Below are 40664 nucleotides of genomic sequence, written 5' to 3'. Positions count from 1 at the left end.
CGGACGCGGTTGCGACGCGCGCTTTTGCACCTAAAGGTTAGGTCCACGATATGTGAACGGCTCGCTGCGGAGCGGGGGAGGGTTGGGTGGGGGCTCAGTTCAACCACTCAACCCCTACGGCGCCACCCGCCGCACATCCCGCGCCGTCAGGTGGATGTTCGCATCCGGGTCCAGCTTGCGGTCCATGATGCGGGCTTCCACCGCCTTGTCGAAGACCGGGCGGTTCAGGCAGACATACTGCAGCGCCTCGTCCGGCTTCGGCAGGTGTCCGGCGAGGGTTTGCAGGGCGCGGCGCGGGACGAAGACCCGCCCGTGATACTCCCCGACCTCCACCGCGAACTCCACGGCGTCGGCTTCCTCGTTCCAGGACGGGTCGTCGGGGAACACGAACAGCGGCATCACACCCTCACGCAGAACACATCTCGGTCCAGGATGTAGGTAACATCGTAACCGCTGCGCTTGAAGCGGGTCTTCAGCAGCGTGCCCTGCGTGTCGAACCACAGGTCGCGCTCCACCTCGCCGGAAACGCTGTGGTGCCGCCGTCCGGTTCCGGTCGCTCAGTCGTCGAGGAGTTGCGCCAGCTTCATGGCGACGCCCATCGAGCCGTCCACCTTCAGCTTGCCCATGGTGAAGGCCAGCATCGGGTTCAGCCGGCCGTCCATCAGCTTCTTCAGATTCTCGGCGGAGATGCGGATGGTGCAGTCGGGATCGGCGTCCCCGGCGTCCTCCCGCGCGATGGCGACGGGCGTCTCGCGGGCGTTGACCCGCACGGCCTCGCCGTCCTCCAGCGCGAAGCGGACGTCCGCCTTCAGGCTGCGGAAGCTGGTGGAGCGGGTTTTGAGTTCGCGCAGGATGTCCTCAACCATGGATCGGTCTCTCTCCCCTGGATTCATGTTGGTTGCATCTTGACAGTAAGTCGGCTTTACGTTTACGTCAACGTCATAACCAAAACGTTTCCGGCGCCACAATGATCCGGGAAACATCAAATCATCCACGGGGAGTGAAACCATGCAGACCGCCGCCGCGCCCGGAATCCCATCGCTCCGCACCGCCTTCCGCCGTCGCTTGTCCTGACCCGCCGCGCAGCCGGGAGGATCGGAGATGACCGAGAATCTTGTGCGTCGGGGGAGCATCGGGGACGATACGCCGGCCCATTCCTGGCTGGCCCATTACCCCGAGGGCATCGCCTGGGACCAGCCGATCGCCGTGACGCCGCTGGCCGAGCTGTTCGAGGAAGCCGCCCGCCGCTACGCCGACCGTCCGTGCCTGGACTTCCTCGGCCGCCGCTACTGTTACGCGGAGGTGCTGGGGCTGGTGAACCGGGCGGCCAAGGGCTTCGCGGCGATGGGGGTGAAGCCGGGCGTCCGGGTGGGGCTGTGCCTGCCGAACACGCCGACCTATGTGATCGCCTATTTCGGGATTCTGAAGGCCGGCGGCACGGTGGTGAACTACAACCCGCTCTATGTCGAGCGGGAGTTGGAACACCAGATCGAGGATTCCGGGACCGAGATCATGGTCACGCTCGATCTGAAGCAGATCCACCCGCGCATCGAGGCGATGCTCGACCGCACGCGGCTGAAGACGGTGGTTGTCTGCCGCATGGCCTCCATCCTGTCCCCGGTGAAGAGCGTGCTGTTCCGCGTGCTGAAGCGCAGCGAGCTGGCCAACATCCCGCAGGACGGGCGGCATGTGGATTTCGACGCTCTGCTGGCCAACGACGGTGTGGTCCAGCCGGTTCGGGTGGACCCGCGGCGCGACGTGGCGGTGCTGCAATACACGGGCGGGACCACCGGCGTGCCCAAGGGGGCGATGCTGACCCACGCCAACCTCGTGGCCAACGCGCGGCAGGTCCAGGCGTGGTTCCCCGGCATGGCGCTGGGGGAGGAGCGGATGCTCGCCGTCCTGCCCTTCTTCCACGTCTTCGCCATGACGGTGATCCTGAACATGGGGCTGGCGGCGGGGGCGGAACTGGTCATGCTGCCGCGCTTCGACACGCTGCAGGTGCTGAAGACCATCGCGCGGCGCAAGCCGACGCTGCTGCCCGGCGTGCCGACCATGTACAAGGCCCTGCTGAGCCACCCCGACGTGGCGCGCCACCCGATGCGGTCGATCCGCTACTGCATCTCCGGCGGGGCGCCGCTGCCGATGGAGCTGAAGCACCGGTTCGAGGAGGCGACCGGCTGCGTGCTGGTGGAGGGCTACGGCCTCAGCGAGGCGTCGCCGGTCTGCGCCTGCAACCCGCTGACCGGGGTGAACAAGGAGGGCTCCATTGGCCTGCCGCTGCCGGGCATCATGGTGCAGATCCGCGCGCTGGACGACCCCGACCGCGTGTTGCCGCCCGGCGAAAAGGGGCAGGTCGTGCTGTCCGGCCCCAACGTCATGGCCGGCTACTGGAACAAGGACGAGGAGAGCCGGCGCACCATCGTCGGCGGTTGGCTGTTCACCGGCGACGTCGGGGTGATGGACGAGGACGGCTACGTCTTCCTGCTCGACCGCCTGAAGGATTTGATCATCTGCGGCGGCTACAACGTCTATCCGCGCATGATCGAGGAGGCCATCCACCAGCACCCCGACGTGATCGCCGTCTGCGTCATCGGCATCTCCGACGAGTACCGCGGCCAGAGCCCGAAGGCTTTCGTCCAGCTCAGGCCCGGCGCCAGCCTGACCGCGGAGCAGATGAAGGATTTCCTGCGCGACAAGATCTCGCGGATCGAGATGCCGAAGCGGATCGAGTTCCGTGCCGAGCTGCCCAAGACGGCGGTCGGCAAGCTGTCGAAGAAGGAATTGATCGCCGAATCCTTGCAGCAGCCCGAGGGGTGACCGGGAGAAGGCGCGCGGCTTTGTCACATCGCGGCGTGTGTGGTAGGAACGGAGACGCCGTCCGGCGGCGTGGAGCGAGCGGCCTTCGCTTCCCACACGCCGCCGCGGCGCGACGTGACGGAAGGCGTGCCCCCCACCATGGAACAGCTCTACACGGTCAATCAGTTGGCGGAGGAACTGGGCATCACGCCGCGCGCCCTCCGCTTCTACGAAGTGAAGGGGCTGCTGTCGCCCAACCGCCTGGGCAACAACCGCGTCTACACCAAGCGCGACCGCGCCCGGCTGAAGCTGATCCTGCGGGGCAAGCGGCTGGGCTTCTCTCTGGCGGAGATCCGCGAGTATCTCGACCTCTACAACGTCGATGGCGGGGTGGAGCAGTTGAAGGTCCTGCAGAAGCGCATCGACGCGCGGCTGAAAGATCTGGAGCAGCAGCGCCAGGACCTGGAGGCGACCGTGGGCGAACTGCGGGAGATCGAGGCCCAGGTGCAAGCCGCGCTGGACGAGCGCGGATTTGCGTCCAAGAGCGTCTGAGCCGGTGCGGTCCTGTCCGCCCGGCCGGGCTGGAGGGGATGGGTTTATGAATTTGCTGTTCCGCCTGATCGCCGTCATCCTGGCCGCCCTGACCGGTCGGTCGGCGGGGTTCCTGGAACCGGCGCGGCTGCGCTTCCGGGTGTGGCCGACCGACCTCGACCTCAACATGCACATGACCAACGCCCGCTATTTCAGCGTCATGGACCTGGGGCGGGTCGATCTGATGCTGCGCTCCGGAATGGGGCGGTCGATCCTGCGCCACCGCTGGCAGCCGGTGATCGGCGCCGCCAACGTGCGTTTCCGCCGTCCGCTGGCACCCTTCCAGCGCTTCGAACTGGCGACCCGCGTGCTGTGCTGGGACGACAAGTACTTCTTCATCGAGCATCGGTTGGAAACCGCCGCGGGCACGGCGGCGCTGGCCGTGGTACAGGGGGCCTTCGTGGCGCGCGGCGCGGTGGTTCCCCCGGCGACGGTCCTGGCGATCCACGGCGAGCACCGGGAATCGCCGCCCATGCCGGACGTCGTGGCGGCGTGGCGCGAACGTCCGTTGGCGCCCTGACACTTGCGCCCTCACACTTGCGCCGCGCCGTCCCGTTGCACTATGGCTGGCCGGACGCGCAAAGCGAAAAGTGGGCAAAGCGGAAGGGCAAGGGTCATGGGCGCACACGGAATCAACGGCATCGACCATCTCGTCATCGTCGTCCGCGATCTGGAAAAGGCGCAGGACGCTTACCGCCGCATGGGCTTCACCGTCTCGCCGAAGGGCCGGCATGGCGAGCTGAAGTCGGCCAACCACACGATTATGTTTGGGGCGGGCGACTATCTGGAACTGCTCGCCATCGAGCAGCCGCACCCCTTCACCGCTTTCTTCAGCAATGTCCTGAAGACGCGCGAGGGCATCGCCGCGGCGGCGCTGAAGACCGACGACGCGCGGGCGGCGCAGCGCCTCCTGGTTGAGGCCGGCTATCCGGCGGGCGAGCCGGTCGAGTTCGGCCGCCCCGTCGAGTTGCCGGGCGGCGCGCAGCCGGCGCGCTTCACCACCACCCCGATCGACGGCGTGCCGGAATGGGGCGGGCGGGTCTTCCTGTGCCAGCACCACACCCCCGACGTGGTCTGGCGTCCGGAGCTGGTCCAGCACGACAACACGGTGACCGGCCTTGCCGCCCTGGTCGTCGCCGCGGACGATCCGGACGCCACCGCATCCTCCTACGCCCGGCTGTTCGGCACGGCGGTGGAGGCGCGGGGGCCGGCGCGCGTCGTGCCGACCGGCAGCGCTCCCATCGTGGTGGCCGATCCCGCCGCTTTGCATTGGGGCTGGACCGGCGACCCGGCCCTGGCGGTTCCGCGCCCCTTCCTGGCCGGGATGGTGCTGACGGTGGCCGATCTGGAGCGCGCCCAGCAGGCGCTTCAGAAGAGCAAGTTCCCGACCGTCGTCGGCAACGGCGTGCTGCGCGTGTCGTCGGCCAGCGCCTGCGGCGCCATGCTGGCCTTCGCCAAGGATTTCGACCTCGGCGCGCTGATTCCCTGACCCAGCCGGCCGCCGGTTTGTCATAACGGAATCATATTGCTGCACTGCGTCCGATCCGTTGGACAGGACGCTGTCGCGGGCGCACATTCCCCTCTTGCGTGCATGTTGCAGCGCATCATGGGGACGGACCGACGTGGCGGACGGCGATTTCGGCAGGGTTCAGATCGAACCGGCGGGGCAGGGGGCGGCTGGCCAGGAGAGCGCGGCGGCGAATTACCTCGTCGCCGGCACGCCGGCCTACAAGCGGGCGAGCCGCATCCTCTTCGTGGCCGGTTTTTCCACCTTCGCCGCGCTCTACTGCGTGCAGCCGCTGATGCCGGAGTTCACGCGGGAATTCGGCGTCACGCCGGCGCAGTCCAGCCTTGCCCTGTCGGTGTCCACCGGCGTCCTGGCCTTCGCGCTGCTGGTCGCCGGGGCGGTGTCCGACCGGTTTGGGCGCAAGGCCATCATGGCGCTTTCCCTGCTCGCCTCCGGCACGCTGGGAATCAGCGGGGCGATGGCGCCGGACTGGGCGTCGCTGCTGCTGGTGCGGGCGCTGGAAGGGATGGCGCTCAGCGGTCTTCCCGCCGTCGCCATGGCCTACGTGTCGGAGGAGGTGGACCCGCGCTCCGCCGGGGTGACCATGGGCCTTTACATCGGCGGGACGGCGCTCGGCGGCATGTCGGGGCGGGCGCTGACGGCGCTGGTCGCCGACGTCGCGTCCTGGCGCATGGCGATGGGGGTGATCGGCACGCTGGGAATCGCCGCCGCGCTGGCGGTGTGGTTCGCGCTTCCCACATCGCGCCATTTCCAGCGCCGGCCGGCGGGCATGCGGGAACTGGCCGAGGCGTGGCGTGGACAGCTGATGGACCGCGGCTTGCTCGCCCTGTTCGCCATGGGGTTCCTGTCCATGGGGGCCTTCGTCACCGTCTTCAACTACATCGGTTTCCGCCTGCTGGCGCCGCCCTTCGACCTCCGTCCGGCGGCGGTCGGGGCGGTCTTCACGGTCTATCTCTGCGGAGTCGTCAGTTCGCCGCTGTTCGGTGGGCTGGCGGTGCGGCTGGGGCGCGGGCGGGTGCTGGCCGCGGCGGCGGCGATGATGGCGGCCGGGCTGGCGCTGATGACGCCGGACAGCCTGTGGACGATGACGCCGGGCATCGCCCTGTTCACCTTCGCCTTCTTCGGAGTCCACACCATCGCCTCCGGCTGGATCGGGCAGCGGGCGCCGGTCAACCGTGGGCAGGCGTCGGCGATCTATCTGTTCTGCTACTACATGGGCTCCACCATCGCCGGGACGCTGGGCGGCGTCTTCTGGCACGGGTTCGGCTGGGCCGGAGTCGGCGGATTCGTCGGGCTTCTGCTGGCGGTCGGGCTGGCTGTGGCGCTGGGGCTGGCGGTCCGCCGCTGATTCGTTCTTTGCGCGCATACCGAGGTATGGCTTCAATCGTTTCGGTTGCGCCGCGCGCCGCTTGGTCTCATTCTGAGTGCACCTGCACAACGAGGCGACCATGGCCCGTTTGTCCGTCTACAGCGACACCGATCCCACTGTCGCGGAACTCTCGTCCGCCGATACTGCGCTGGTCACCGCCCATCTGGCTCTGGCCGGGGTGCTGTTCGAGCGCTGGCCGGAAACACCATCCATCACCGACGCCGCCGACGCCCAGGCGGTCCTGGACGCCTATGCCGGGCCGGTGGAGGCCCTGAAGCGGGCGCGCGGATTCCAATCCGCCGACGTGGTGCGGATGCCGCGCGGCCTGCCGGACGCGGCGGCCCGCCGCGCCGCCTTTCTCGCGGAACACACCCACGACGAGGACGAGGCCCGGTTCTTCGTGCGGGGCGGCGGCGCCTTCTATCTGCACATGGATGAGAAGGTGTTCCGCATCGTGTGCGGGGCCGGCGACCTGCTGAGCATTCCGGCGCGGACGAAGCATTGGTTCGACATGGGGCCGGACCCGGAATTCACCGCCATCCGATTCTTCACGCGTCTGGACGGCTGGGTGGCGTCCTTCACCGGCGACGTGATCGCCGACCGCTTTCCGAAGTTCGAACCGGACACCGGTACCATTCGATGAGCCGTCCGCCATGACCCGGCTGCCGCCGACACCTTTCGCCGCAGCCGATTGCGGGCGAAAACCGGTGCTGTTACAAGGTCTTCGGCATCAGCGCCCGACTCCACGCAACTCAACCCAAAGCGGCGCGTCACCCGCCTCGGAGGCTCCATGACCACGGACGGCCACACCGTCCCGCGCACGGGCAACGGCTTCATCGACGCGGCCCATAGCTCGCTGATGGAGCATGTCGACGCCATCCGCCGCGACTGCGCGGCCGGCGCCTCCCGCGATTCCATGATTCCCCGCTTCAGCCGCTTCGCGGACGAGATGCGCATGCATTTCGACCATGAGGAGGTCATCATCCGCGCCGCCGGATTCACCCGGTGGGAGGAGCATGCCGGGCATCACGCGATGCTGGACCAGCAGTTCGGCCGGCTCATCGACTATGTGCGTGAATGCGACGTGACCTCGGACTTCCTGTGCACGGTGGCGGGCACGCTGGACGCCGCCCTGTGTGGGCATGAGATCCGGCACGACGGCGATTACGCCGCGCTGGTGCGCGACGCTTCGCTGGCGCCGGAGGGACGGACCCTGATCGCCTGGAGCAGCGCTTTCGAGGTTGGGGTGGGTCCGTTGGACGCGCAGCATCGCCAACTCGCCGAACTTATGAACGAACTGGACGCGATGAGCCGCCGGGCGGCGCCGGTTCGCGAATCGCTGGACCTTCTGGGGGTGCTGCACGACCATGTGCACGCTCATTTCGCCATGGAGGAAGGGGTGCTGCGCCGAGTGGCGCCCAGCCGTTTCGTGGCCCACCGCAACCATCACCGGTTGCTGGAGGGGCAGTTCGCCGTCATCCGCCGGCAGGTGGAGAACGGGCGGCTCGATCCCGGTGTCGCGGTTCGGGGGTTCCTGCGCTTCTGGCTGTTGGACCATGTGCTCGGCTCCGACCGTCCGACCTTCGCCGAGGCGGCGGACGCGGCGCACCGCTGAGCCTTCCGGCTGCGGTCGTCGTCCCGATCCCGGCCGTCATCAAAAAATCACTTGAATCGCTGGGGAAAAAGCGTAATTCATCGGGGACGACGCACTCGCACGTGCCAATGGCCCTCTGTGGTTATGCAACGACGTACCGCGTCCTTTTTGGCAGAACCGGTCATCAGTGGGCCGGTCCCGAGAGGGAGGTAGGCATGTTGGCTCTCCACGGCAGGGCTCCCAGACGGTAGCCCATAGCCGGACATCGACGCTTTGAACCTGCGGAGCTGTTAGCCCGCTCGTGAGCGTTCGACCCGGCTTTTCTCCGTCGCCTTTCACCACAACCCGAATTCCGGTCCGCGGCTTTGAAGGCCGTGCCGGATTCCCGTCTGTTCGCTGGACCGCCCCGCGCCGGGTGGCCCAGGGTAAGGAGTGCGCCATGGGCTTCATCCGTTCCCGTTCCGCCGTCGCCCCGCTGCGCCGCGGCGTTTCCGTTTCCGCCCCGTCCTTCGGCGCTTCGCCGGTGTCGGACCGCCGCACCTCCGTCCATCAGGCGGTGGCGATGGCCCGGCCCGAGGAGCCGATGCACTGCATCCGTCCGGGCGTCCTGGCCGACACCGCGTCCAGCTTCGTGGCCGCCTTCGACGCCGCCGTATCGGGCGACGTGCTTTACGCCGTGAAGTGCAACCCGGAGCCGGCGGTGCTGCGCGCTCTGTGGGCCGGTGGCGTGCGCCACTTCGACGTGGCCTCGCCCGGCGAGATCCGCCTGATCCGCCAGATGTTCCCGGACGCGGTGCTGCATTACATGCACCCGGTGAAGGGGCGCGAGGCGATCCGCACCGCCTACCAGCAGTACGGCGTGCGCGACTTCGTGCTCGACAGCATGGAGGAGCTTCAGAAGATCCTGGAGGAGACGGGCGACGCCCAGGACCTCGGCCTCGTCGTGCGTCTGGCGCTGCCGAAGGGCAACGCGGTCTACGACCTGTCCGGCAAGTTCGGCGCTCCGGCGACGGAGGCGGTCGAGCTGCTCCAGGCCGTGCGCATGGTGGCCCCAAAGGTCGGCGTGTCGTTCCATGTCGGCTCACAGATGCTCGACCCGTCCGCCTACGAGCGGGCGCTGGAGCTGGCCGGCCGCATCATCGCGGAGTCGGGCGTGGTGATCGACGTTCTGGATGTCGGCGGCGGCTTCCCCGTCTCCTATCCGGGCGTCACCCCGCCGCCGCTCGGCGACTTCATGGAGGCCATCGCGCGCGGCGTGGCCAAGCTCGACCTGCCGGCCCACTGCCGCGTCTGGTGCGAGCCGGGCCGCGCGCTGGTCGCTCCGGGCGTGTCGCTGGTCGTGCAGGTGGTCAAGCGCCGCGGCAACGAGCTGTTCATCAATGACGGCGTCTACGGCGCCCTGTCGGACGCCGGGGTCCCCGGCTTCCGCTTCCCGGCCCGCATGATCCGTCCGTTCGCGCCGATGGGGGACGAGCCCGTGGAGGCCTTCGCCTTCTACGGCCCGACCTGCGACAGCGCGGACCGCATGAACGGCCCGTTCCACCTGCCGGCGGACATCCGTGCCGGCGACTGGATCGAGCTGGGCCAGTTGGGGGCTTACGGCTCCTGCCTGCGCACCGCCTTCAACGGGTTCGACCAGGCCCGCGTGGTCGAGGTTTCGGACGCGCCGCTGCTGGAAACACCCGGCTATGTTCTGAAGAGCTGCGTGGCATAAGTCCCGCATCGCGGGAAAGCTGTGGATATCCCTAAAAAATCACCGTAAACCATCGTTGGTCCGCCACCCTCCGCCTTTGCAAGAGGCGCGAGGGTGACGGGCTGTATTTCTGTCACGCCAACCACGGGGGACCGTCTTAGATGACCCTGGACACCAAGCACATCACCTTCACCGGCCGCATGGTCATTGTCGGCTTCGGATCGATTGGCCAGGGAGTGTTGCCCCTGATTTTGCGCCACATCGGAATCACGAAGGACCAGATCACCATCGTCACCGCCGAGGAGCGCGGTCATGCCGAGGCGGATGAGCTTGGCGTCAAATTCATCAACCTGCCGCTGACGAAGGAGAATTACGCCCAGGTGCTTGAGCCCATGCTGGGCAAGGGCGATTTCCTGGTCAACCTGTCGGTGGACGTGTCGTCCGTCGCCCTGTTCGAGTTCTGCCACAAGGTCGGCGCGCTCTACATCGACACCTGCGTGGAGCCGTGGGCCGGCGGTTACACCGACCCGTCGCTGTCGCCGTCGCTGCGCTCCAACTACGCCCTGCGCGAGACCGCGCTGTCGCACCGCGCCGCCTTCGAGGGCGGGCCGACCGCCGTTCTGACCCATGGCGCGAACCCCGGCCTCGTTTCGCATTTCGTGAAGCAGGCGCTGCTCAACGTCGCCGCGGACACCGGCGAATCGACGGAGGTCCCGAAGGACCGCGCCGGCTGGGGCGCGCTGGCCGCCAAGCTGGGCGTGAAGGTGATCCACATCGCCGAGCGCGACACCCAGGTGTCCAACGAGCCGAAGAAGGTGGGCGAGTTCGTCAACACCTGGTCGATCGACGGCTTCGTCGGCGAGGGGTGCCAGCCCACCGAACTCGGCTGGGGCAGCCACGAGAAGCATTTCCCCGTGGACGGGCGCCGTCACGAGTTCGGCTGCGACGCCGCCATCTATCTGATGCGGCCCGGCGCCTCCACCCGCGTGCGCACCTGGACCCCGCTGGAGGGGCCGTTCCACGGCTTCCTCATCACCCACAGCGAGGCGATCTCCATCGCCGATTACTACACCCAGCGCGACGGCAACCACGTCACTTACCGCCCGACCGTGCATTACGCCTATCACCCGTGCGACGACGCGGTGAAGTCGGTGCACGAGCTGGCCGGCAAGAACTGGTACATGCAGCCCAGCCAGCGCCTGATGATGCACGAGATCGTCAGCGGCACCGACGAGCTGGGCGTGCTGCTGATGGGCCACAAGAAGGGCATCTACTGGTTCGGCTCCCGCCTGGGGATCGACGAGGCGCGTGCTCTGGTGCCCTACAACAACGCGACCTCGCTGCAGGTCACGGTGGCGGTCCTGGCCGGCATCGTCTGGGCGCTGGAGAACCCCAACCGCGGCATCGTCGAGCCGGACGAGATCGACTTCCAGCGCATCCTGGAGATCGCCAAGCCCTATCTCGGCGAGCTGGTCGGCGCCTATGGCGACTGGACTCCGCTGCAGGACCGCGAGCGCCTGTTCCCCGAGGACATCGACCACGACGATCCCTGGCAGTTCAAGAACTTCCGGGTCGTGTGAGGCCGGTTGGCCTGAACAGGAAAGGGGCTCTTCGGAGCCCCTTTTCCTTTGGCGCGGTCAGAGGGTGAGCGCCAGCAGCAGCGCGCCTGCCACCAGGGCGATGCAGGCGCGCCGGTAGAGGTGAAGGGCGCGGGTGATGTCCTGCGCGGTGGCCGCGGTGCGGCCCGGCCCCATCCAGGCGTCCTCGATCCGCACCTCGCCATAGACCCGCGGCCCGCCGAGCCGGAGGTCTAGCGCCCCGGCCATCGCCGCCTCCGGCCAACCGGCGTTGGGGGAGCAGTGGCGGTGGGCGTCGCGCCGCACCGACCGCCAGGATTCGGCGGCGTCGGCCCCCTCGGTGAAGCGGGCGGCAATCCATATCAGCAGCGCCGACAGGCGGGAGCCGGGCAGGTTGACCAGATCGTCCAGCCGCGCCGCGGCCCAGCCGAACGCCTCGTGCCGGGGCGTGCGGTGGCCGATCATGCTGTCCGCGGTGTTGATCGCCTTGTAGAGCGCGATTCCCGGCAGTCCGCCGACCAGCAGCCAGAAGGCCGGGGCAACCACCCCGTCCGAGAAGTTTTCCGACAGGCTTTCGATGGCGGCGCGGCTTACCCCATGCTCGTCCAGGGTGGCCGGATTGCGGCCGACGATGCGCGACACGGCCTCGCGCGCCGCCTCCAGCCCGCCGTCGCGGAAGGCGGCGGCGACCGCGGCGACATGGTCGTGCAGGCTGCGCTGCGCCAGCAGGGTGGAGGCCAGCGCCGCTTCGAGAAGGCCGCCCAGCGGCAGGTTCCGGCACAGCCCGGCCACCGCCGACGCCGCACCGCCCACCACCAGCAGCAGGACGAGCAGAGCCAGCACCCCCGCCGCCTTGCGGACGGCGAAGGAATCGCGCTCCCGGTTGAGCGCGCGGTCAAGCTGGGCGATAAGCGCCCCGATCCACACCACCGGGTGGCGGATTTGGGCGTAGAGTGCGTCCGGATAGCCGGCGGCGGCCTCGATGAGGAGAGCGGCGGCGAGCACGGACGGATGAAGCTCCACGGGATCGAATCCTCTGGGGGAAGGGAAGGGGGCGGGATGATGGCGGAATCGGCGGCGGGGTCCAAGAGGATCATCCATGGCGGAGACCTCGACGCTGCGCGGGCGGCCTTTCCGGGGGCGCCGGAACCGTGGGTGGACCTGTCTACCGGAATCAACCCCTGGCCCTATCCGCTGCCGCCCATCCCGGCCGAGGCCTGGACGCGCCTGCCGGGCCGCGCCGCCGAAACGGCGCTGCGCGAGGCCGCGGCCGCCTGCTACGGAGCGCCGTCGCCGGACTGCGTCGCGGCCGCGGGCGGTTCCCAGGCGCTGATTCAGATCCTGCCGCGGCTGCGGCCTCCGGGAACGGTCGTCGTCCTGGGGCCGACCTACGCGGAGCACGCCGCGGGCTGGGCCAAGGCCGGCCATCGCGTGACCGAGGTGATGACGCTGGAATCCTGCGCCGCCGATGTGGTGGTGGTCGTCAACCCGAACAACCCGGATGGCCGGATCGTCCCGCCCGAAGCGCTGCTGGCCCTGGCGGAGCGGCAGGCGGCACGGGGCGGCTGGCTGGTGGTGGACGAGGCCTTTGCCGAGGTCGCCCCGGAATGCAGCGTGGCGTCGGAGGCCGGGCGCGCCGGACTGGTCATCCTGCGCTCCTTCGGGAAGTTCTTCGGGCTGGCCGGAGTGCGGCTCGGCTTCCTGCTCGGCGGGCCGGCGCTGGTCCGGGAGGCGCTCGCCGCCGTGGGGCCTTGGGCGGTGTCGGGTCCGGCGCTGGCCGTCGCGACCGCAGCCTTGTCGGATTCGGCGTGGATCGCCGCCACCCGGCGCCGTCTGGCGGAGGCCGCGGCCCGCTTCGACACGCGTTTGGTGGATGCCGGGTTGCACGTCACAGGAGGGACGTCGCTCTTTCGTCTCATAGACGCTCCCCAGGCTGCCGGGCTTTACAACGCCTTAGGCCGGGCCGGGGTGCTGACGCGCCGGTTCGACTACCGGCAGGATTGGCTGAGGCTGGGCTTGCCGGTGGACGAGGCGGCGGAAGACCGCGTGAAAACTGCGTGCGGAATGTTCAGAAACCGATAGATTTTGCGCTCAAGATGGGCGATCACCACCATAGCGCGACAAGATGGCACACAGGGGCAAAAAGGCGCATCGGCTAACGTACTCCTTGTTTGCCCTATCGTGGCGCAAGAATCTTCCATGACGCTGTGGGGGCCATGCTGGATTCGGTCGGTTCAATGAGTTCTTCTGGGGATGCGGAGGAAACCCGTGTTGCACTGTGGCGTGTGTTCGACACGCTGCCGATGGGGGCCTGCGTCACCACGGACACAGGGACCATCCTGTACGCCAATCCGGCCCTGCACGGTCTGCTGCGCTATCCTCCGGGCGGTCTGACCGGCCTCGACCTCGCGGCGCTGGAACCGGAGGATGCCTTTCTTCCGGCGCTGCCGGACGCGCCGGGTGAGCGGCGATTGCGCTGTCAGGATGGCGGAACCGTCTGGGTGGCGGAGTCGGTCGGTCCCACCGCGGGTCCGCTGGGCGAGCCGCAGTCGCTGCGCGTCTACACCGACGTCAGCCACCATCGGCAGGCGCAAGCGGCGCTGCGCGACCAGCTCCTGATGAAGGAGGTGCTGTTCGAGACGCTGCCGGTTCCCGTTTTCGTGAAGAACGCAGCCGGTGAGTACACAGACTGCAACGACGCCTTCGAACGCTACACCGGTCTGGAGCGCCGAAGCATCGTCGCCAAGACCGCCTTCGCCGTGATGGACCCGCGCATCGCCAAGGCGCACGCCGACCAGGATCGCGAGCTGACTGTCAACTGGGGCCAGCGCAGCTATGAGGAGGCGGTTCCCTTCGTCGGCGGCACCACCCGCCTGTCCAGCCTGACCAAGGCCGTCTTCTGCGACAGCAGCGGGAATCTGGGCGGCATCGTCGGCGTGATCCACGACCTGACCGAGGGGCTGCCCAGCGAGGAGCGGCTCCAGGCCATCCTGGAGCAGAGCCCGATCGGCGTGTCGGTGTCGCGCCGCGACGACGGCAAGATCATCTTCGTCAACACCCGCTTCGCCGAACTGATCGGGTTGAAGCGCGAGGATCTGATCGGCCGGCAAGCCCGCGACTATTACCTGGACCGGCACCAGCGCGAGCGGGTGATCGATCGCCTGCGCTCCTTCGGGTCGGTGACCAACATGGAGGTGCAGTTCCGCCGGGCCGACGGATCGTCCTTCTGGACGCTGTTCACGGTCAACCAGGCGGTGATCCAGGGCGTTCAGGTGAATCTCGCCTGGATCTACGATTACACCGACCGCCGAAACATGGAAGAAGCGCTGCGGGACATGGCGTCCCGCGATCCGCTGACGGGAATCTACAACCGGCGTTCCTTCATGGAGCTGGCGCGCTCGCAGCTGGCCCGTGCCCACCGCTTCAACGAAGCGATGTCGGTCTTCGTGCTGGACGTCGACCATTTCAAGCGCATCAACGACAGCTACGGCCACGCCACCGGCGACGACGCCCTGCGCATGGTGGCCGGCGGCTGCCAGGCCATTCTGCGCGAGTACGACATTCTCGGCCGGTTGGGCGGCGAGGAATTCGTGGTGGTCCTGCCCGGCGCCACCGCGGAGGAATCCCGCGTGGTGGCGGAGCGGGTGCGCCGCCACCTGTCCCGCATGGCGATTCCAGGGCCCGAAGGCCGCTTCCATTTGACCAGCAGCATCGGCATCTCCGCGCTGGATGGTGCTTACGACACGCTGGAAAAGGCGATTCACCGGGCCGACCTCGCCCTCTACCGGGCCAAGCGCGAGGGTCGCAACCGCGTCGTGGTCTACGAACAGGGCATGTGATCCGCCATTTTTGGGAGAAGATCGGTCCAGTCCCGTCCATGGCGCCGTTTGGATCTTCCCGTTGGACTCCATGCGGTGCGTCCCGGTTCAACCCCTTATGCGCGTGACGCATGTGATACAATTTGTCGCAGCCGGTCGCCGTCCGTTTTTAAAGCCATCCAATTATTACGTACGCTATGAGTCGAGGGCAGAAGATATTACCAACGGTTGGGTTGGTGACCTGTTTGTCGGGTGATTGCGTTCACCGGCGTTTGAAAGGCGGACGGTCATGGCGGTCGGCACGGGCGGCACACACGGTACCCTGACCGGGCGGGAGCGGACCTTTCACCGCGATGAGATCATCGTCTCGAAAACGGATCTCAAGGGCCGCATCACCTACGCCAACGATGTGTTCCTGCGCATCAGCGGCTACAGCGAAGCGGAGTTGCTGGGGCAACCGCACAACATCGTCCGCCATCCCGACATGCCCCGCTGCGTCTACAAACTGCTGTGGAGCCGCATCGAATCCGGAAGCGAAATCTTCGCCTATGTGATCAACCGGGCGAAGGACGGCGACCATTACTGGGTGTTCGCCCATGTCACGCCGGTGTTCGGCAATCCGGACAGCGGAAACGGGCAGACCATCACCGGCTACCATTCGAGCCGGCGGGTGCCGGCGCCCCCTGCGGTGGAGGCGGCGGCGGGTCTTTACGCCGCGCTGCGGGCGGAAGAGGCGCGGCACGCCGACCGGAACGCGGCCATGGCGGCCTCCGGTGCCATGCTGGAAAAACTCCTGCGCGACAAGGGCACGAGCTATGACGAGTTTGTCTTCAGTCTCTAAATCGCTCGCCGCCGCCGCTTCGGCCGCCCTGCTGTCGGGGGCACAGGCGATGTACGGTCTTGCCACCGGCGACGCCGTCGCCGCCGTGCTGGGCCTGCTGGCGGTCCTTCCCTGTCTTGCCGCGATCCGCTGGCTGGTGCTCACCAACCGGACCATCCGGAAGGCCAGCACGGTCATCGCCGCGGCCGAGAAGGGTGACCTTCAACCACGCATCCTGAACATCCACGGCGCCAGCCCGATCGCGGACATGCTGCGGACCATCAACCGCCTGCTCGACCGCGTCGAGTCGTTCGGCAAGGAGGCCAACGCCGCCATGCAGCACGCGGCGGAGGGGCAGTATTACCGGCGCATCGTGATGACCGGCATGGTCGGGGAGTTCGGCGCCTACGCCCGCCAGATCAACGACGGTTTGGCGGCCATGGACGGCAAAAGCCGCGAGTTCGTGGAGAGCGCCACCCGCATCGGCGCCAACATCAAGGAGGTGGCGCAGAGCCTGTCGGCCAGCGCCGCCCAGCTCGAAGCGTCCTCCACCGCCATGACGGCGACCGCCGCCACGGCCAGCGAGCAGTCCTTCTCCGCAGCCTCGGCGGCCGAGCAGGTGTCCTCGAACGTGGACGGCGTGGCCGCGGCGACCGGCGAGGTGTCGGGCGCCATCGGCGAGGTGGCGCAGGGTGTCTCCCGCACCGCCGATCTCGCCCGCAGCTCGGTTGAGAAGGTGCGGGAGGCGGACGCCACCATCCGCTCCCTGCTGGCCGCCTCCGAGCAGATCGGCGCGGTCGTGCAACTCATCAACGACATCGCCAGCCAGACCAACCTGCTGGCGCTGAACGCCACGATCGAGGCGGCGCGGGCCGGCGAGGCCGGGAAGGGATTCGCCGTGGTGGCGACCGAAGTGAAGAACCTCGCCAACCAGACCGCCAAGGCGACGGAGGACATCTCCGCCCAGATCGCCCAGGTCCAATCGGTGACACGCGACACGGCGGCGGTGATCCAGAATGTCGGCGGCATGATCCACGACATCGACGAGATCGCCGTGGGCATCGCTGGTGCCGCCGAACAGCAGAGCGCGGCCATCGACGAGATCAGCCGTTCCATCCGCGAGGCGTCGGCTGGCGTGCGCACCGTGGCCGACGCGGTGACCAGCGTGTCTTCCGGCGCGCAGGATGCCAGCGCCGCCGCCAGCCAAGTCCTGTCCTCCGCCGGTGAGCTGGCGCGCCGCGCCGTGACCTTGAACGGCGACATCGACAATTTTGTCGCGCGCGTCTGCGGCGGGCAGCGTTAAGGATCGGCGAGGGCAGCCCCGCCGCGGTGTGAGGGTGGGGCCGGGCGTGCCTGCTTGTCCCCGGACGCGTCCATCGGCGGCCCCGACATCGGCTGACCCGACATCTCCAGCCCGACCCGCACGTTGTCCGGTGGGGTGCAGGCCCGCTCGGCGTCCTTGAGGGCGGCTTCCAGGGCCTGGATGCGATCCCTCCTGATGCCGGCGGCATCCCTGCGGCGGGCCGCCGCCACCAGTCCCCCGGCCAGTGCGGAGGCCTGCGCGAAGCCGACATTGCCCGCGGAGCCCTTGAGGATGTGGGCCTCGCGTTCCACGATCGGGAAATCGCCGTCCTGAGCGCCACGGCGCAACCGGTCGAGATGGCCCGGCGCTTCGCGAAGGAACGTGTCCATCAACAGGCCGAAGCCCTCGTCGCCAAGCGCGTCGCGCAAGTCCTCGCGTTTGGCGTGGTCGATGCGCGGCGGCGGAATTTCGGTCTGTAGCGACGGCTCCAGCCGGTTGGAGCCGCTTCCTTGCGGGAGACCGCTCCATCGCGCGACCGTCCGCAAGAGCTGGTCCGCCGTGATGGGCTTGGGCAGGTAATCATCCATCCCCGCCGCCAGACAGGTGGCCTGATCCCCCTCCATGGCGTTGGCGGTCATGGCGACGACGGGAACGCGGGCGGCGGACCCGCCCATCCGGCGGATCGCCCGGGTCGCCGCCAGACCATCCATCTCCGGCATCTGCACGTCCATCAGGACAAGGTCGTAGGGCAGGGCGGCGACGGCGTTGACCGCCTCCAGCCCGTTCGACACGGAATCGACGGCATGGCCGGCCCGGCGCAGCAAGGCCAGCGTCACCTGAAGGTTCACCGGATTATCCTCCGCCACCAGGATGCGGCGGCGGGCCGTGCCGGTCGGGGGGGCGCCGGGCGGTATCGGCGCGTCCGAGGTCCTGCTCGAAGGAGATGTCAAAGGTGATCCCGGTGGAGAAGAGGTGCCAGGCTTGCCGGCCGGAGCTGCATCCGGATGCGAAACTCGGGGTGCCTGCGTGGCGAACAGGCGTGACACCACGGTGTGGAGCGCCGTGGAACGGACGGGTTTGACGATCCGTATGTCGATGCCGGCAGCGTCCTCCGCCATCTCGCCCATTCGATGGGAGGTGGCCAGAGCCAGCGGCAGGTCGGCCAGTGCCGGTACGGCACGGATGCGGGCGGCCAACTCCGGCCCGGTCAGGCCCGGCATGCAATGATCGAGAATGGCGGCGTCGAACGGACGGCCCGAGGCGCGCGCCGCCAGAAGCCGGTGAAGGGCGTCCTCTCCGGTTGCGGCGGATTCGGTTTCCAGGCCCATCGCGGCGAGCTGACGGGCGAGCAGGTCGCGGTTCACCGCCAGATCGTCGACCAGTAGAATGCGCCTCCCAGCCCAACTTCCCGGCATCTGCGGTGCGGATGCGGCGTCCGTCGGTGTGCCGCGCCACAACGGAATGACGACCCAGAAGACGCTGCCCTCCCTGGGCGTGCTGTCTACGCCGATCCGCCCGCCCATCAACTCCGCGAGGCGTTTGCAAATGGCGAGGCCAAGCCCCGTCCCGCCGTGGCGCCGCGCCGAGGACCCGTCCACCTGACTGAACATCGTGAAGAGACGCCTGTGGTCCGCCGCGGCGATGCCGATGCCGGTGTCCCTCACCTCGAAACGGATGGTCACCGGCGTCTCGTGCGGGGCCAGAGCCGCGGATTCATCCGGCTCCGGTCCATCGTCCGCCCCGGTGGCAAGGTCATTCTCTTCCACCGACAGCACGATGGTCACGCTGCCCTGGTCGGTGAACTTGACCGCGTTGCCGGCAAGGTTGATGAGGATCTGGCGCAGCCGTCCGGGATCGCCGCGCAGCGGACCGTGCAGGGCCGGAGGGACGTAGCTGGCCAGTTCCAGCCCCTTGGCGGCGGCGCGCGGGGCCAGCAGCTCCACCACGCTTTCCACCAGCGGCACGGCTTCGAAGTCCGACACCTCCAGGGCGAGGCGCCCGGCGTCGATCTTGGAGAAGTCCAGGATGTCGTTGATGATGGTCAGCAGCGATTCCGCGGAGTCGCGAATGGTGTCGGCGTAGCCGCGCTGCTCCTCGTTCAGGTGGGTTTCCTGGAGAAGCCCGGCCATGCCGATCACGCCGTTCATGGGCGTCCGGATCTCGTGGCTCATGGTCGCCAGGAATTCCATCTTGCTGCGCTGCCCGGCCTCGGCCTTCTCCTTGGCTTCGGTCAGAGCCCGCTCGACCCGCTTGCGCTCCGACAGATCGCGGAAGAAGGCGGCGAAGAGGATGCCCTGCTGAGTCTCCACCTCGGCCAGGGAGAGGTCGAGGGGGAACACTTCGCCATCCATCCGCAGCCCGTTCACCTCCCGCGTGTAGTTCGGGCCGATCCGTCGGGCGCCTGCGGCAATGGCCTCCATGACGCGGCTGTGGGTCGGGCGGTGGTGCGACTCCATCAACTCCCGCACATGACGCCCGATCAGGTCGCCGGGCGGGTAGCCGAAGATGCGGTGGGCCGCGGTGTTCGCGGTTTCGATCACGCCATCCGACCGCGCCGTCAGAATGCCCTCGGCGGCGGTTTCCAGGAGCGTGTTGAAACGGGCGTTGCCGTCTTCGAGCTGGGCATCCTTGCGGCGCAGCAGGATCAGCGCGGTGGTGAAGAGGAGGATGACCACGCCGGCGGCCAGCGCGACCCCGGCAACCTCCAACTGGTTGGTCCACCAGCCCGCCAGTTCCTCGTCCTCGCTGCGGCTGATCGCCAGAACCAGCGGCCAGAGCGGCGTGGCGCGATAGGCGGTGATGCGCTTCTGCCCGTCCTGGGAGGTTTCGTGGAAAACACCACCCTCGGACATGGGAAGATGGACGCGGAACAACTCCGCCCCGGCCATCGGCGTGCCGATGCCGTCCGTCCCGTCTTGCGGAAGTTGGGTCAGGAGCAGTCCATCCCGGCGGTAGAGCGACGCCGTGCCGTGCAGCCCGTTGCGCACCGCACGGAAGACGCCTTGCAGATACTCGGAATTGACCGAGGCGACGGCGACGCCCAGCAGCGCCCCATCCGCTCCCCGGATCGCCCGGCTCATCGGCAGGACCCACTTGCCGGACCGGTCGTCCGCAGCCCCGGTCGGCGCCAGGAACCGCCCGCGCAACGGGGCGCCGATATAGAGGCCCTGGCTATGTCCGGACAATTGGGTGCGAAACAGATCCAACTCAGCGAAGGAGGAGCCGAGCAGACGAGGGTCCTCGGTGGTTGCCACCAGAACGCCCCGGCGGTCGAGCACCGAAAGGCCGCGGAGGTGCGGTGAACGGCGCAGCCGTTCCTGAAGCAGCGGAGACGGCGCTCCTTCCTGGCCTCCCGTCGGCTGGCCGCGCAGCAGATTGCCGACGCCCCCCTCCTCGCCCACCGAGGCCAGCGCGATGTCCACCGCCTGGACCGTGCGGCTGACGGAGGATTCAAGGGCGCTCGCCAGATCGTCGATGTTCTCCGCCGCATTCCTCAGCGCCAGGGCGCGGTCGGCGTGGACGTCGTAGGCGACCTCGAACACAAGGGCCATCACCGACAAGAAGGCCAACGCGAGAAGGGCGCCCCGATGCTGGAACAGGGCAAGCTTGGCCATCACGCGTGGCTCCGTGCGGTGCGGTGGTATCGCTCGAATCTTAACAGCGGTCAGGCGAATCGCAAGCATGCGCTGTGCTTCCCAGGAGCGCGGTGCTATCCTGCCGCGGTTCTGGGAGCGGTTTTGAGGGTGCGAGGCCGTGCGGCGTCTTTTCATCGCACTGACAGCGTTGGCGCTTCACGCGGCGCTCCAGTCGGTGTTCGTGGTGTCCGGGACGTCGCCGGTCCGGGCGGAAGGCCGGCTTGACCGGGTGCAGCGCACCGGGCTGTTGCGTGTGTGCATCTGGCCGGACTATTACGCCATCTCGTTCCGCAGCCCTTACAGCGGGGAACTCCAGGGCCTGGACATCGACATGGCGCGGGCCTTCGCCCACGATCTGGGCGCACGGGTGAGCTTCGTGGAAAGCGGCTTCCCGAACTTCGTCGCCGATCTGCGGAGCGACCGGTGCGACATCGGCATGTTCGGCATCGGCGTCACCGCCGTCCGCGCCGAAAAGGTCGCCTTCAGCCAGCCCTACCTGCGCAGCGGCATCTACGCTGTTTCCTCCCAGACGCACCCGCGTATCCTGCGGTGGGACGATCTGGACCAGGACGGCATGGTGGTGGCGGTTCAGAAGGGCACCGTTATGGACGACTACGCCAGCCGAGCCTTCCGCAAGGCCAGCGTCCGCATCGTGTCGGGACCTCTGGAGCGGGAAGAGGAGGTCGAGTCCGGACGCGCCGACGCCTTTCTCACCGATTTCCCCTATGGACAGCGGATGCTCGCCTTTCACCAATGGGCGCACCTGATCGCCCCGGAAAGCCCGGTCCAGACCACGCCCTACGCCTACGCCGTGGCGCCGGGGGACCCGCTGTGGCTCGACCGGGTCAATCGGTTCGTCGACGCGGTCAAGCGCGACGGGCGGCTGGAGGCCGCCGCCGCCCGATTCCGCCTGACCCCCATCGTGGCGCGGGATTGACGGTCAGATCTCGACCTGCGTGCCCAGCTCCACCACGCGGCCCGGCGGAATGCAGAAGAACTCGGTCGCCGACAGGGCCGTCTTCGACAGCAGGATGAAGGCCGGCTCGCGCCAGCCCGGCAGGCCGGTGGATCGGGACGGGATCAGCGTCTCGCGGCCCAGGAAGAACGACGTCTCCATCATGTCCAGATGCAGGCCGAAGCGGCGGCACCGCTCCAGGGCGCGGGGAATGTGCGGCTGCTCCAGATAGCCGAAACGCAGGACCACGCGAAAGAAGCCCTTGCCCAGCTTCTCCACCAGGACGGCGCGGTCCGGGGTGACGCGGGGCACCTCCTCCGTGATGACGGTCATGACGACCACCCGCTCGTGCAGCACCCGGTTGTGCTTGATGTTGTGCAGGAGGGCGTGGGGGACGACGTCGGGGTTGCCGGTCATGAAGATGGCCGTCCCGGCGACGCGCTGCGGCGACTGCGGCGAGACGCGCTGCAGGAACAGGTCCATCGGCAGGGCGTCGGCGTAGAGCCGCTCGGCCAGGATGCGGCGGCCCCGGCGCCATGTGGTCATCAGCGTGTAGACCGCCGCCGCGATCACGAGCGGGAACCAGCCGCCGTCCGGCACCTTCAGCAGGGTCGCCCCGAACAGCGCCAGATCGATCACCAACAGGATGGAGAAGGCTGCGACGACCAGCAGGGGATTCCAGCGCCACAATCGCCAGGCAACCACCGCGGCCAGGATCGTGTCGATGGCCATGGCCCCCGTCACCGACACGCCGTAGGCGGCGGCCAGATTGCTGCTGGACCCGAAGCCGATCACCAGGATCACCACGCCGACCAACAGCAGCCAGTTGTTGCGCGGGATGTAGACCTGGCCGACCTCATGTTCGGACGTGTGGCGGATTTCGCGCCGCGGCAGATAGCCGAGCTGGACGGCCTGCCGGGTCAGCGAAAAGGCGCCGGAGATCACCGCCTGGCTGGCGATGACCGTGGCCGCGGTGGACAGTAGGACCAGGGGCAACTGTGCCCAATCCGGCGCCAGGTGGAAGAAGGGGTTCTCCAGCGTTTCCGGTTCGTGCAGCAGCATGGCGCCCTGCCCGAAGTAGTTCATCAGCAGCGCCGGCAGGACGAGGTAGAGCCAGGCGATGCGGATCGGCGCCCGCCCGAAATGGCCCATGTCGGCGTAAAGCGCCTCGGCCCCGGTGACCGCCAGAACCACGGCGCCCAGCGTCAGGAAGGCCACCCAGCCGTGGTCGACGAAGAGCGCCGCGCCGTAGAGCGGGTTGAAGGCGCGCAGCACGTCCGGCCAGTGCAGAACCTGCATCAGGCCCAGCACAGCCAGCGTGGCGAACCAAACCCCCATGATCGGGCCGAAGAAGATGCCGACCCGGCCGGTTCCCTGCCGTTGGAACAGGAACAGCAGGGTCAACACCGCCAGCGTGATCGGGACGATGTAGGGGGACAGGGCCGGAGTGACGACCTTCAGCCCCTCCACCGCGCTCAGCACCGAGATGGCCGGGGTGATCAGGCTGTCGCCGTAGAACAGCGCCATGCCCAGGATCGCCAGCGCCATGATGGCGCGGTTGCCCGCTTTGGAACGGAGCCCGCGGTGGGCCAGCGTGCCCAGAGCCAGGACGCCGCCTTCTCCCTTGTTGTCCGCCCGCATGACGAGCAGGACGTATTTGAGCGTCACGACGATGATGAGCGCCCAGGTCGCCAGCGACAGGATGCCGAGGATGGTCGGCTCGTCGAGCGGCAGGCCGGTGTGGGTGAAGGACTCCCGCATGGTGTAGAGCGGGCTGGTGCCGATGTCGCCGTAAACCACGCCCAACGCTCCCAGGACGAGGGCGGGCATGCGGTTGGCTTGAGGGGAGTGGCCCGGGGGGGTGGAGCTGGGAGCGGCGTTGGGGGCCGGAGCGGAGCCGTTCGGTCCGTCGCCGGTGTGCTGGTTGGCGCTGTCCATGATGGTCCGTTCGTTCGGATCGCGGTCCGGTGTCGGGGGTTCCTCCTTGCGGGCGGAACGCTTCGGCCGCGAACCTTCTCCTTACATCAACCGCTCATCACAAGACCATATGGTTCCGGTGGTGCGGGGCCGCCAGCAACAACGTGGAGACCGGCGGGCTTCCTCGCGCCCGGCTTCACGGCCAAGATCCCCGGGCAGAACAAACAGGGGGGTGGCCTCTTGATGTTCTTGTTTCGTTCTGATACGTTCCTCCCATCAGAACCGCGGACGAGCGTCGACACCGCCCGGTGTGGCGCCGCCAACCGATGAAGGAGGACTGCCATGTCGATCCTGGTTTTCCTGCGCGAGCTTGCCGGACTGACGGCCCTGTTCGGCACCCTGTTCGTCTGGACTCTGTTGGGCCACGCCGCCGGCTTTTGAAGCGCCACCCCTTCCGAAAGGAGTCGCCATAAGGGTTGGGCCTCCTCTGGATGATCATCCGAAATCCCAGGCAACCCTTGGCGACGCATCGCTTACATCCGGAATGCGCTCACCGCAGCGGCCGGGCACCTCCAGCTAAGCCGGGGCTAGCCGGGCCGGGGCGGGAGACGCGACGATCAGGCCACCGGTCGCGGCCGGCTGGTGACGACAACGCGGAATTCTGGGATCGGGACGGATGCGAAACTTCTTTCGGAAGCGGCGGGCGACCGCCGATGCGGATGACCGGATGTCCATGGGCGGCGGCATCACGGGTGGTGGAGCGGCCGGACCGGGCGCCACCCCGGGCAATGCGGCTCACGGTCATCCCGCGATGCAATCCCAGAGCCCGCTCGCGGGCCGCCCGGCGCCGCATCTGCGGCCGGTCGGCGGTCCCGAGGGCGGCGGTTCTGGTGGCGGCGGTCTTGGTGGGGGGCTTGGCGAGACGATGCGCGGCCCGTCCGGGTTGCGGCACGATCCGCTGAACAGCCCGCTCGGCGGCGGACTGGGCGGCGGATTGGGCGCCCAGCGCGGCCAGACGTCCGCCGACACGGAACTGCCACGCTTCACGATGACCGTGAACGGCGGGCTGCGCGGGCCGGGAGCGGTCGGCGCACCGGCCATGCTGAAGGGACTCACCCCCGAGTTGAACGGTCTGCTGCGCGAGGCCTTCACGCCGACGCGGCCCAAGCAGCAGTTGAACTCGCTGTTCATCGGCCGCACCGACACGCTGAAGCGCATCATCTCCGCCATCGAGGAGGAGCGGGCGCACGTCATCCTGTTTGGCGACCGGGGCCGCGGCAAGACCTCCGTCGCCAATGGCATCGAGAAGATCGCCAGCCAGGCCGGCTACCTCTCGCTGAAGCTGACCTGCAGCGCGGAGCTGAGTTTCGAAGACATCTTCCGCCATTTCCTGAAGAAAATTCCCTCCACCTATTACCGGTCGGGGATGGACAACCCCTTCGCCTCGCGCCGCAGCTTCACCAGCTTCAACGAGCTTTTGCCCGAGGGCGGATTCAGCGTGACGGAGCTGAACGAGGTCCTGGCCGGCATCCACGCCACGCATGTGCTGCTGATCCTCGACGAGTACGACCGCGTCACCGACGAGGACTTCCGCAACAAGCTGGCCGAGCTGTTCAAGAACCTGACCGACAGCTCGATCCCGGTGACGCTTCTGGTGGTCGGCGTGGCGGAGAACCTCGATCAGCTTCTGGGCAAGCATCCGTCGATCCAGCGTTCGCTGGTGCCGGTGCATTTGCCGCTGATGACCGATATGGAAATCGGGCGCCTCATCACCGCGGGGGCGGAGAACGCCGGAATCGCCTTCGCGCCGGAAGCCGTGGACCGCGTCTGCGAGTTCGTCCGCGGCCTGCCTTACTACGCCCAGCTTCTTGGCCTGCACGCCGCCCGCAGTGCCGTCAGCCGCGGTTCGACGGTGGTGGAGCGGGACGACCTCGCCTACGCCGTCACCCGTTGTCTTCAGGAGGCGGAACGCGGCATCGTCGACTCCTACGCCCGCGCGCTGGCCGCCGAACGCCGCGCCGAACTGGAGGATGTGCTGCTGGCCTGCGCCCTGTGCCCGGCGGATGCATACGGAACCTTCGATCCGAAGGAACTGGCCGGACCGGGCGGCGCTCCGCCGACCAAGGAAGCGCTCGGCATTCTGGAGCGGCTCTGCCGTGAAGAGTATGGCGGCGTTCTGGCTCCGGTGGTCGAGCCGGGCTGGACCCGCTACCGCTTCCGCAACCAGATGATGCGCCAGTATGTGCTGATGCGGCAGGCCCACGAGCGCGGCCAGATCTGACCGTCCATCCACGGCAGGCCGGTCCGGGAAGGCCCCTTTCCGCCGTCAGGCGGGGAGGGGCCTTCTTGCGTTCCGGCATCCGGTTCCTCGGCGGTCAACGCGAATCGAGCAGCATCGCCAGGAGAACCGTGCCTGCGACCAGCCCGCACAGGGCGACCACGATGGCAAGGCTGCGCAGGAACTGGCGCATCTCCCCCTGTTTCCAGGCGCTTCGGGCCAGAAGCAGCAGGTAGCCGGCCGCCGCCGCGCCGATCATCGTCCACATCGAACCATGCACCGCATCTGTCGAGAACGCTCCCTCCGCATGGTGTTATGACCTACGGTGAGTGGGCGGCGGCGATCATAGGACGCGCACGGCAAGGGGCGGATGCGCTTCTTCGGCATGAGTGCCTCCTGCCCGTTTGGGGTCGGGAACTTTTGGCAACCCACATGAACCCGGAATCACCCTCGCGCATCCAAAGCGTGCGACCGCCTGCAATAAGGTGGTAGAAAATCTGAAAAGTATCCGTTCGATTGGGGAGGATGAATACTTTAAAAGAGATGCGGTAATCCATGATTAAAAGTAGCTTTGCGCATATGCCTAATGCGTTCTTCTTTTAATCCCACAGAGTGGTACCGTATTGCACGACACAGGGGTAAGGTCATCCAAAATATCGGCACGTCAATGCCATCGGTGGGGCACGGGTGGGGAAACCTCGGGTGATTGGTAACCTACAAGATTGCCCAGGGAGTCAGAGCAATTTTCCAAAAATCGCGGGAGCTGACCAATGGAACCAGTGCGTGCTTTTCTGATCGACTCCAATAAGCTGTTCCGCGAAGGCCTGAAAAGGCTTCTCGACGATTCACCCTTTCAGATCGCCGCCGAGGCGGGGAACCTGCGCGAGGCGTTGAACTCCGTCGAGAACGGCCTGCGGCCGCAACTCATCCTGCTCGACCTGGTGAACGGGGGCGAGGAGGAGGCTGACGGCATGCGTCGGTTGCGCGCCCAGCTTCCCGATGCGCGCATGGTCATTTTGACAAGTGACCTGTGCACCCGCCGCCTCGCCAACGCGCTGGAGGCCGGAGCGGACGGCTATCTGATGAAGGACCTGTCGTCCGATGCGCTGGCTCAGTCCCTGCGCCTCGTGATGATGGGCGAGAAGGTGTTTCCCACCCATCTCGCCGCCCTTCTGATCTCCGGGCGGGTGAACGGGAACGGCACCGATATGCCGGTGTCGCGCAAAGGCCTGTCCCAGCGGGAGGTGCAGATCCTGCGCTGCCTGTTGAACGGCGACAGCAACAAGATGATCGCCAACCACCTGAACATCACCGAGGCGACGGTGAAGGTTCACCTGAAGAGCCTGCTGCGCAAGATCAACGCCTCCAACCGCACCCAGGCGGCGATCTGGGCATTGAACAACGGCATCGGCGGAGAGCTGGCCGGCGCTGCCGGCGCTGTGACCGCGGCGGCAGTCCACCAGTAACCGCACTCCCGCGGTCGTCCCCACCGGTGCAGACGCCGGACCGGCCAGCCATACCCGTTCGGGGTGGCTGGCGGGTCCGGCGTTTGCGCGCGGGACACAGGGACGGGGCGGCTTGTGTCCGGGCGGAAGGCACCGATCAGACGGAACATTGCGCAGGCAGAAAATATCCCGGCACGGTGGCCGGGATTCTTTCGGTTGATCGTGGGAAGCGCGTCCGACAAAGCGTCAGGACGTGCCGGTCCGTTGGGCCGGGGCCGCGTGCATATGCGGCGGCACCATGCCTTCCCGGGCGGACTGCAACGCGCCCTGCTGTCGCGCGGCGAAGACGCCGGCTTCCGTTCTGTTGCGGAAGTGCAGCTTGGACAGGACGCTGCGCACCATCGACTTGATCACCGCCTCCGACAGATCGAGCTGGTTGGCGATCGTCCGGTTGTTCAGTCCCTGGCCAAGCAGGCGCAGGGTTTCGAACTCCGGTTCCGACAGCCGCGGCAGCAGGGTCAGCCGAATCTCATCGACGCCCAACCGGGACAGAAACTGCTTGGGCATCAGACAATGCCCCTCCAGCCCCAGGTCCAGCAGTTCGTTGATGCGGTCCACGTTGATGTCCTCGAACACCCACGCATCGGCGAAGGCCAGGATGTGTGCGGCGTCCAGCAATTCCCGCGACGACAGCACCACGACGATCCGCGACCGGCGTGACAGCCGCAGATACACCATCGGTTCGTTCTCGCGCAGCGCGGTGAACTGCTGAAGGCCGATCAGGATCGCATCGGGCGTCAGCGTGCTCTGCGTCAGTTCCGATATGTCGTGGAAGACGGTCACACGATGGCGACCGGCCCGGTCGAGCGCCTGCACCACGGTGTCGGTCAGGGAATTGTTGTCGAGAATCAGGCAGACGTGCATGGGGGTCACCGCGTTGCGGGTCGAGTGCGATGCTTTCTCTTGGGCGTACTCATGGTTCATTTGCATGGGTCAGCTCTGTTTGGAGGAGGCATCCACGGCAGGCCCTTGTCGGGCATTATCGCCGCCTGTGTTTTAGGCTTGTCTCGTGCTCTCTATCTGTCGGCGCTCTGTGTCTTCGCTTAAGTGACTTCGTTTAAAGACTGCATCGAATTTCAGGCATATATCCATCAAACCTGGAAAAAAACTTGACACTGTGATAAACAGTTTATAAATTAGGCGTGTAACACGTAAATCAAACGATAGACGATCACTCAAGATCGTCAAGCGCATCTGAATGGTGACCTGATCACTCCAAGCGATAACTCTTTTGTGACAGGCTGCACTGAAAGGCCAGTACAGGTACGTGCCACAAGGTGGCGCATTCGCGCAGAAAAAGGACTGGCCATCCGCAGAACGTGTTGCGCCGATGGGATAGGTTTTCACGCATTTCGATCATCATGGTCGATCCTTTGCGCGCGCCGGCTGCTGTCGGGGCGGATGTCGTGAGTTCCGTATTCTGAACAACCAAACATGGAAAAAATTGCGCCGCCCCTTTCTTTCGGGCAAAGGAATAGACAGGAAGTCATAGTTCCTGCTTTGTTCAGTCGGCCTTCGCCGTATCGGAGGGCCTTGCCAAGCCGCAAATGACCTATGGCCCTTGTCCGGATATTGGCCCTCTTCCGAATGTGGTAGCAGTTCTTCAAGCCACGGGGCGAAAGGGTAGTTGGATCGCCAAGGGGGTGGCCCGGTCAGTCCGGAAGGGCTGATCCGAAGCAACGGGAAAAAACGAAGGCGGACGGGGCCATGAAAATTCTGATCGGTGACGACCATCTCCTTTTTCGTGAAGGCCTGCGCCGTCTTCTGGAGCAGCTTCACGGGGACGCGATTTTTGTCGAGGCGGGCACGTTCGACGAGGTCCTTCAGCAATGCCGTGTGGGCGGCGGGTTCGACGTGGTGCTGATGGATCTGCACATGCCGAACTGGCCGGGCTTCGACGGCTTGCGCGAGGTGCAGAGCCTCCAGCCGGGCGTTCCGGTGGTGGTGATCTCCGCGTCCGAGGCGCTGGGCGACATCCGCGGCGCGCTCGACCACGGGGCCACCGGCTACATCCCGAAGTCCAGCAGCGTCAAGGTGATGATGGGCGCGCTGAACCTCGTCTTCTCCGGCGGCATCTACGTGCCCCCCGGCGCGCTCACCGCCGCGACGGCGGCCTCCGACGCCGCGCCGCGCCGCGGTCGCCTGGATGGCGCTGACCGCAGCGCCTATGGCCTGACCCAGCGCCAGCGGGAAGTGTTGGATTGCCTGCGGGCGGGCAAGTCGAACAAGCAGATCGCCTACGAACTCGGCCTGTCCGAGGGCACGGTGAAGATCCATGTCACGGCGATCTTCAAGTCGCTGGGCGTCAAGAACCGCACCCAGGCGGTGATCGCCGCCGCCGCCATGGCCTCTTAAGGGGGCTGGTCCGGAGGTTGCGGGGCAGGGCGGGAAACAAGGAAAACCGGGTTGGAGACCGACAGGGCCGCGAGCAGGCACGAACAAGGTGCCGCCGCGGCCTTTTCGATTCCGGCTTTCGCCTCACCTCATATACTCACGCCCGACCCTGCGCCGCGCCAGCGGCGTGCCAGTGGGCCCACGAGGAGGAAAGACAGCGATGGCGGCGGAAACCCCGGTGTGCGACTTCGGCCGGAAGGCGGAGGATTTCAGCCTGAAGGGAATCGATGGAAAGACCTACAGCCTGGCCGACGTCCAGGGGCCGAGCGGCACGCTGGTCATGTTCATCTGCAATCACTGCCCCTACGTGAAGGCGGTGATCGGGCGAATCGTCGAGGAGGTCGACGCGCTGCGGGCCCACGGCATCGGCGCCGTCGCCATCATGTCCAACGACACCGACGCCTATCCCGACGACGGCTTCGACAACATGAAGCGCTTCGCGGCGGAGCACGGCTTCACCTTCCCCTATCTGCTCGATGAGACGCAGGAGGTGGCGCGGGCCTACGGCGCGGTCTGCACGCCCGACTTCTTCGGCTTCAACGCCGACCTCTGCCTGCAGTATCGCGGGCGGCTGGACGCCTCCAAGCGCGAGCCGATCCCCGACGCCCCGCGCGAGCTGTTCCACGCAATGGTCCGCATCGCCCAGACGGGGCAGGGGCCGACCGATCAGATCGCCAGCATGGGCTGCTCGATCAAATGGCGGAATCCGGCCTGATTCCGCCCAAAGCGCGGCCTTAATACCCGGATGGGCGCCGTTGCGCCTTGACCGCGTGCGGCGCCCAATGCTATCCGGCCCTTTGAACCATCAGAACCGCCCGCCGCAACCGCGCGCGGGCGCAATCCCCGCTGTAACGGTTTTCGTGCCGTAGGATGCCGCTGTAGAGCCATGAGCGATATTTTCCGCGAAGTCGACGAGGATCTGCGCCGCGACCGCATGGAGCGTGTGTTCAAGCGCTACGGCGGCATCATGCTGGCGGCCGCGCTGGCGGTCGTCGCCGCGACGGGCGGCACGGTCGCCTGGCGCAACTGGCAGCAGTCGCAGAAGGAGAGCGGAACGACGGCCCTGGCCGCCGCCCTCTCCCAGGCCGCCCAGGGGCCGGACAAGGGCGTCGAGGCCCTGGCCGCCTTCGCCGCCAAGTCCGACCCCGGCATGGCCGCGCTGGCCCAGCTGAACGCCGCCGCCCTGCTGGCCCGCGAGGGTAAGACGGCGGAGGCCGTGGCCGTCTACGACACGCTGTCCAACAACGCCGGCGCCGCTCCGGTCTACCGCGAGCTGGCGGCCCTGCTGTCGGTGATGCACCAGCTCGAGTCCGGCGATCCGGCCCAGCTCCAGGCGCGGCTCCAGCCTCTGACGGCGGACGCCAACCCCTGGCGCTTCTCCGCCCGCGAGATGAGCGCCGTGCTCGCCGCCCGCGCCGGGGACAAGGAGCGCGCGCGCACCCTGTTCCAGCAATTGGCCGACGACTCGCAGGCTCCGGCCGGCGTCCGGTCGCGCGCCGCCGATCTCGCCACCCTCTACGGCAAGAGCTGATGACCCGCATTCCCATGGCCGCCCCGACCGCGCACCCCACCGCGAAGCGCCGCTCCCTGCGCACCGCCCTGCTCTCCGCCCCGCTGCTGGCCGTGCTGCTCAGCGGCTGCGACACCGTCAGCGGGTGGTTCGGCAAGACCCCCGATCCGCCCCTGCCGGGTGAGCGGGTGTCCGTCCTGACCCGCGAGCGCAAGGTCGAGGTCGACCAGCGGCTGGTCGGCACGCCGGTCGTCCTGCCGCCTGCCGTGGCCAACCCGGCCTGGGCGCAGCCCGGCGGCACGCCGGAACACGCTGGCGGCAACCTCGCTCTGTCGGCCACGCCTGCCGAGGCATGGCGCGGCGACGTCGGCACGGGGGCCAGCAGCTCCCGCTCGCTTCTGGCGACGCCGGTCATCGCCGACGGACGCATCTTCGCCATGGACGCCGACTCGCATGTCGCCGCCCTGGACGAGCGCACCGGGCGCCAGCTCTGGCGCATCGACACCAAGCCGGAGAAGGAGCGCGGCGGCGCCAGCGGCGGCGGCGTCGCCTACGCCGACGGGCGCGTCTTCGCGGCCACCGGCTTCGGCGAGGTGGTCGCGCTCGATCCCGCCAATGGCTCGATCATCTGGCGCAAGCGCGTTCCGGGTCCGGTGCGCGGCGCTCCGGCGGTCGAGGGCGGGCGCGTCCTCGTCCTGACGCTGGACAACCAGCTGTCGGCCCTGTCGGCCTCCGACGGCGCCGTCCAGTGGTCGCATCAGGGCATCCTGGAGACGGCGGGCCTGCTGGGCGCCGTCAGCCCGGCGGCCTCGCCGACCCTGATCGTAGCCCCTTACTCCTCCGGCGAGCTGTATGGCCTGCGTCCGGAGAATGGGCGCGTGGCGTGGCAGGAGAGCCTGGCGGCCATCCGCCGCAGCGGCGCCCTGAGCAGCCTTGCCGACATCCGCGGCCTGCCGGTGATCGACCGCGGCATCGTCTACGCGATCGGCCATTCCGGCCGCATGATCGCCATCGACGAGCGCATCGGCATCCGCCTGTGGGAGGCCGAGATCGGCGGCACCCAGACCCCCTGGCTCGCCGGCGACCACATCTTCGTGATCACCAACGATTCGGAGCTGGTCGCCCTGACCCGTCAGGCCGGGCACGCCCGCTGGGTCACGCAGCTCGCGCCGTTCACCGATCCGGAGGACAAGAAGGGGCCGATCACCTGGTCGGGTCCGGTCCTGGCCGGTGGCAAGCTCTACGTCACCGGGTCGAACGGCCAGATGCTCGCCCTGTCGCCCAGCGACGGGCAGGTGCTGACCCGCTATTCGCTGCCGGCCTCCACCTATTTGCCTCCGGTCGTGGCGAACAACACCCTATATGTCCTGGGCGAGAACGGTACGCTGGTGGCGTACCGCTGATCGCCACCCTTGGTTCTTTATAAGGCCCCCGGCCCGATGTCCTTCACCGTCGCTCTCGTCGGTCGGCCGAATGTCGGCAAATCGACTCTGTTCAACCGTTTGGCCGGCAAGAAGCTGGCGCTGGTCGACGACACGCCCGGCGTGACGCGCGACTGGCGCTCGGCCCCCGCCCGTGTGGGCGGGCTGTCCTTCACCGTGGTCGACACCGCGGGCCTGGAGGACGTCACCGACGACAGCCTGGAGGCGCGCATGCGCCGCCAGACCGAACGCGCCCTGGAACGCGCCGACGTGGCGCTGTTCATCGTCGACGCCCGCACCGGCATCACGCCGCTGGACCGCCATTTCGCGGCCCTGCTGCGCAAGAGCAAGACCCCCGTCATCCTCGTCGCCAACAAGGCGGAAGGCAAGGTGGGGATGACTGGCCTCTACGAGGCCTTCGAGCTTGGCCTGGGCGACCCCCTCGCGCTGTCGGCGGAGCATGGCGAGGGTATGGCCGATCTGGTCCAGGCCCTGCTGCCCTACGCCCCGCCGGAGCCGGAGGCGGCCGAGAAGGCTTCGGCCCCCGTCAAAGGCGAGGGGGAAGAGGAACTACCCGTCGGCGACCAGCCGGAAACCGACGAGGAGCGTGCCCGCCCGATCCAGATCGCCATCGTCGGGCGGCCGAACGTTGGCAAGTCCACCCTGCTGAACGCCCTGATCGGCGAGGAGCGTGTGCTGACCGGCCCCGAGGCCGGGATGACTCGCGACGCCATCAGCGTCGATTGGGAATGGCGGGGCCGCAAGTTCCGTCTGGTCGACACCGCCGGCATGCGCCGGCGCGCCCGCGTCGATGCGAAGGTGGAGAAGCTGGCCGTCGCCGACGCTCTGCGCGTCGTCCGCATGGCGCAGGTCGTCCTCCTCGTGGTCGATGCCAACCAGATTCTCGACAAGCAGGACCTGACCATCGCCCGCACCGTGGTGGAGGAGGGGCGCGCCCTGGTCATCGCCCTGAACAAGTGGGACGCCGTGGACGACCGCGCCATGGCCCTGCGTCAGGTCGAGGACAAGCTGCAGGCCGCTCTGGCCCAGATCAAGGGCGTGGAGGTGGTGACCATCTCCGCCCTGCAGGGCAAGAAGCTGGACACGCTGCTGGATTCGATCCTGTCGACCTATGGGCAGTGGAACCGTCGCATCCCGACCGCCCAGCTCAACCGCTGGATCGAGGGCGTGCTGGATCACCACCCGCCACCTCTGGTCGAGGGCCGGCGCGTGAAGATCCGCTACGCCACGCAGGTGAAGGCGCGCCCGCCGACGGTGGCGCTGTTCGTGAACAAGCCGCTCGATCTGCCGGAAAGCTACCAGCGTTACCTGATCGCCCATCTGCGCGAGACGTTCGACCTGCCGGGCGTGCCGGTGCGGCTGCTGCTGCGCAAGCAGAAGAACCCCTACGCGGATGATTGAGCCGTTGCGCTCCCCGTCTTCCTCCCCGCTGGGCGGGGAAGGGAAGCGGGGAGCGCCACCGGTTACGCCAGCTTCAATTCCTTGAAGAAGTCGTTGCCCTTGTCATCGACGATGATGAAGGCCGGGAAGTCCTCGACCTCGATGCGCCAGATGGCTTCCATGCCGAGTTCCGGATACTCGACGCATTCCACCTTCTTGATGCAGTCCTGAGCCAGACGGGCCGCGGCGCCGCCGATGGAGCCCAGATAGAAACCGCCGTGCTTCTGACAGGCCGCGGTCACTTCCGGGCTGCGGTTGCCCTTGGCCAGCATGACCATCGAACCGCCCGCCGCCTGGAACTGCTCGACGAAGCTGTCCATGCGCCCGGCGGTCGTCGGACCGAAGGAGCCCGAGGCGTAGCCTTCCGGCGTCTTGGCCGGACCGGCGTAATAGATGGGGTGGTTCTTGAAATAGTCGGGCAGCGGCTCGCCGGCGTCCAGCCGCGCGCGCAGCTTGGAGTGGGCGAGGTCGCGGGCGACGATCAGCGGGCCGGTCAGCGACAGGCGCGTGCGGATCGGATACTGCTTCAGCGTGGCGAGAATCTCGCTCATCGGCTGGTTGAGGTCGATCTTCACCACCTCGCCGGCCAGATCGCCGTCGGTGATCTCCGGCAGATACTTGGCCGGATCGGTCTCCAGCTGCTCCAGGAAGATGCCGTCCCTGGTGATCTTGCCCACGGCCTGACGGTCCGCCGAGCAGGACACGCCGATGCCGATCGGCATGGAGGCGCCGTGACGCGGCAGTCGGATGACGCGGACGTCGTGGCAGAAGTACTTGCCGCCGAACTGGGCGCCGATGCCCATGGTCTGGGTCAGAGTGTGCACTTCCGCTTCCATGGCGAGATCGCGGAAGGCGTGTGCGTCCTCACCGCCCTCGGTCGGCAGATTGTCGAGGTAGCGGGCGGAGGCCAGCTTGACCGTCTTCAGATTCTGCTCCGCCGACAGGCCGCCGATGACGATGGCGAGGTGGTAGGGCGGGCAGGCCGAGGTGCCGAGATAGCGGATCTTGTCCTCAAGGAACTTCAGCAGCCGGTCCGGCGCCAGCACCGACGGGGTGGCCTGATGCAGGAAAGTCTTGTTGGCCGACCCGCCGCCCTTGGCCATGAACAGGAACTTGTAGGCGTCCTCACCCTCCGCGTAGATCTCGACCTGGCCCGGCAGGTTGTTGCGGGTGTTCTTCTCCTCGTACATGGAGATCGGGGCGAGTTGGCTGTAACGCAGGTTGCGCTTCAGGTAGGCGTCGCGGGCGCCTTCCGACAGGGCGGCCTCGTCGCCGCCCTTGGTGAAGACGCGGCGGCCCTTCTTGCCCATGATGATGGCGGTGCCGGTGTCCTGGCACATCGGCAGGGTGCCGGCGGCGGCGATGTTGGCGTTCTTCAGCAGGTCCAGCGCCACGAACTTGTCGTTCGGCGAGGCTTCCGGATCGTCGAGGATCGCGCGGATCTGGCTGAGATGGCCGGGGCGCAGCAGGTGGTTGATGTCCTTGAAGGCCTCCTCGGCCAGCAGGCGCAGGCCCTCCGGCTCGACCTTCAGGACCTGTTCGCCGTCGAACTCGACGACCGAGACATAATCCGAGGTCAGCTTGCGGTAGGTCGTGTCGTCCTTGGCCAGCGGAAACAGCGTCGAGGCGCCGCGGGCGGGGCTGATGTCGTCGGGCATTCGGGGGGCTTCCTTCCTGTTCTTGGGTCACAGGCCCCAATGCGGCGCGCGGGAGCGCGCAAAAGGGCCAGGGCCACGCTCGCGCACCGTTATACACCCCTTCGCCCGGCGCACAACGGGAACGGAACGCCCTGCGGCGATAAGGAAAGGGCCTTGCCCAGGCCTTGAAACGATGCGGCCCGGACCCACCGCCGAAGCGCTGAATGCCGGGCCACAACAGTCCAACACCGATAAGAGCTTACGCGGCGCTCTTGAACTGAGCCGTCAACTCGGGCTGGCCTTCGGTCACCGGCTCCGCCGGGGCGCCGGCCCATTCGGTGTGGGCCGGGATCTCCTCGCCCTTCATGACCAGGGTCAGCGGGCCGAGATGAGCGTAATCGCCGACGCTGGTGTCGTACAGCACGGTGGACCCGGCGCCGATGGTGACGCCGCGGCCGACCTTCACGCAGCCGACCTTCATCACGCGGTCCTCGTACAGGTGTGTCTGGAGCGCCGACAGGGCGTTCACCGCGCTGTGGTCGCCGACCGACACGCAGTCGAACTCCGTGATGTCGGTGGTGTCCATGAAGACGCCCTCGCCGAACCTGGTGCCGAACAGGCGCAGCACCCAGGGCAGCATCGGCGTGCCGCGCAGATGGTCGAGCAGCACCTTGCCGGCCAGACCCCAGTAGAGCACCGCCACCGCTTCCGTCTTCATGGCCCACCAGGACCACATTGGCTTCACGGTCGGCGTGTAGCGGCCCATCAACAGCCACTTCACCAGAATGACCACCGCCACCATCGCCACCGGGATGGCGACGCTGACCGCCAGGAACTGCGCCAGGAAGACGCCGTAGCGCTGCTCCAGGATGGCCGGGGCGAACAGCTCCACCGCCAGTGTGCCGAAGGTGATGAACAGCATCGTCGGCATCGACAGGCTGAAGGCCTCGAACACCGCGCGGCCCAGACGGCGGGCCTTGGACGGCTCATAGGTCCAGTTGGCGCCGACCCCGTCGAAGCGCTGGCGCACCGGCAGCTTGATCGGCGGGCTGCCGAACCACGTCTCCCCGGCGGACATCGCCTCGTTGGCGGGCGGCTTCGACTTGATGCCAATCAGCGAGCCGGTGGGGATGCTCGCCCCCGCCGGAACCACCGCGTCGTTGCCGACGAACACGCGCGCCTCGGTCTTCACCGGCTTCAGGAACATCCAGCCGCGGCGGATGTCCTCGTCGCCCAGCACCACCTCGTCGGCGATGAAGCACTTCTCGCCAATCTCGACGAGGTCGTAGCGCCCGGCGAGGTTGGTGGAGATCTCCGCGTCCTTGCCGATCTTGGCGCCCATCAGCCGGTACCACGCCCGCATGTAGACCGTGGCGTAGAGCGAGCTGAGCGTGTCCAGCATCACCTCGGTGGACAGCGCCACCATCCATTTGCGCAGGTAGAATCCGCTGTGCACCGAGTAGGTGCCGGCCTCGACGCGCGGCAGGACGATCCAGCGCACGGCGGCGATCATGCAGACGGTCACCGCGACCAGCGCCATGGCCGTCGGCCAGGCGATCAGCGGCAGATAATAGAGATAGCCGACGCCGAAGACGGACCCGAGGACTCCCTCCAGATTGTCGAACAGGTAGAAGGCCGGGAAGATCGGCATCAGCGAGATCGGCGGCAGGGCGAGCAGCATCGCCGTGTAGAAGGCGGCGTTCAGCCCGCGGCGCAGCCGTCCGGCGGTCGCCGGGGTGGGCAGTTCCGCCCGGTCGACGCTGCCGAAGCGGCGGGCGGGTGAGCCGTTCCAGCACTCATAGGCGCCGGTGCGGGCGCCGGCGGGCAGGGCGGTCAGGTCGGCCAACTCCGTGCCGTGACCGACCACCGCGTCCATGCCGATGACGCAGGACGTGCCGACATAGGCGTCGGCGCCGATCTCCACCGCGCCGATGACCAGCTCGTTCCCGATCACCTCGGCGTTCGCCAGCTTCACCTTGCCGCCGATCGAGGCGCCGGCGCCGATGGTGACGAGGTCGATGGCCCCGGACTCGAACTCGCCGATCAGCGCCTCGTCGCCCACCTTGGCGCCGAGCGCGCGCAGGAGAACCCGCATGACCGGCGAACCCTGGAACCACTTCAGATGGACGAGGCTGATGAAGCGCTGCGCCAGCCACCAGCGGTAATAATAGGCGCCCCACAGCGGGTAGCGTCCGGGCTTCGTGCGCCCGATGACCAGCCACTTGGCCGCGACGGCGATCACCACCGTGGCCGCGTTGATGACCATGTAGACGCCGAGCAACGTGACGATTTCCTGGAGGAAATTGGCATCCTCGCCCGACAGCAGCATGTAGCTGACGAAGACGCCGAGCCACTGCGCCGTCATCAGCGCCAGGATGAAGGGCAGGGCCGCCGCCTGCGCCGCGCCGCAGAGGAAGCGGCGGAGCAGGGGAGGCGGCGCGAAGGAACGGTCTTTGCGCTCCGCCCCGCCGCCGTTGCCGCCGCGCGGCGCGCGCGCGTCCAGCCGTTCGGCCATGGCGCGCAGGCTGCGGGCGCTGTAGACGTCCTGCAGGGTCAGCCCGTCGAGATGGCGGGTCTCCCGCACCGCCGACACGAACCGCGCGGCGAGCAGCGAGTGCCCGCCCAGATCCATGAAGAAGTCGGCCTCCAGCGGCACCGCCTGACTGGGAAAGACGCGCTTGGCGGCCTCCAGCAGGGCGGCCTCCGTCGGAGTCTGCGGCTCGTCCTGTTCGCCGGGGCCGGCGTCGTCGGTCAGCGGCGCGGCCTGCAGCGCCTTGCGGTCGGCCTTGCCGGAGGTCAGGCGGGGCAGGCGGTCCTTCACCTCGAAATGCGACGGCACCATGTAGCTCGGCAACTGGGCGCGCAGTTGGTCGCGCAGCGCCGTCTTGTCCAGCGTGGCGCCGGCTTGTGGCACTAGGAAGGCGACCAGCCGGTCCAGCCCGTTGTCGTTGCGCAGAATGACGGTGGCCTGGCTCACGCCGGCCATGTCGGTCAGCTTCGCCTCGATCTCGCCCAGCTCCAGCCGGAAGCCGCGGATCTTCACCTGGTCGTCGATGCGGCCGTGGAACAGCAGGTTGCCGTTCGGATCGACGCTCACCGCGTCGCCGGAGCGGTAGAGCAGCGGGTCGTTGCCGTGGATGGCAAAGCTGTTGCGGATGAACTTCTCGGCGGTCAGGTCCGGACGCCCCAGATAGCCCTGCGCCACCCCCGGCCCGCCGATCAGCAGCTCGCCCTGGGTGCCGGGGGCGACCAGCGCCATCGCCTCGTCCACCACATAGCAGCTGTAGTTCGGAATCGGCCGGCCGATGGTGACCGGCTCGTCCGGGTGGACCTCGGCCACGGTGGCGACGACGGTCGCCTCGGTCGGGCCATAGCTGTTGAAGATCGTCCGCCCCGGACGGCACCAGCGCGCCGCCACCGCGGGCGGGCAGGCCTCGCCGCCCAGGATGACGACGCGCAGGCTTGGCACGTCCTTAGGCAGCATGGCGAGCAGGGTCGGGACGGTGTCCAGCACCGTGATCCCGGCGTCGTTCAGCACGTCGGCCAGCCGGTCCGCTTCGTCCAGCACCTGTCGGCTCGCCACCCAGAGGGTCGCGCCGACCAGATACGGCACGAAGATCTCTTCCAGCGACAGGTCGAAGGCCACCGACGCGCCCTGGAAGGCGATATCCTCGCCGGTGATGCCGTACAGGCTGTTGGCGGCGCGCAGATAATGGCAGATGTTGGCGTGGCTGATGACAATGCCCTTGGGCTTGCCGGTCGAGCCCGAGGTGTAGATCGCGTAGGCCGGATGATCGCGGGTGACGCCGTCCGCGCGCAGGTCGGGCGCACGCTCGTCCTCCGACGCCAAGTCCTCAAGCCGTAAAGCCGGCACCGCAAGCCCCACCGCCTTCGACGCGGTCACGGCGTCCACCAGGACGGCGGGCGCGGAGCAGTCGGCCAAGCTGACCGCCACGCGTTCCGCTGGCGCGTCGGTGTCGAAAGGCAGATAGGCCGCACCGGCCTTCAGAATACCGAGCAGCGCCACATGCAGATCGAGCGACCGCGTCATCCACAAGCCGACAAAGCTCCCCGGACCATAGCCCCGCGCGCGCAACGCGTTGGCGACACGGTTCGCCCGACCCTCCAGTTCCCCGTAGCTGACGCGGCGCCCATCGAACAGGATGGCGGTCCGCTCCGGCATGGCCCGCGCGGTGTCGGCGAAGATGTCGGGCAGCAATTCGTCCCGAATCATTTCCGGCATTGTGCTGCCCCGCAGCACGCCGGAAACAGGGAGAGAGAGAAGGGAAGAGGAGGAAGCATCGTTCGAAGACTCGGACGAACGATGGTCGGCGCCCGAGGCTTCAACCAAGGTCGGCGTGCGAAGCAATATCACGCTTGTCAGCCTTTATAAATATGGTTCAGCGCAATCGCGGCGGTCGGACCCGTGTCTGATGGTCCCGGCGGTCGGCTGACGGCGAGTTTCTACCGTTGTGCAACCTTGCCGGATTTTGGTTAACGAACCATTGATTATTGCCACGTCCAAGCTGAAGATCCCTTCAGCCGTTGGTCCGACTATGAGGCCCCCTGCGCGCCGCGACCAATGAAAAGGGTGTCATGTGCGTTTGGGAAGGAGCGGGAAAAAAACGCCGATGGTCGAAAAAAGTGCTTGCCACCCCTGGGGCACCACGCATATAAAGCGCCTCCCGACGCGGTGGCCGCCAACGAGGCGCTGACGGGTCGGGAACACAGAGACATTCTGGCCCTGGCGGCCCACTCCTTAAAGGGAATGGGCTCGGGGCATTGCGGTTCTCCCGGAGCCGCGGGATCTTGGATATCGTTGATACCGTGTTGTGAGAAGGGATGCGCAGGCGGCGGTT

At 67.6% G+C, this 40664-nt stretch carries 30 protein-coding genes; 21 read left to right on the top strand and 9 right to left on the bottom strand.

Features of this window, described 5'->3' with window-relative positions; translation table 11 throughout:
* Positions 1 to 114: 114 nt before the first annotated feature.
* Positions 115 to 399, bottom strand: a complete 285-nt coding sequence (locus tag JJL56_RS29125) for a DUF1488 family protein (protein ID WP_200487302.1) — start codon at positions 397 to 399, stop codon at positions 115 to 117.
* Between the two features lie 158 nt (positions 400 to 557).
* Complete coding sequence (locus JJL56_RS29120) at positions 558 to 866, bottom strand: SCP2 sterol-binding domain-containing protein (RefSeq protein WP_145625915.1); 309 nt, start codon at positions 864 to 866, stop codon at positions 558 to 560.
* A 235-nt stretch (positions 867 to 1101) separates the two neighbouring features.
* Here JJL56_RS29120 and JJL56_RS29115 point away from each other — a divergent pair, with 235 nt between their 5' ends.
* From JJL56_RS29115 to JJL56_RS29075, 9 genes are all read left to right on the top strand, one after another.
* Complete coding sequence (locus tag JJL56_RS29115; RefSeq protein WP_200487300.1) at positions 1102 to 2820, top strand: long-chain-fatty-acid--CoA ligase; 1719 nt, start codon at positions 1102 to 1104, stop codon at positions 2818 to 2820.
* A gap of 138 nt (positions 2821 to 2958) precedes the next feature.
* Positions 2959 to 3351, top strand: a complete 393-nt coding sequence (locus JJL56_RS29110) for a MerR family transcriptional regulator (RefSeq protein ID WP_200487306.1) — start codon at positions 2959 to 2961, stop codon at positions 3349 to 3351.
* 46 nt (positions 3352 to 3397) lie between these two features.
* On the top strand, positions 3398 to 3910 hold the full coding sequence (locus JJL56_RS29105) for a thioesterase family protein (RefSeq protein ID WP_145625913.1): 513 nt from the start codon (positions 3398 to 3400) through the stop codon (positions 3908 to 3910).
* Positions 3911 to 4006: 96 nt separating this feature from the next.
* Positions 4007 to 4879 (top strand): VOC family protein, encoded by an 873-nt coding sequence (locus JJL56_RS29100; protein WP_145625912.1) that lies wholly within the window; start codon positions 4007 to 4009, stop codon positions 4877 to 4879.
* A gap of 133 nt (positions 4880 to 5012) precedes the next feature.
* Positions 5013 to 6266 (top strand): MFS transporter, encoded by a 1254-nt coding sequence (locus JJL56_RS29095; RefSeq protein ID WP_345772658.1) that lies wholly within the window; start codon positions 5013 to 5015, stop codon positions 6264 to 6266.
* Positions 6267 to 6366: 100 nt separating this feature from the next.
* Positions 6367 to 6930 carry a 1,2-dihydroxy-3-keto-5-methylthiopentene dioxygenase gene (locus JJL56_RS29090; RefSeq protein ID WP_200487299.1) on the top strand — a complete coding sequence of 188 codons (564 nt, stop codon included), beginning with the start codon at positions 6367 to 6369 and terminating at the stop codon, positions 6928 to 6930.
* A 147-nt stretch (positions 6931 to 7077) separates the two neighbouring features.
* Positions 7078 to 7902, top strand: coding sequence for a hemerythrin domain-containing protein (locus tag JJL56_RS29085; RefSeq protein WP_145625909.1), 825 nt, complete (start codon positions 7078 to 7080; stop codon positions 7900 to 7902).
* A 418-nt stretch (positions 7903 to 8320) separates the two neighbouring features.
* Entirely contained in the window at positions 8321 to 9595 is a 1275-nt protein-coding gene (locus JJL56_RS29080; RefSeq protein ID WP_200487298.1) for a type III PLP-dependent enzyme, read from the top strand.
* 140 nt (positions 9596 to 9735) lie between these two features.
* The gene (locus tag JJL56_RS29075) at positions 9736 to 11154 is read left to right on the top strand and encodes a homospermidine synthase (protein WP_200487297.1); all 1419 of its coding nucleotides are present in this window, start codon (positions 9736 to 9738) and stop codon (positions 11152 to 11154) included.
* Between the two features lie 57 nt (positions 11155 to 11211).
* On the opposite strand, the gene cbiB is transcribed toward JJL56_RS29075, so the two are convergent.
* Entirely contained in the window at positions 11212 to 12174 is a 963-nt protein-coding gene (cbiB, locus tag JJL56_RS29070; protein ID WP_200487296.1) for an adenosylcobinamide-phosphate synthase CbiB, read from the bottom strand.
* A gap of 36 nt (positions 12175 to 12210) precedes the next feature.
* Between cbiB and cobD the strand changes: the two genes are divergently transcribed.
* The 4 genes from cobD (at position 12211) to JJL56_RS29050 (ending at position 17092) form a co-directional block, all read left to right on the top strand.
* Entirely contained in the window at positions 12211 to 13233 is a 1023-nt protein-coding gene (cobD, locus tag JJL56_RS29065; RefSeq protein ID WP_145625905.1) for a threonine-phosphate decarboxylase CobD, read from the top strand.
* 155 nt (positions 13234 to 13388) lie between these two features.
* Positions 13389 to 14990, top strand: coding sequence for a sensor domain-containing diguanylate cyclase (locus JJL56_RS29060; protein ID WP_247891315.1), 1602 nt, complete (start codon positions 13389 to 13391; stop codon positions 14988 to 14990).
* 268 nt (positions 14991 to 15258) lie between these two features.
* Complete coding sequence (locus JJL56_RS29055) at positions 15259 to 15810, top strand: PAS domain-containing protein (protein ID WP_200487294.1); 552 nt, start codon at positions 15259 to 15261, stop codon at positions 15808 to 15810.
* The gene (locus JJL56_RS29050; protein ID WP_145625902.1) at positions 15785 to 17092 is read left to right on the top strand and encodes a methyl-accepting chemotaxis protein; all 1308 of its coding nucleotides are present in this window, start codon (positions 15785 to 15787) and stop codon (positions 17090 to 17092) included. The genes JJL56_RS29055 and JJL56_RS29050 overlap by 26 nt, the downstream gene beginning before the upstream one ends.
* On the opposite strand, the gene JJL56_RS29045 is transcribed toward JJL56_RS29050, so the two are convergent.
* Positions 17089 to 20706: a response regulator gene (locus tag JJL56_RS29045; protein WP_247891314.1), complete on the bottom strand. Its 3618-nt coding sequence runs from the start codon at positions 20704 to 20706 to the stop codon at positions 17089 to 17091. The two genes, JJL56_RS29050 and JJL56_RS29045, sit on opposite strands and share 4 nt — an antisense overlap.
* Before the next feature lie 139 nt (positions 20707 to 20845).
* On the opposite strand from JJL56_RS29045, the gene JJL56_RS29040 reads away from it, so the two are divergent.
* Positions 20846 to 21664, top strand: coding sequence for an ABC transporter substrate-binding protein (locus tag JJL56_RS29040; protein WP_145625901.1), 819 nt, complete (start codon positions 20846 to 20848; stop codon positions 21662 to 21664).
* Positions 21665 to 21667: 3 nt separating this feature from the next.
* Here the strand turns inward: JJL56_RS29040 and JJL56_RS29035 are convergent, their stop codons facing one another.
* Entirely contained in the window at positions 21668 to 23620 is a 1953-nt protein-coding gene (locus JJL56_RS29035; RefSeq protein WP_186452925.1) for a potassium transporter Kup, read from the bottom strand.
* A gap of 790 nt (positions 23621 to 24410) precedes the next feature.
* On the opposite strand from JJL56_RS29035, the gene JJL56_RS29030 reads away from it, so the two are divergent.
* Positions 24411 to 25880: an ATP-binding protein gene (locus JJL56_RS29030; protein ID WP_247889430.1), complete on the top strand. Its 1470-nt coding sequence runs from the start codon at positions 24411 to 24413 to the stop codon at positions 25878 to 25880.
* Positions 25881 to 25974: 94 nt separating this feature from the next.
* On the opposite strand, the gene JJL56_RS29025 is transcribed toward JJL56_RS29030, so the two are convergent.
* The gene (locus JJL56_RS29025) at positions 25975 to 26145 is read right to left on the bottom strand and encodes a hypothetical protein (protein ID WP_186452924.1); all 171 of its coding nucleotides are present in this window, start codon (positions 26143 to 26145) and stop codon (positions 25975 to 25977) included.
* Positions 26146 to 26647: 502 nt separating this feature from the next.
* Between JJL56_RS29025 and JJL56_RS29020 the strand changes: the two genes are divergently transcribed.
* Entirely contained in the window at positions 26648 to 27343 is a 696-nt protein-coding gene (locus JJL56_RS29020) for a LuxR C-terminal-related transcriptional regulator (RefSeq protein ID WP_014240789.1), read from the top strand.
* 225 nt (positions 27344 to 27568) lie between these two features.
* On the opposite strand, the gene JJL56_RS29015 is transcribed toward JJL56_RS29020, so the two are convergent.
* Positions 27569 to 28312: a response regulator transcription factor gene (locus tag JJL56_RS29015; RefSeq protein WP_237903525.1), complete on the bottom strand. Its 744-nt coding sequence runs from the start codon at positions 28310 to 28312 to the stop codon at positions 27569 to 27571.
* Between the two features lie 777 nt (positions 28313 to 29089).
* Here JJL56_RS29015 and JJL56_RS29010 point away from each other — a divergent pair.
* The 5 genes from JJL56_RS29010 to der all read left to right on the top strand — a co-directional run bounded on the left by JJL56_RS29010 (position 29090) and on the right by der (position 34129).
* The gene (locus tag JJL56_RS29010; RefSeq protein WP_145625900.1) at positions 29090 to 29737 is read left to right on the top strand and encodes a response regulator transcription factor; all 648 of its coding nucleotides are present in this window, start codon (positions 29090 to 29092) and stop codon (positions 29735 to 29737) included.
* Positions 29738 to 29936: 199 nt separating this feature from the next.
* Complete coding sequence (locus JJL56_RS29005) at positions 29937 to 30491, top strand: thioredoxin family protein (RefSeq protein WP_200487292.1); 555 nt, start codon at positions 29937 to 29939, stop codon at positions 30489 to 30491.
* A gap of 171 nt (positions 30492 to 30662) precedes the next feature.
* On the top strand, positions 30663 to 31307 hold the full coding sequence (locus JJL56_RS29000; protein ID WP_145625898.1) for a tetratricopeptide repeat protein: 645 nt from the start codon (positions 30663 to 30665) through the stop codon (positions 31305 to 31307).
* A complete protein-coding gene (locus tag JJL56_RS28995) occupies positions 31307 to 32689 on the top strand; it encodes an outer membrane protein assembly factor BamB family protein (RefSeq protein ID WP_247890763.1) in 1383 nt (460 codons plus the stop codon). The genes JJL56_RS29000 and JJL56_RS28995 overlap by 1 nt, the downstream gene beginning before the upstream one ends.
* A 36-nt stretch (positions 32690 to 32725) precedes the next feature.
* Positions 32726 to 34129 carry a ribosome biogenesis GTPase Der gene (gene der, locus JJL56_RS28990; RefSeq protein WP_200487290.1) on the top strand — a complete coding sequence of 468 codons (1404 nt, stop codon included), beginning with the start codon at positions 32726 to 32728 and terminating at the stop codon, positions 34127 to 34129.
* A gap of 62 nt (positions 34130 to 34191) precedes the next feature.
* On the opposite strand, the gene JJL56_RS28985 is transcribed toward der, so the two are convergent.
* Both JJL56_RS28985 and JJL56_RS28980 read right to left on the bottom strand, forming a co-directional pair.
* Positions 34192 to 35826 carry a fumarate hydratase gene (locus JJL56_RS28985; RefSeq protein ID WP_200487288.1) on the bottom strand — a complete coding sequence of 545 codons (1635 nt, stop codon included), beginning with the start codon at positions 35824 to 35826 and terminating at the stop codon, positions 34192 to 34194.
* A gap of 238 nt (positions 35827 to 36064) precedes the next feature.
* The gene (locus tag JJL56_RS28980) at positions 36065 to 40048 is read right to left on the bottom strand and encodes a Pls/PosA family non-ribosomal peptide synthetase (RefSeq protein WP_200487287.1); all 3984 of its coding nucleotides are present in this window, start codon (positions 40046 to 40048) and stop codon (positions 36065 to 36067) included.
* Positions 40049 to 40664 lie beyond the last annotated feature (616 nt).

Source organism: Azospirillum aestuarii (assembly GCF_016632405.1).
GTDB classification, from domain to species: Bacteria; Pseudomonadota; Alphaproteobacteria; order Azospirillales; family Azospirillaceae; genus Azospirillum; species Azospirillum aestuarii.
Note: the sequence above shows the minus strand (reverse complement) of the source record. Positions and strands in the feature narration are given on the sequence as shown.

What these genes read in the sequence shown, in the direction of transcription:
- JJL56_RS29110 (WP_200487306.1), top strand. Translation starts at nt 2,959, where the DNA reads ATGGAACAGCTCTACACGGTCAATCAGTTGGCGGAGGAACTGGGCATC.
- JJL56_RS29015 (WP_237903525.1), bottom strand. Translation starts at nt 28,312, where the DNA reads ATGCAAATGAACCATGAGTACGCCCAAGAGAAAGCATCGCACTCGACC.
- JJL56_RS28995 (WP_247890763.1), top strand. Translation starts at nt 31,307, where the DNA reads ATGACCCGCATTCCCATGGCCGCCCCGACCGCGCACCCCACCGCGAAG.
- JJL56_RS29055 (WP_200487294.1), top strand. Translation starts at nt 15,259, where the DNA reads ATGGCGGTCGGCACGGGCGGCACACACGGTACCCTGACCGGGCGGGAG.
- JJL56_RS28980 (WP_200487287.1), bottom strand. Translation starts at nt 40,048, where the DNA reads ATGCCGGAAATGATTCGGGACGAATTGCTGCCCGACATCTTCGCCGAC.
- JJL56_RS29080 (WP_200487298.1), top strand. Translation starts at nt 8,321, where the DNA reads ATGGGCTTCATCCGTTCCCGTTCCGCCGTCGCCCCGCTGCGCCGCGGC.
- JJL56_RS29030 (WP_247889430.1), top strand. Translation starts at nt 24,411, where the DNA reads ATGCAATCCCAGAGCCCGCTCGCGGGCCGCCCGGCGCCGCATCTGCGG.
- JJL56_RS29075 (WP_200487297.1), top strand. Translation starts at nt 9,736, where the DNA reads ATGACCCTGGACACCAAGCACATCACCTTCACCGGCCGCATGGTCATT.
- JJL56_RS29115 (WP_200487300.1), top strand. Translation starts at nt 1,102, where the DNA reads ATGACCGAGAATCTTGTGCGTCGGGGGAGCATCGGGGACGATACGCCG.
- JJL56_RS29120 (WP_145625915.1), bottom strand. Translation starts at nt 866, where the DNA reads ATGGTTGAGGACATCCTGCGCGAACTCAAAACCCGCTCCACCAGCTTC.
- JJL56_RS29100 (WP_145625912.1), top strand. Translation starts at nt 4,007, where the DNA reads ATGGGCGCACACGGAATCAACGGCATCGACCATCTCGTCATCGTCGTC.
- der (WP_200487290.1), top strand. Translation starts at nt 32,726, where the DNA reads ATGTCCTTCACCGTCGCTCTCGTCGGTCGGCCGAATGTCGGCAAATCG.
- JJL56_RS28985 (WP_200487288.1), bottom strand. Translation starts at nt 35,826, where the DNA reads ATGCCCGACGACATCAGCCCCGCCCGCGGCGCCTCGACGCTGTTTCCG.
- JJL56_RS29020 (WP_014240789.1), top strand. Translation starts at nt 26,648, where the DNA reads ATGGAACCAGTGCGTGCTTTTCTGATCGACTCCAATAAGCTGTTCCGC.
- JJL56_RS29060 (WP_247891315.1), top strand. Translation starts at nt 13,389, where the DNA reads ATGAGTTCTTCTGGGGATGCGGAGGAAACCCGTGTTGCACTGTGGCGT.
- JJL56_RS29050 (WP_145625902.1), top strand. Translation starts at nt 15,785, where the DNA reads ATGACGAGTTTGTCTTCAGTCTCTAAATCGCTCGCCGCCGCCGCTTCG.
- JJL56_RS29010 (WP_145625900.1), top strand. Translation starts at nt 29,090, where the DNA reads ATGAAAATTCTGATCGGTGACGACCATCTCCTTTTTCGTGAAGGCCTG.
- JJL56_RS29005 (WP_200487292.1), top strand. Translation starts at nt 29,937, where the DNA reads ATGGCGGCGGAAACCCCGGTGTGCGACTTCGGCCGGAAGGCGGAGGAT.
- cobD (WP_145625905.1), top strand. Translation starts at nt 12,211, where the DNA reads ATGATGGCGGAATCGGCGGCGGGGTCCAAGAGGATCATCCATGGCGGA.
- JJL56_RS29035 (WP_186452925.1), bottom strand. Translation starts at nt 23,620, where the DNA reads ATGGACAGCGCCAACCAGCACACCGGCGACGGACCGAACGGCTCCGCT.
- JJL56_RS29090 (WP_200487299.1), top strand. Translation starts at nt 6,367, where the DNA reads ATGGCCCGTTTGTCCGTCTACAGCGACACCGATCCCACTGTCGCGGAA.
- JJL56_RS29085 (WP_145625909.1), top strand. Translation starts at nt 7,078, where the DNA reads ATGACCACGGACGGCCACACCGTCCCGCGCACGGGCAACGGCTTCATC.
- JJL56_RS29105 (WP_145625913.1), top strand. Translation starts at nt 3,398, where the DNA reads ATGAATTTGCTGTTCCGCCTGATCGCCGTCATCCTGGCCGCCCTGACC.
- JJL56_RS29025 (WP_186452924.1), bottom strand. Translation starts at nt 26,145, where the DNA reads ATGTGGACGATGATCGGCGCGGCGGCGGCCGGCTACCTGCTGCTTCTG.
- JJL56_RS29125 (WP_200487302.1), bottom strand. Translation starts at nt 399, where the DNA reads ATGCCGCTGTTCGTGTTCCCCGACGACCCGTCCTGGAACGAGGAAGCC.
- JJL56_RS29000 (WP_145625898.1), top strand. Translation starts at nt 30,663, where the DNA reads ATGAGCGATATTTTCCGCGAAGTCGACGAGGATCTGCGCCGCGACCGC.
- JJL56_RS29045 (WP_247891314.1), bottom strand. Translation starts at nt 20,706, where the DNA reads ATGGCCAAGCTTGCCCTGTTCCAGCATCGGGGCGCCCTTCTCGCGTTG.